Annotated in this window: 36 protein-coding genes (1 of these 36 running past the window's edge); 19 read left to right on the forward strand and 17 right to left on the reverse strand. The window is 60.6% G+C overall.

Annotation, left to right across the window (positions count from 1 at the left end):
- The 4 genes from B3C38_RS01200 to B3C38_RS01215 form a co-directional block, all read left to right on the forward strand.
- The coding region (locus B3C38_RS01200; RefSeq protein WP_286724491.1) for a chorismate mutase at window positions 1–478 on the forward strand (478 nt) is incomplete at its 5' end.
- Between the two features lie 93 nt (window positions 479–571).
- Window positions 572–1,252 (forward strand): response regulator transcription factor, encoded by a 681-nt coding sequence (locus B3C38_RS01205; RefSeq protein WP_018696193.1) that lies wholly within the window; start codon window positions 572–574, stop codon window positions 1,250–1,252.
- Window positions 1,230–2,678, forward strand: coding sequence for a sensor histidine kinase (locus tag B3C38_RS01210; protein WP_022333885.1), 1,449 nt, complete (start codon window positions 1,230–1,232; stop codon window positions 2,676–2,678). The genes B3C38_RS01205 and B3C38_RS01210 overlap by 23 nt, the downstream gene beginning before the upstream one ends.
- Before the next feature lie 79 nt (window positions 2,679–2,757).
- Window positions 2,758–4,980 carry an inorganic phosphate transporter gene (locus B3C38_RS01215; protein WP_286724509.1) on the forward strand — a complete coding sequence of 741 codons (2,223 nt, stop codon included), beginning with the start codon at window positions 2,758–2,760 and terminating at the stop codon, window positions 4,978–4,980.
- Window positions 4,981–5,403: 423 nt separating this feature from the next.
- On the opposite strand, the gene B3C38_RS01220 is transcribed toward B3C38_RS01215, so the two are convergent.
- Window positions 5,404–5,796, reverse strand: coding sequence for a DUF2721 domain-containing protein (locus B3C38_RS01220; RefSeq protein ID WP_022333887.1), 393 nt, complete (start codon window positions 5,794–5,796; stop codon window positions 5,404–5,406).
- 197 nt (window positions 5,797–5,993) lie between these two features.
- Here B3C38_RS01220 and pflB point away from each other — a divergent pair, with 197 nt between their 5' ends.
- The 3 genes from pflB to B3C38_RS01235 all read left to right on the forward strand — a co-directional run bounded on the left by pflB (window position 5,994) and on the right by B3C38_RS01235 (window position 10,639).
- Window positions 5,994–8,222 carry a formate C-acetyltransferase gene (pflB, locus tag B3C38_RS01225; RefSeq protein ID WP_055202718.1) on the forward strand — a complete coding sequence of 743 codons (2,229 nt, stop codon included), beginning with the start codon at window positions 5,994–5,996 and terminating at the stop codon, window positions 8,220–8,222.
- 165 nt (window positions 8,223–8,387) lie between these two features.
- Window positions 8,388–9,113: a pyruvate formate-lyase-activating protein gene (pflA, locus tag B3C38_RS01230; RefSeq protein WP_153918885.1), complete on the forward strand. Its 726-nt coding sequence runs from the start codon at window positions 8,388–8,390 to the stop codon at window positions 9,111–9,113.
- A 368-nt stretch (window positions 9,114–9,481) separates the two neighbouring features.
- Window positions 9,482–10,639, forward strand: coding sequence for an acyltransferase (locus tag B3C38_RS01235; protein WP_022333890.1), 1,158 nt, complete (start codon window positions 9,482–9,484; stop codon window positions 10,637–10,639).
- Between the two features lie 34 nt (window positions 10,640–10,673).
- Here B3C38_RS01235 and B3C38_RS01240 read toward each other — a convergent pair whose 3' ends face one another.
- The 6 genes from B3C38_RS01240 to B3C38_RS01265 form a co-directional block, all read right to left on the reverse strand.
- Window positions 10,674–12,071 carry an alanine/glycine:cation symporter family protein gene (locus tag B3C38_RS01240; RefSeq protein ID WP_022333891.1) on the reverse strand — a complete coding sequence of 466 codons (1,398 nt, stop codon included), beginning with the start codon at window positions 12,069–12,071 and terminating at the stop codon, window positions 10,674–10,676.
- A gap of 84 nt (window positions 12,072–12,155) precedes the next feature.
- Window positions 12,156–13,415, reverse strand: a complete 1,260-nt coding sequence (locus tag B3C38_RS01245) for a Gfo/Idh/MocA family protein (protein WP_022333892.1) — start codon at window positions 13,413–13,415, stop codon at window positions 12,156–12,158.
- A gap of 201 nt (window positions 13,416–13,616) precedes the next feature.
- Window positions 13,617–16,967: a DUF1080 domain-containing protein gene (locus tag B3C38_RS01250; protein ID WP_286724518.1), complete on the reverse strand. Its 3,351-nt coding sequence runs from the start codon at window positions 16,965–16,967 to the stop codon at window positions 13,617–13,619.
- A gap of 39 nt (window positions 16,968–17,006) precedes the next feature.
- On the reverse strand, window positions 17,007–18,287 hold the full coding sequence (locus tag B3C38_RS01255; protein ID WP_032135443.1) for a Gfo/Idh/MocA family oxidoreductase: 1,281 nt from the start codon (window positions 18,285–18,287) through the stop codon (window positions 17,007–17,009).
- A gap of 22 nt (window positions 18,288–18,309) precedes the next feature.
- The gene (locus B3C38_RS01260) at window positions 18,310–19,617 is read right to left on the reverse strand and encodes a 3-keto-disaccharide hydrolase (RefSeq protein ID WP_022333895.1); all 1,308 of its coding nucleotides are present in this window, start codon (window positions 19,615–19,617) and stop codon (window positions 18,310–18,312) included.
- Window positions 19,618–19,792: 175 nt separating this feature from the next.
- Complete coding sequence (locus tag B3C38_RS01265; protein WP_286724522.1) at window positions 19,793–21,457, reverse strand: DUF6377 domain-containing protein; 1,665 nt, start codon at window positions 21,455–21,457, stop codon at window positions 19,793–19,795.
- 217 nt (window positions 21,458–21,674) lie between these two features.
- Here B3C38_RS01265 and B3C38_RS01270 point away from each other — a divergent pair, with 217 nt between their 5' ends.
- Window positions 21,675–22,604 carry a carbohydrate kinase family protein gene (locus B3C38_RS01270; protein ID WP_286724523.1) on the forward strand — a complete coding sequence of 310 codons (930 nt, stop codon included), beginning with the start codon at window positions 21,675–21,677 and terminating at the stop codon, window positions 22,602–22,604.
- A 50-nt stretch (window positions 22,605–22,654) separates the two neighbouring features.
- Here B3C38_RS01270 and ccsA read toward each other — a convergent pair whose 3' ends face one another.
- From ccsA to B3C38_RS01290, 4 genes are all read right to left on the reverse strand, one after another.
- Entirely contained in the window at window positions 22,655–24,850 is a 2,196-nt protein-coding gene (gene ccsA, locus B3C38_RS01275; protein ID WP_286724526.1) for a cytochrome c biogenesis protein CcsA, read from the reverse strand.
- A gap of 86 nt (window positions 24,851–24,936) precedes the next feature.
- Window positions 24,937–26,526, reverse strand: coding sequence for a di-heme oxidoredictase family protein (locus B3C38_RS01280; protein ID WP_414630895.1), 1,590 nt, complete (start codon window positions 26,524–26,526; stop codon window positions 24,937–24,939).
- 12 nt (window positions 26,527–26,538) lie between these two features.
- A complete protein-coding gene (locus B3C38_RS01285; protein WP_286724527.1) occupies window positions 26,539–27,708 on the reverse strand; it encodes an imelysin family protein in 1,170 nt (389 codons plus the stop codon).
- Window positions 27,709–27,726: 18 nt separating this feature from the next.
- Window positions 27,727–29,208: a hypothetical protein gene (locus B3C38_RS01290; RefSeq protein WP_232045443.1), complete on the reverse strand. Its 1,482-nt coding sequence runs from the start codon at window positions 29,206–29,208 to the stop codon at window positions 27,727–27,729.
- A 310-nt stretch (window positions 29,209–29,518) separates the two neighbouring features.
- On the opposite strand from B3C38_RS01290, the gene B3C38_RS01295 reads away from it, so the two are divergent.
- From B3C38_RS01295 to B3C38_RS01305, 3 genes are read left to right on the forward strand one after another with little or no spacing between them, the layout of a single operon-like run.
- Window positions 29,519–30,592: an efflux RND transporter periplasmic adaptor subunit gene (locus B3C38_RS01295; protein WP_286724531.1), complete on the forward strand. Its 1,074-nt coding sequence runs from the start codon at window positions 29,519–29,521 to the stop codon at window positions 30,590–30,592.
- Window positions 30,593–30,604: 12 nt separating this feature from the next.
- Window positions 30,605–33,634, forward strand: a complete 3,030-nt coding sequence (locus B3C38_RS01300; RefSeq protein ID WP_022333903.1) for an efflux RND transporter permease subunit — start codon at window positions 30,605–30,607, stop codon at window positions 33,632–33,634.
- A gap of 9 nt (window positions 33,635–33,643) precedes the next feature.
- The gene (locus B3C38_RS01305) at window positions 33,644–34,957 is read left to right on the forward strand and encodes a TolC family protein (RefSeq protein ID WP_022333904.1); all 1,314 of its coding nucleotides are present in this window, start codon (window positions 33,644–33,646) and stop codon (window positions 34,955–34,957) included.
- 242 nt (window positions 34,958–35,199) lie between these two features.
- Here B3C38_RS01305 and B3C38_RS01310 read toward each other — a convergent pair whose 3' ends face one another.
- Window positions 35,200–37,239: a DUF6259 domain-containing protein gene (locus B3C38_RS01310; RefSeq protein ID WP_286724532.1), complete on the reverse strand. Its 2,040-nt coding sequence runs from the start codon at window positions 37,237–37,239 to the stop codon at window positions 35,200–35,202.
- Window positions 37,240–38,250: 1,011 nt separating this feature from the next.
- Between B3C38_RS01310 and B3C38_RS01315 the strand changes: the two genes are divergently transcribed.
- From B3C38_RS01315 to B3C38_RS01350, 8 genes are all read left to right on the forward strand, one after another.
- Window positions 38,251–41,229, forward strand: a complete 2,979-nt coding sequence (locus B3C38_RS01315) for a SusC/RagA family TonB-linked outer membrane protein (protein WP_055210009.1) — start codon at window positions 38,251–38,253, stop codon at window positions 41,227–41,229.
- Between the two features lie 13 nt (window positions 41,230–41,242).
- Window positions 41,243–43,186 (forward strand): RagB/SusD family nutrient uptake outer membrane protein, encoded by a 1,944-nt coding sequence (locus B3C38_RS01320; protein WP_237958092.1) that lies wholly within the window; start codon window positions 41,243–41,245, stop codon window positions 43,184–43,186.
- Window positions 43,187–43,201: 15 nt separating this feature from the next.
- Window positions 43,202–44,596 (forward strand): DUF1735 domain-containing protein, encoded by a 1,395-nt coding sequence (locus tag B3C38_RS01325; protein ID WP_286724536.1) that lies wholly within the window; start codon window positions 43,202–43,204, stop codon window positions 44,594–44,596.
- A 93-nt stretch (window positions 44,597–44,689) separates the two neighbouring features.
- Window positions 44,690–45,889 (forward strand): DUF4855 domain-containing protein, encoded by a 1,200-nt coding sequence (locus tag B3C38_RS01330; RefSeq protein ID WP_141405145.1) that lies wholly within the window; start codon window positions 44,690–44,692, stop codon window positions 45,887–45,889.
- A 67-nt stretch (window positions 45,890–45,956) separates the two neighbouring features.
- On the forward strand, window positions 45,957–47,165 hold the full coding sequence (locus tag B3C38_RS01335; RefSeq protein ID WP_286724538.1) for a DUF4855 domain-containing protein: 1,209 nt from the start codon (window positions 45,957–45,959) through the stop codon (window positions 47,163–47,165).
- Window positions 47,166–47,182: 17 nt separating this feature from the next.
- Window positions 47,183–48,676: a DUF4855 domain-containing protein gene (locus tag B3C38_RS01340; protein WP_286724539.1), complete on the forward strand. Its 1,494-nt coding sequence runs from the start codon at window positions 47,183–47,185 to the stop codon at window positions 48,674–48,676.
- 21 nt (window positions 48,677–48,697) lie between these two features.
- The gene (locus B3C38_RS01345) at window positions 48,698–51,658 is read left to right on the forward strand and encodes a DUF4855 domain-containing protein (protein WP_286724541.1); all 2,961 of its coding nucleotides are present in this window, start codon (window positions 48,698–48,700) and stop codon (window positions 51,656–51,658) included.
- Between the two features lie 85 nt (window positions 51,659–51,743).
- Window positions 51,744–52,985, forward strand: coding sequence for a hypothetical protein (locus B3C38_RS01350; protein WP_286724543.1), 1,242 nt, complete (start codon window positions 51,744–51,746; stop codon window positions 52,983–52,985).
- Window positions 52,986–53,094: 109 nt separating this feature from the next.
- Here the strand turns inward: B3C38_RS01350 and B3C38_RS01355 are convergent, their stop codons facing one another.
- The 5 genes from B3C38_RS01355 to B3C38_RS01375 all read right to left on the reverse strand — a co-directional run.
- A complete protein-coding gene (locus B3C38_RS01355; protein ID WP_286724545.1) occupies window positions 53,095–53,784 on the reverse strand; it encodes a GDSL-type esterase/lipase family protein in 690 nt (229 codons plus the stop codon).
- An 11-nt stretch (window positions 53,785–53,795) separates the two neighbouring features.
- On the reverse strand, window positions 53,796–54,881 hold the full coding sequence (locus B3C38_RS01360) for an SGNH/GDSL hydrolase family protein (RefSeq protein ID WP_286724547.1): 1,086 nt from the start codon (window positions 54,879–54,881) through the stop codon (window positions 53,796–53,798).
- A gap of 9 nt (window positions 54,882–54,890) precedes the next feature.
- The gene (locus B3C38_RS01365) at window positions 54,891–55,559 is read right to left on the reverse strand and encodes a GDSL-type esterase/lipase family protein (protein ID WP_286724548.1); all 669 of its coding nucleotides are present in this window, start codon (window positions 55,557–55,559) and stop codon (window positions 54,891–54,893) included.
- Between the two features lie 6 nt (window positions 55,560–55,565).
- Entirely contained in the window at window positions 55,566–57,371 is a 1,806-nt protein-coding gene (locus B3C38_RS01370) for an FAD-dependent oxidoreductase (protein WP_286724549.1), read from the reverse strand.
- Between the two features lie 78 nt (window positions 57,372–57,449).
- Window positions 57,450–57,671: the end of an AGE family epimerase/isomerase gene (locus tag B3C38_RS01375; protein ID WP_286724551.1), read on the reverse strand. 945 nt of this gene lie beyond the right edge of the window; the window shows 222 of its 1,167 coding nt (coding positions 946–1,167); its start codon lies beyond the right edge, outside the window; it ends in the stop codon at window positions 57,450–57,452.

The following is a 57,671-nucleotide window of genomic DNA, read 5'->3' on the forward strand; positions in this document are numbered from 1 at the left end:
CTGCGACCCGAGCCATATCGGCGGGCGCCGCGAGCTGATCGCCCCCCTCTCGCAGCAGGCCATGGATCTGGGGCTCGACGGACTGATCGTCGAGGCACACTGCTCGCCCGACTGCGCATGGAGCGACAAGGCACAGCAGGTGACGCCGCAGGGACTGGCCTACATCTGCCGCAACCTCGTGATCCGTGAAACCAACGCCACGACCGAAAGCCTGACCGAACTGCGGTCGCAAATCGACAAGCTGGACGACGAACTGCTCGAACTGCTCTCGCGGCGTATGCGCGTCTCGCGCGATATCGGGCAGTACAAGAAAGAGCACAACATGCCCGTGTTGCAGGCGCAGCGCTACGGGGAACTGCTGACCCGGCGGGCGGATCAGGCCGTCCGGATGGGTATGGACCGGGAATTCATGCGTTCCGTCCTGCAGGCCATCCACGAGGAGTCGATCCGGCAGCAGATGGCCGTGCTGGGTGAGTGAGAGTCTGTTACATTTCGGTTAAATATGCGGCACGGGAGGTGCAAAAAGCGGTTTGTTACGTACTTTTGAGCCGGATTCCAATCCGTAACAGTTATGACAAAGTACAAAATCCTGGTAGTCGACGACGAAGAATCGCTGTGTGAGATTCTGCAGTTCAACCTCGAGGTCGAGGGCTATGAGGTTGACGTGGCTTACAGCGCCGAACAGGCACTCGACATGCACCCCGAACGTTATTCGCTGATCCTGCTCGACGTCATGATGGGCGAAACGAGCGGATTCAAGATGGCGCGGCAGCTCAAGTCGCGCCCCGAGACTGCCGGTGTGCCGATCATTTTCTGCACGGCCAGGGACACCGAGGACGACACGGTGGCAGGACTCAACATCGGGGCCGACGACTACATCGCCAAGCCCTTTTCCATCCGCGAGGTGCTCGCACGCGTACGCAGCGTGCTGCGCCGCACGGCACAGCCGGCCGCAGAAGAGAAGGCCGTGGCGTTCGAAGGGCTGCGGATGGATCTCACGCGCAAGGTCTGCACGATCGACGGGGAGCCGCTGGCGCTGACCAAAAAAGAGTTTGAAATCCTGGCGCTGCTGCTCTCCTCGCGCGGCAAGATCTTCTCGCGCGAAGAGATCCTGCGGCAGGTGTGGAGCGACGAGGTAATCGTGCTCGACCGCACCATCGACGTGAACATCACGCGCCTGCGCCGCAAGATCGGCCCTTATGGGGAACACATCGTAACACGCCTGGGCTATGGCTACGGTTTTGAGGAGTAGGTTTTCCTACCACAGGCGGCTGTTCCTGCTGCTGCTCGCCTTTTCGTGGGCGCTGGTGGCCTGCTTCGTCACCTTCCAGTACAGCCGCGAAAAGCGTTTCAAGGCCGAGCGGCTCGATGCCCGGCTGCAACTCTTCAACCTGCGGCTGCTCGACGCGCTCGGCGAGGGCACCGCACCCGGGGCATTCCTCGCCGATCATCCCCTTCCTTATGGCGACCTGCGCGTAACGGTCATCGACGACGACGGGGGCGTCCTGTTCGACAACTCGGCCGACTCGCTGCCCGCAGCCAACCACCTCGGGCGCCCCGAAGTCACCGAGGCGCTCGCCCATGACACCGGTTACACCATCCACCGCCACTCGGAAAGCACCGACCGATACTATTTCTATTCGGCCATGAAGGGCGACGGGATCATCGTCCGCTCGGCCGTTCCCTACTCCGTTTCGCTGCGCGAAGTACTCGCGGCCGACTGGGAATTCCTGTGGTTCATGCTGGGCGTCACGCTGCTGATGAGCATTGCGGCTTACTTCACGACCCGCCGCCTGGGGCACAACATCACACGCCTGAACGAATTTGCCGAGCGCGCCGAGCGGGGCGAGCGGATCGACGAGCGGGAGACCTTCCCCCACGACGAGCTGGGCGACATCTCGAACCACATCATCCGCCTCTACGCCCGCCTGCAACGCACGACGGCCGACCGCGACCGGGAACATGCCCTGGCGCTGCACGAGGAGCAGGAGAAGATCCGTATCAAGAAACAGCTCACCAACAACATCAACCACGAGCTGAAGACCCCCGTGGCCGCGATTCAGGGTTATCTGGAAACGCTGCTGGCCAACCCCTGCCTGACGGCGGAGAAACGCACGGCGTTCCTCGAAAAGAGCTGTGCGCAGGTCGAACGGCTGCGGCACCTGCTCTCCGACGTCTCGACCATCACGCGCATGGACGAGGGCAGGGAGCTCATCGGCAAGGAACCCGTGGTGCTGAACGACCTGATCGACGAGGTCAGGGCCGACATGGAGCTGCGCCCCGAGGGGCAGCGGCTGCGCGTGAACTGCGATTTCCGAGGCCCGGTCGAGGTCGAGGGCAACCCCTCGCTGCTGAGTTCCGTCTTCCGCAACCTGGCGGACAACGCCGCGGCCTACTCGGGCGGGCGCGACATCTTCATCCGCCTGCTTTCGGACACGGCAGAGGCATGCACGATACTTTTCGCCGACAACGGCATCGGCGTCGACGAAGAACACCTCCCGCACCTCTTCGAGCGGTTCTACCGTATCGACAAGGGGCGCTCGCGCAAGCTGGGCGGCACGGGACTCGGGCTTTCGATCGTCAAAAACGCCGTCGTGATCCACGGCGGGACGATCACCGTACGCAACGGCGAACGCGGCGGGCTGGAATTCGTTTTCACCCTGCGCAAACATTCATAAGGGCGCAACCGGACTGTAACGTTTTTGTAATATTCGTTTCAGACCTTTACGGCGGAAAAATCCAGAAACAAAACAAACCATGAGTCCCCTATTCACTTGTATCGTAATCATCATGGGCCTGCTGGCCGTGATGGGCATCGTCGTGGGCGTGGCCAACGACGCGGTCAATTTCCTCAACTCGGCCCTGGGGTCGAAAGTCGCCCCGCGGCGCGTCATACTTTGGATCGCGGCCGCAGGCATCCTCGTCGGGACGCTCACGTCGAGCGGCATGATGGAGGTCGCCCGAAGCGGCGTATTCTACCCCGGACAATTCTCCTTCCAGGAGATCATGATGCTCTTCCTGGGCATGATGCTCGGCAACATCCTGCTGTTAGACCTCTACAACACGCTCGGGCTGCCGACGTCGACCACCGTGTCGATGGTCTTCGGGTTGCTGGGCGCCGGGGTCGCGGCGGCGCTGTTCCATATTTGGGGCGACGCCGGGGCTTCCATAGCCGACCTTTCGCAATACATCAACACGGGCAAGGCCATGGCCATCATCGCGGCCATCCTGCTCTCCGTGGCGCTGGCATTCGCCGCCGGGTCGCTGTTCATGTACATCTCGCGGCTGATCTTCTCGTTCCGCTTCGCACCGGTGTTCCGCCGCTGGGGAGCCGTATGGTGCGGCATCTCGCTGGCGGGCATCCTCTATTTCGCCCTGTTCAAGGGGCTGAAAAGCTCGGGGCTGATCCCCACGTCGGTGGCGGACTACGTCGGGGAGCACGTGCTGGTAACGCTGCTGGCATTCTGGGCCGCATCGTCGGTCGTGCTGTGGCTCCTCCAGCGCATGCGGCTCAACATCATGCGCATCACGATCCTTTCGGGCACTTTCGCGCTGGCGCTGGCATTCGCGGGGAACGACCTGGTGAACTTCATCGGTGTGCCGCTGGCCAGCTACGACGCATGGCAGATCGCTCGCGAGGCCGGCAGCGAGTCGATCATGATGGGCGAACTGGCCGAACCGGCACGCGCCAATTTCCTGCTGCTGCTGGCATCGGGGCTGGTGATGGTGCTGACACTGTTCTTCTCGAAGAAATCGCAGCATGTCACCGAGACCGAGCTGTCGCTCGCCTCGCAGCACGAAGGTGAAGAGCGCTTCGGCTCGACGTTCATTTCGCGCAGCCTGGTACGCGCCACGCTGGTGCTCAACACGATGTGGACGGGGCTGATCCCCGTCCGCATGCAGAAGGCCATCGACCGGAGGTTCGAACCGCTGCCCGCAGAGGAGCGTTCGTCGGCGCCGTACGACATGATCCGCGCCGTCGTGAACCTCACGGCCGCATCGATCCTGATCGCCATCGGCACTTCGTACCAGCTGCCGCTGTCGACGACCTATGTGGTATTCATGGTGGCCATGGGTTCGTCGCTGGCCGACCGCACCTGGGGACGCGAGAGCGCCGTATACCGCATTACGGGCGTGATGGCCGTCATCTCGGGCTGGTTCATCACGGCGCTCGGCGGATTCCTGATCGCCTTCGGCGTGACACTGCTCCTGCTGTGGGGCGGCTGGATCGCCGTGACGGTGCTCGTCGCACTCTGCGCATGGCTGCTGGTTCGCAGCCACCGCAACGTCGAGCAGATCAAGGCCGCCGAAACCAAGGAATCGCCCGTCGTCAGGGCCGAGACCCCGGACGAGGTGCTCTGCGTCTGCATCGGCGAGGTCTGCACGACGATGGAGCACGTGACGCGCATCTACAACCGTACGCTGGTGGCGGTATTCAAGGAGAACCGCAAGGTGCTCAAGGAGATGGTACAGTCGTCGGACAAGCTCTTCGAAGAGGCGCGCGACCGCAAGTACGGCATCATGCCTACGCTGCGGCGCCTGCAACAGTGCGACATCGACACGGGACATTTCTACGTACAGGTGGTGGATTACCTCTCGGAGGTGACCAAGGCGCTGATCCACATAACACGCCCGGCATACGAACACATCAACAACAACCACGAGGGGCTCACGAAGGAGCAGATCGTAGACCTGATGCGCGTGAACGACCAGGTGGAAGCGATCTTCGACAAGATCAACGACATGCTGCGCACCAAGGATTTCTCCGACCTGGACATGGTGCTGGAGATGCGCGACAAACTCTTCGAAACGATCGTCGAGGCCATCAAGAGCCAGCTGCGCCGCATCAACGGCGACGAGACGGTGAGCACACGCGCCAGCGTCCTCTACCTGACGATCCTCAACGAAACCAAAACGATGATCCTGCAGGCCCGCAACCTGCTCAAATCGCAGCATTATTTTTTGGAGCACAAAAAATAGCACGGGGCTCCTATACGGACATCACCCGAACCCTCCTTTTCAAAGGAGGGTTTTTTGAACGCCCCGACAAACTCAGCCGGAATACGACAGGCCGCCCGGCAAAAGCGGCACCCGCAAAAAGCGGCCGGCAATCGGCCCCGCCGGAGGATTTTCCCGGACAGGGCGGCATTTGTCGCCGGAACGTAACGGGGCCGTCATTCCCCCGTAACGACGGCCCCGTATCTTTGCAACGCGGGAACCGGAAGAAGGTTTCCAAGTTGGTTTTAGGTTACATAAGTAGGTTAGTGGGAGATGCAGTGACGGGATGTCGCGGCATCTTCGTTTTTTCAGCGTTATGGCATGGGAAGCGGAACCGCCGCAGTCATAGCCCGGCATCTCCCTGTGGAAAGGGAGGCCGGCGCGCGACCGGACAAGACCGGCGAATTACTTCTCCATGTCGTGCAGGTGGATCTCCAGCGCCCGCACCGAAATCTGGATTTCCCAAATCGACACGCCGAGCGACCCGATCAGCAGCAACAGCGCCGCACCGAAGACATAGGCGGAAAGGAGGATCAGGCCGACGTAGAGAAGGAACATCGTCACCACGCACAGGAACAGGCTCGTGACACCCAGGATCTGCATCGTACGCGTGAGGTGCAGGCGGCGGCGCAGGTTGTCGATCTGCGCACGGGTGACTTTCGAGGGGTGTTGCAGGTGTTGTTCCTTGAGCGTGCGAACCAACTGGGCATAGGAAAGAAACCGGTTGGTATAGGCCAGCAGGATCAGCGAAACGGCGGAGAACAGCAGCGCCGGGGTGGTAAGTGTCAGCTCTTCCATAACGGGGATATTTTACTCCCGCAAAACTACGCAATAATCCCGCCCCGTGCAAGCCCGCGGGCGGAAGCTCCCCATTGTCAGGTATTTTTTAAGTTTTTTTAAGAAAATACTCCGCAGGGTTCGGTATTGTGATAAAAATAACATACCTTTGTGGCTCCCAAATACGACAATTTTAATCTCATTTTGAATAACATTCTATGGAATTGAACAAAACCTTTATCGACGGGCTTTGGAGCAAGGAGATCAACGTCACGAGTTTCGTGCAGACGAACATCACCCCCTACCTGGGCGACGCGTCTTTCCTGCAGGGCCCGACCGAACGTACCAAGCACATCTGGAACCTCTGTCTCAAGGCACTCGAAGAGGAGCGCGCCAACAACGGCGTCCGCTCGCTGGACAACGCCACCGTCTCGACCATTACCTCGCACAAGGCGGGTTATATCGACAGGGAACAGGAGCTGATCGTGGGCTTGCAGACCGACGAGCTGCTCAAGCGGGCCATCAAGCCCTTCGGCGGCATCAACGTCGTATCGCGCGCCTGCAAGGAGAACGGCGTGGACGTGGACGAGAAGGTCAGGGATATTTTCACCCACTACCGCAAGACGCATAACGACGGCGTGTTCGACGTCTACACCGAGGAGATACGCTCGTTCCGTTCGCTGGGCTTCCTGACGGGCCTACCCGACAACTACGCCCGCGGCCGCATCATCGGCGACTACCGCCGCCTGGCGCTCTACGGCACCGACCGCCTGATCGAAGCCAAGCAGCAGGACTTGCGCAACCTGACCGGCCCGATGACCGACGCCCGCATCCGCCTGCGCGAAGAGGTCGCCGAGCAGATCAAGGCGCTGAAGGAGATCCGCACGATGGGCGAATACTACGGGCTCGACCTGAGCCGCCCGGCGCATTCGGCACAGGAGGCCGTGCAGTGGGTTTACATGGCTTACCTCGCAGCCGTGAAGGAACAGGACGGCGCCGCGATGTCGCTGGGCAACGTGTCGTCGTTCCTCGACATCTTCATCGAATACGACCTGGCGCACGGCAACATCGACGAGGTGTTCGCACAGGAGCTCATCGACCAGTTCGTCATCAAGCTGCGCATGGTACGCCACCTGAGGATGCAGTCCTACAACGACATCTTCGCCGGCGACCCGACGTGGGTGACCGAAGCCATCGGCGGACGCTTCAACGACGGCCGCACGAAGGTGACCAAGACCTCGTTCCGTTTCCTGCAGACGCTCTACAACCTCGGCCCGTCGCCCGAGCCCAACCTCACGATCCTGTGGAGCCCCGACCTGCCGCAGGGATTCAAGGATTTCTGCGCCAAGGTTTCGGCCGACACCAGCTCGATCCAGTACGAGAACGACGAGCTGATGCGCGAAGTGCGCCATTCGGACGACTACGGCATCGCCTGCTGCGTATCGTACCAGGACATCGGCCGCCAGATCCAGTTCTTCGGCGCGCGCTGCAACCTGGCCAAGGCGCTGCTGCTGGCCATCAACGGCGGCCGCTGCGAGAACACCGGCACGCTGATGGTCAAGGGCATCCCGGCGCTCTCGGAGGGCCCGCTGCGCTTCGAGGAGGTGATGCGCAACTACAAGATGGTGCTGACCGAAATCGCCCGCGTCTACAACGAGGCGATGAACATCATCCATTACATGCACGACAAGTACTACTACGAGAAGGCACAGATGGCGTTCGTAGACACCGACCCGCGCATCAACCTCGCCTACGGCGTGGCGGGGCTTTCGATCGCCCTCGACTCGCTCTCGGCCATCAAATATGCCAAGGTGACCACCCGCCGCAACGCCGAGGGGCTCAGCGAAGGCTTCGACATCCAGGGCGAATTCCCCTGCTTCGGCAACAACGACGACCGCGTAGACCACCTGGGCGTAGACCTCGTGTACTTCTTCAGCGAGGAGCTCAAGAAACTGCCCGTCTACAAGAACGCCCGCCCGACGCTTTCGCTGCTGACCATCACCTCGAACGTGATGTACGGCAAGAAAACCGGCGCGACGCCCGACGGACGTGCCAAGGGCGTGGCCTTCGCACCGGGTGCCAACCCGATGCACGGACGCGACAAGAGCGGTGCCATCGCCTCGCTCGCCTCGGTGGCCAAACTCCGTTACCGCGACTCGCAGGACGGCATCTCGAATACCTTCTCGATCGTCCCCAAATCGCTGGGCCCGACCGAAGAGGAGCGGATCGAGAACCTGGTGACGATGCTCGACGGTTACTTTACGAAGGGCGCACACCACCTGAACGTCAACGTGCTGAACCGTGCGATGCTCGAAGACGCCATGGAGCATCCCGAGAACTATCCGCAGCTGACGATCCGCGTATCGGGCTATGCCGTGAACTTCACCAAGCTGAGCCGCGAACACCAGTTGGAGGTCATCAGCCGCAGCTTCCACGAGAGGATGTAAATTTTCAGCCGCCACTGCCGCGCCACACCACGCCGGATTTCCGCCGCAGGCGGACACAAGCCCCTCTCAAGGGAGGGGTGCGGAGTGGGGTCGGATTTATAAATTGCGGCCTGCAGGCCGCAGATTACGCCGACCAACCGCGAGCAGGGCGACAATATTCAGATTATGCTTCGAATACATTCCTACGAATCGATGGGAACTTTCGACGGGCCGGGACTCCGGCTCGTCGTTTTCCTGCAAGGCTGCAATTTCCGCTGCCTCTACTGTGCCAACCCCGATACGATCGACGCCTGCGGGGGAAAGCCCACGCCTGCGGAAGAGATCCTGCGCATGGCCACAGACCAGAAACCGTTCTTCGGACGGCGCGGCGGGGTGACCTTCTCGGGCGGCGAGCCGACGTTCCAGGCCACGGCGCTGGTGCCGCTCGTGCGGCAGCTGCACGGGGCGGGCATCCACGTCTGCCTCGACTCGAACGGCGGCGTCTGGAACCCGGCGGTCGAGGAGCTGCTGGGGCTGGTCGACCTGGTGCTGCTCGACGTCAAGCAGGCCGACCCGGAGCGCCACCGCACGCTCACGGGACGCGACAACGCGCAGACGCTGCGCACGGCGGCATGGCTCGAGGAACACGGCAAGCCGTTCTGGCTGCGCTACGTACTGGTGCCGGGTTACAGCGACGCCGAGGCCGACATCCGCGCGCTGGGCGAACGGCTGGGCGGCTACAAACAGGTAGAGCGGGTAGAGATACTGCCCTACCACACGCTCGGCGTTCACAAATACGAAGCAATGGGCAAAGAGTACAGGCTCGCAGGCGTACAGGAGAACACCCCGGAACAGTCGGAACGTGCCGCGGCGCTTTTCCGCGAATATTTCCCGACGGTCGTCGTGAACTGACCGGCAGGCGGCACCGGGCGCGGCGAACCGTGCGTCCCGGCGCAAGGACAGCCGGGAGACAAGGGCTCCGACGCAAGGGCGGGGTAAGAGCCGGGACGAAAGGGCCGGAAGGCAAGGGCCGGGACGTAATGGCTGAAGCGCAAGCGGCGGCAGGCAAGAGCTCTGACGAAAGAGCCGGGAGGCAAAAACCGAATGCCCGAACAAGGACGCAATGGCGGGCGAGACGGTGTATTCCGGCCCGAACAGGACGGCAGGGCATAAAAAACCGCACGTCCCGGCACAAAAAACGGCGCACCGCTGCGAAAAAAATCGTGGCGGCGCGCTTTTTTTCGTATCTTCGCAAAAATCCGATTAACCCCGACAAACAGATGGAGACCCGACTTCCCAACCCGAACGCCCCGGCCCGCGAACGCATCGGCTGGGTAGACCTGTTGCGCGTGACCGCCTGCTTCCTGGTGGTCTTTTCGCACTGCTGCGACCCCTTTGTCGGCCAGTTCGACAACGACCGCGCCGCATTCCTCACCGGAGCCTTTTCGGGCAGTTTCGTGCGCTGCTGCGTGCCGCTGTTCGTCATGATGACGGGCGTGTTGCTGCTCCCGGTGAAAACCGGCCTCGCCGGCTTCTACCGCAAGCGCATCGGACGTATTCTCGCGGCACTCGTTTTTTGGTCGGTCGTGCTGCCGCTGCTTTATTACGTCTACCTCAATTACGTCACCGCAAGCCAGAGCCCGGCGATCGACCCCGAAAATTTCACCTGGGGCGCCACGCTGCACAAACTCTGGACATTCGTATTCAATTTCACGTTCGACACTACGCCGTTGTGGTACCTCTACATGCTCGCAGGGCTGTATTTGATCATGCCCGTGATCAGCGCATGGCTCGAAAGGGCCTCGCGCAGCGAACTCAAAACGTTGCTCGGCGTATGGGGCGTGACCCTGCTGCTGCCCTACGCCAAGATGTTCGCGCCGATGCTGGGCTACACGGGGAATTTCGGGAACATGGGGCTCTACGGCGTCTGCGACTGGAACGAATTCGGGACGTTCTACTACGTCTCGGGCTTCGCGGGTTACCTCGTGCTGGCATACTACCTGGTGAAATTCCCGCCCGCATGGGACTGGCGCCGGACACTGGCCGTCTGTATCCCGATGTTCATTGCGGGCTACCTGATCACGGCCTTCGGATACGTCGCCCTGCAAAACCACTTCCCGGGCAACTACGCGTACCTTGAGATCGTATGGTATTTCGCGGGCATCAACGTCTTCATGATGACCTACCCGGTCTTCGTGATCGTGCGCAAGCTGGACTTCAAGCCCCGCGCATGGCTCTCGCGGCTGGCAGGCGCGACGTTCGGCATCTACCTCTGCCACTTCATCCTCGTGCAGGCCGGCTATGACCTCGTCGCCCGGATTCCGGCTCTGCCGACGCTCCTGCGCATCCTGCTGATCGCATGCCTCGCCTTCGCCGCCAGTTACCTCGTGGTGGCGGCCATGCAGCGATTCCGCGTGACACGGCGGTTCGTGCAATAGATCGTTTCCGCAGCAAGGTATACGGGGCGGGGTGCTACCAGCACTCCGCCTTGTCTTCAAGCGAGGGAATACGGTCGCGGGTATAGACCGGGTTTTTGATGCCGCGGCGCCGCTGGCCCACGTAGTCGGCCAGCAACAGGAACGCCTGGCGCCCGAGCAGGACGATCGCCACGAGGTTGATGAGGGTCATGAAGGCCATCGTGATGTCGGCCAGGCTCCAGGCCAGGTCGAGCGTGGCGAGCGCCCCGAACAGCACCATCACACCGACCAGCACCCGGTAAAGGGTCAGTACCCAGGGGCGGCGGGTGATGAACCGGATATTGGCCTCGCCGTAGTAGTAATTCCCGATAATGCTGCTGAAAGCGAAGAGGAAGATCGCCACAGCGACGAAGACACTGCCCGCAGGGCCGATTTCACCGACCAGCGCCGCTTGCGTAAGCCGTATGCCCGACAGCGAGGCGTCGGGGACTCCGCCGAAGAGGATGATGAAGGCCGTACAGGTGCAGATCACGAGCGTATCGGTAAAGACCCCGAGGGTTTGGATCAGCCCCTGCTTGACCGGATGCGACACATGGGCCGTTGCGGCTACGTTCGGCGCCGAGCCCATGCCTGCCTCGTTGCTGAACAGGCCGCGCCTGATGCCCTGCATGAGCGCTGCGCCGGCACCGCCGCCCATCGCCTGCTCCCAACCGAAGGCATTGGCGACGATCAGCTCCACGACCTCGGGCAACCGCCGGAAATTGAAGAGCACGACGCCCAGCGCAAGGACGATATACCCCAGTGCCATGACCGGGACGACCACCCCGCTCACCCGGGCGATACGGTGGATGCCTCCGAAGATGACCAGCAGCGTGAGCAGCGTCAGGCCGGCGCCGACCCAATGGTGGGCGAAGCCGAAAGCACCCTCCCAGGCCGCGCAGATCGTGTTGCTCTGCACCGAGTTGAAGGCGAAACCGAATGTCACGGAGATCAGCACGGCGAAGAGGACGCCCATCCAGCGTTTGCCCAGTCCGCGTTCCATGTAGTAGGCCGGGCCGCCGATATAGGAGTCCCGCCCCTTGCGTTTGTAGAGTTGGGCGAGGGTCGATTCGACGAAGGCGCTCGACGCGCCCAGCAGGGCGATGACCCACATCCAGAACACGGCGCCCGGCCCGCCGACGGCGATCGCCGTGGCGACACCCGCCAGATTCCCCGTGCCGACGCGGCTGGCCAGCGACACGGCGAATGCCTGGAACGACGAGACATGCTTCTCGCCCCGGGGGCCGCTTCCGGCCGACTCGCCCAGCACGCGCACCATCTCACCCAGCATACGAAACTGCACGCCGCGCGTACGCAACGTGAACCAGACGGCGCACCCCAGCAGGAGTGCGACCAGCAGGTATGACCACAGCACGTCGTTGATGCCGTCGATCCATCGATAGAGGATTTCCATGGGAGGCCGTTTCCGGCAAAGGTAGCAAAGACGGTGCTAAAAATGAAAAAAAGGCCGGATAATCCGGCCTTTTTCCGTAGTGCGTTATTTCGTCCCGTCCACGCGGATCGTCGTCCCCGTGCGTCTGCTGCGCTCGGCGTCGTAGCAGATACGGTGGCTTTCGATCGAATCCTCGATGGTCGTCAGGAACGGATAGCCCGGATCGCGAAGCGCCCGGATGAAATCCCCGATCAGGTGCAGGTCGGCACCGGCATGGAACGGCTGCCCCACGATATCCGAGAAATCGTAAGTCCGCTCGTCGCCGCCGCGGAACCTGCGCACGCGCAGCGTCCTCTCGTCGCCATCGATCTCGCCGCCCGTCAGGCGGACGTGCGTCTTGCGGAAATCGTCGGCCGTGAACATCTCCATCGAAAGGCTCACGGTCACCTCGCCCTCCATCTCCATCGCAAGCAGCTGGTGGTCGACCACATCGTTGTCGCAGTGGTAGACGCAACGGCCGTACATCCCGGTGCGAAGCTCCTCGAGGATGGTCTCATCGAGGGTCTTGCCTTCGGGGACATCGAAGTTCGCCACCCAGTCGCGGCGGACATAATAGAGGTCGCGTGCCGAAAAAGGACAGGCGGACTCTATCGCGCAGTCGAGGCAGCGGCGGCCCGCACCCGCGGGGGCATTCTCCGCACGGAACCAGCGCAGCGAGCCGAAGGACGACAGGCTGCGGCAATGCGCGCCGGTGAGCCACAGCAGGAAGTCGATGTCGTGGCAGCATTTGGCCAGCAGGATCGGATTCGACTCCCGCTCGCGGCGGAAAATTCCGCGCACGTAGCTGTGCGTGGCACGGTCGAGACCGACAGAGGCGGTATGGTTGACCGAGACGACCTGCCCCAGCTCGCCCGAGGCGACGATCTCGCGGATTTTGGCAAAATAGGGATGGTAGCGCAACACATGGCACACACCGACCATCACGCCCCGTTCGCGGGCACGGCGGGCGATTTCGCGGCACTCTTCGAGGTGCTGGGCGATCGGCTTTTCGAGCAGGATGTGGTATCCCGCGTCGATGGCCTTGACCGCCGGGTCGAAATGGACGTTCTCGGGGGTCGAGATCAGCACCATGTCGGCTTCGACGCCATCGGCGAAGAAGTCGTCGTAATGCGCATAGCTCCTGCAGGCAGGCAGTCCGAAATCCCGCGCGAAGGCATGGCGGCGCAGGTCGTTTACATCGACGACGGCGACGGGCTGCAGCCGGTCGGGATACCGGCGGGCATATTCGAGGTACTTATTGGCCCGGTTCCCGGCTCCTATCACCACAATCCGCACGGGGCGGGAAACGGTCGGTTCGTTTTTCATCGGAATCCTCCAAAAGGTTATATCGGGCGGCGCCGCAATTCGCACGGCCGGGGCTCAATCTCCGTCCGCGGCGGATCCGCTGCGGCGCGGCACGCCCGACAGGTTACAAGTTTCGGGATCGGGTGCGGAGCGTTCCCGCGCCGTCCCCCGGGGGTCGCCCGTCCGGAAAGAGATCCGGACGGGAGGCGGCCCCGGCGGTTGTTATTTGCGGCCCGCGCCCAGATCCAGCACACGCAGGTTGCGGAACTGGATGCCGGCACCATGGCCCAGCAGGCCGATATGGCCCGACTTATTGAAAAGCCCCGGGTGGTTGCGGTGGTCGACCGTATAGGGATTGACCTTCGAACCGTCCTCGGAAACATTATGCCCCCGGCAGGCTTCGCGGATATTGCCGTCGAGGATCACCCGACCGTTGACCGTGACCGTAATGCGGTCGCCCACGGCACGGATCTCCTCGGTATTCCACTCACCCAGCTCGCCGAACTTCACGCGGTCGGCCGCGATGACGCCGTAAACAGAACCGTGCTGCTGGTAATCGCTGATGTCCTTGTAGATCGGGGCGTCGTGGTCGAGAATCTGGATCTCCATCCCGTGGAACGCGGCATCGACACCCATCGGCGTACGGATACCGATGCCGTTGTTGACGCCCTCGGTGAGGAACCGGAACTCGAAGCGCAGGATGAAATCGCCGTATTCCCCGACGGTGTAAAGGTTCCCCGAACCGCCGTAGGTGGCCGTCACGTCGATCGTACCGTCCAGCGGCACATAATTGGTCGTATTGCCCGTCCACTTGTAGAGCGAACGCCCGTCGAAGAGCACCTCGTAGCCCGCGGCAGCCTCGTCGGCCGGGAGGGAGAAAACGGGTGTCGACGGCAATTCGTTGATCCAGAGGTTCCGGAAGGCCACAAGAGCACCCTGTCCGGCCAGTTCGATACGGCCTTGTGCATAAACCGGCTCGCCGGGCGCGCAGAGGTTCGTCATCACGGCATTTTCGGCAACTTTCACGCCATTCTCCACCAGCGTGATGCGATCGTCCACGACCTTAACATAGAGCGTATTCCACGTCCCCGGAGCGTTGTCGGCAACGGTTCGGGCGGCCTTGCCGTCCGCGAGCCCCGTCCCGGCGGCACCGCCCAGGCGGATCAGCGGCATCGAGCGCACGGCCATGCCGGCCTCGCCCTCGGAACGCCATTCGATCCAGAGTTCGAAATTCTCGTATTCCTTTTCAGTCCCGATCGTCGCGGGAGTCTCGGCGGCAAATTCGAGCAGGCCGTCCGCAGCGCCCCAGTTGGCAGCCACCGCCTCGCCGGCGGCTTTGCGGAGCTTCGCCACCTGACGGGCAGGCAGCCTCTTCGCCTCGGCAGGATTCACGGCCACGGCCGTCCATCCCGCGAGCCCGTTGGTCGGCAGCACGGCGAATCCGTCCGCCGGAATCTTACCGAGCAGTCCCGTGATCTCATCCACGGCATACCCGGCGTCGGCGTCGGATTTGGCGAGTTCTTTATAGACCTCGTGCGCCCGCTCCAAAGCCTTGCGGACAGCCTCGCCGCCGGGCATCGGGTTGCACTTGGCAACGATGGTCTTCACGGCCGCGGCGGCCGGGGCAGCGGTCTGCGCATCGTCGAGGTATTCGGCGGCCAGCATCAGTGCCGGGAGGGCGTATACGCCCGAAAGGTAGCCGAGCAATTTGGCCTGCACGGCGGCCGAAGGCCTGAGAGCGAGAGCCTGTCTGTAAAGCTGGTAGCGGCGGATCGGGGTCACGGCGGCCTGCGAAGCCAGGTCGGCATAGCGCATGAGGGCGCGGTCGGTGAGCATCGGATTTTCGGCAGCGATCCCGTAAAGGATATCGGTCATGGCAGGATTTTCGACCGTCAGCAGGGCGGCGAAAGCCGCGTCGCGGTTCCCGGAGCGGAACCCGTCGAGCAGGCTGGCAACAGCCTCCTGCGTGCCGCTCTGCGCCAGCACGGGATAGTAACGCGCAGGGGTTTCCGAGGCCTTCATATAACCTGCGACGGCGCTGTACCGCCTGTCGGCGGGGAGTTGCCCCGAGGTGCGGATCAGCGCCGACTGGATCGCGGCCGTGTGGGCCTCATCGGAAGCGTCGAGCAATGCGGAGAGCCGATCCATGTGCTGCGGCTGGGCGACGAAGGGAAGCGCCCCGTAAGCGGCGGCACGAACCTCCGCGTCGGAGGAGCCGAGCAATGCGAACACCCGGTCTGCGGCTGCGGACATGCGGCGTGCGGCAGCCAGTTTGAGCGCGGGAACAAGTACCCCGGCATCATCCTTCGCAAGCAGCCGTTCCACTTCGGGGTTGATCTGTCCGTTGAATGCAAGGAGGGCTTTCATCGCGGCACCGGCATGGGGGCCTTCGAGCGCCCCGGCCAATGCCCGTAGCGCCTTTTCGCCGCCGATACGGCCCGAGGCGGCAATTGCGGCCTCGGCCACGCAGCCGTCGGGCGACGCTACGGCGGCCGTAATCACATCGGCCTGCGACACGGCGCCGCACTCCCCGAGCCATCCGATAACGGCGGCCTGCGCGGCGGCATCGTAGCGCGGCATGCCGGCTGCAACCTGTGCGAAAAGTTTGTCGTCGCCTTTGCCGAGCGATTGCAGGGCGGCGAAGCGGTACTCCGCGGGGCCCTCCGCAAGGGCTTTGAGCACATAGGGCATCGCCTTCTGCACGCCGAGGGCATCGACCAGAATCGCGAGCGCACCGCCGCGGATGTACTGGAGGTCGCATTTGAGCAGCCCCTTGGCGGCCTTTACGGCCCGGGCGTCGCCTGCGGCGGCGAGCCTTGCGAGCAGGCGCAGGTAAGCGTCCGCAGCGCCGGCGTCATCCCATGCGTAGCCGGTCTTGGCTGCGGCAGCGGCCAGCGGCTTGAGCGAGGCCTGCGAACCGCAGGCGGCCAGTGCGTTATAGATCTGCTCCGCGGTCTGCGCATCGGCACCTTCGAGCCATGTCAGGAGAAACGGTTCGGCAGCGGCAAGCCGCTTTTCAGCGAAAGCATAGGCGAGCGCTTGTTTGCGGGCAGCGGTAAGGTCGTCCTTGCCGGCCTCGGCGAGCAGCAGTGCTTCCGTACCCGGGGTCGAGATCAGTGCCCGGAGGGCATAGCCGGCCAGGTAGGGGTCGTCCAGATAACGAGCCATGGCGGCGGCATCGGAGGCCGTCGAACAGAATTGCAGCTGCGAGAAAAGGAAAGCCCGGTTGGCGTCGTCGCCGCAACGGTCGATAGCTGCCAGCAGGCCCTTGCGGACATCGTCACGCAGCGCTTCGTGCGCCGGGTCGGTCACATAGGCCACCACGCCGTTAAGGGCGTATTCGAACGTGGCGTTCTTGCCCTTGTCGGCAGGGACGAGCATGGCGGCGATCATCTCGACACCCTTGCTTCCGGTGGCGGCCAGTTCGCCCATCACCTGGTTGAAAACCTTGGCATCGGCTGCGGGAAGCTGTGCGAGTCCGTCGGCGACGATGGTTTCCGTCGTGCGCTGGCGGGCATCCGGTTGCTGGGCGGCGGCTCCTGCGGGCAGCAGGGCGGCCAATGCTCCCAGCATAAAAAGTCGTATGATTATCTTTTTCATGGTAACTGGTGCTTAAATATGCCACGGGCCGCGCATCGGCTGGTCGATCAGTCGGTTGGCGGCATCGTCGCCGATGAAGAGTTGTTTGTCGGGGTCGAAATGCAGCGTGCGGTTCAAACGCAGGGCGCAGGCACCCAGGTTCACGAGCGTCGAGCTGCGGTGTCCCTTCTGCTCGTCGAGCGCAAACTTGCTCCGCGTGCGGACGCATTCCAAAAAGTCGGTGTTCTGCGGCGCAGGGTCGGGCATCTCGGCCAGTTTCTCCATGATGTCGGGGATCGTGCAGCGGAACCCTTTGTAGACCTTGCCCAGCGGGCCTTCGATATAAGGCGTGTCGCCGCCGCTTTCGAAGCCTTCGCCTTCGAGGACGATCTGACAGCCGTCATCGTAGGTATAGACGATCTTACGCCAGATACCCACGGCGTCGGGGTGCTGCTCGGGGGCGTCGACCTCGACCTTCACGGGCGAAGTTTCGTCCTTGCCCAGCAGGTACTGCACGGGATCCATGTAGTGTTGCCCCATGTCCGTCAGGCCGCCGCCGTCGTAGTCCCAGTAACCGCGGAAAGTCTGGTGCACACGGTGTTCGTTGTAAGGCTTGTAGGGGGCCGGGCCGAGCCACATGTCGTAGTCGAGATTCGACGGAACCCTCTGCGGGACGAGGTTCTCCTTGCCCACCCAGAAGAATTTCCAGGTGAAGCCGGTGGTGCCCGAGATGGTCACCTTGAGCGGCCATCCCAGCAGGCCGCTGTCGATCAGCTTCTTGAGCGGCTCGACGGTGGTGCCCAGGCCATAGAAGGTATCCGTGAAACGGAACCACGTATTGAGGCGGAAGATGCGGTTGTTGCGCTTGACGGCCTCCACGACGCGCTTGCCCTCGCCGATGGTACGGGTCATCGGTTTCTCGCACCAGATGTCCTTGCCGGCCTTCGCGGCCTCAACGGCCATGATGCCGTGCCAGTGCGGGGGCGTGGCGATATGGACGATGTCGACATTGGGGTCGGCGATCAGGCGGCGGAAATCGCGATAGGACTGCAACGTCTCGTTGAAACGCTTTTTGCCCAGGTCGAGCGCGCTTTGGAGATGCTTGCTGTCGACGTCGCAGACCGCCACCAGACGGCACTCCTTGGTGCTGGTGAAATGGTAGCTGCTCTTGCCGATGCCGCCGACGCCGATGATGCCTTTGGTGAGCTGGTCGCTCGGCGCCACGTGTTTCGGGCCGCCGAGCACATGGCGCGGGACGACCGTCAGCAGCGCCATGCCGCTCAGTGTTTTCAGAAAATTCCTGCGGGTACTCATATCGTGTTCAGGTTAGTGGTAATTATAAGGTTGTCAGACGGAAATTGCGCCAGAGCACCTTGATCCCGCCGCCGTCGTGGATCTGCAGGGCGATGCGCCCCTGTGCGGCGCCGATCCTGGCATCGGTGATGTCGACCATCTCTTCGCCGTTGAGCCACGTCTGCACGCGGTCGCCCTGGACTTTCAGGCGCAGCGTATTCCACTCGCCCTCCCGCAGGATGTCCTCCTTCTCGTCGGGGATCTGAACCAGCCAGCCGCGGCCGTAGGACTCGTAGATACCGGCCGTATCGAAGCCTTTGGGGGCCACTTCGCACTGCCAGCCGTGGACTTTCACGGGAGGCTCGACGAACGAGCGGAAAAAGACGCCCGAGTTACCGTTGGCCAGCTGCTTGAATTCGAGCGTCAGGTCGAAATCGTTATAATATTCGCGCGTGGCGAGATAGCCGTACTCCTTGTCGGGGCCGCTCTCGCAAACCATGTTGCCATCCTTGTCGACATACCACTTCTCCGTGCCGTAGGCCTCCCAGCCCGTCAGGTCTTTGCCGTTGAACAGCTCGACCTCGCGGCCGGCCTTGCGGGGCAGCTCCTTGATCTTCAGGTTGCGGAACGAAGCGGGCGAACCGTGATCCTGCAGGCAGATCACACCGCGGCGCGCAAGGCCGTATTCGGGTGCGGTCTCCCATTTGCCGCTGTGCTTGCGGGCGAACCAGTCGTCCGTCCAGGCTTCGAATTCGAGGATCTTGTGGCCGTTGAGCCAGTGCTCGACATGGCCGTTGTCGAAGACGATGCGCGACGAGTTCCACTCGCCCTGCGGGTTGACGAACAGCGAATCGGGATCGGGCAGGTGCATGGCGTAGTCCACGCCCAGTTTCTGCCACTCTTCGAGTTTGTTGGGGGCATTGACCTCTTCCCAGCCCTCGTTGTCGATCAGCTGGTATTCGGGGCCTGTTACGTAGGGTACCTTGAAGTAGGGGTCTTCGACGACGTGGTAGATCATACCGCTGTTCCCTCCGTGGGAGAGTTTCCAGTCCCAGTCGAGGATGAAGTTTTCGTACTGTTTCTTCGTAACGATGTAGCCAGCCAGGTCGCTGCCGTCGCCCTTGGCCTGGATGCAGCCGTCGACGACATGCCACGGCATGGTCAGCTCTTCGCCGTTGTAGTCCTTCCACTGGTCGAGCGTCTTGCCGTCGAACAACAGTTGCCAGCCGTCGGCAACCTCCTCTTTGGTCAGCACATTCTGCTGCGGCGCGCATGCAACGGCAGCGAACAGCACGAGTCCCAGCCCGCACGCCTGCGCGAGCTTTCTGCGAAAATAAGTTTTAGTTAGCATAATTATGATTGGTTAAATGGTTCCGTCGCCGGGATTAGGACAAAAATACCTATTATTTATGATTATTCCAGTGCACGTATAGAACTATATAGAGGTTTTTCGATCTATATAGCACTACAAATCATAGTGTTAGAAACCGTATCCACACCCCGGATTATATAGACTTCCCGAACGGTCAGAGACCGATCCGCGACACCTGCTGCTCGAAATTGTCCCGATCCAGCGCCGCATTGCGGAGTTTGGTGCGGTAGGTATAGACCGTCGCCGAGGCACAGTTGAGCAGCGAAGCGATGTGTCCGCTGTCGGTAATCCCGAGCCGGATGGCCGCCAGAATCCGCAGCTCGGTGGTCAGCGATGCGTCGGCGCGGGGCGCAAAATGCGACTCGGGCTGCAGGAGGGCATTGACCTGTTCGATGAACTGCGGGAAGATGTCGAGGAACGAGGAATCGAACGACTGGTAGAACTTCGCATATTCGCCGCTGACGGCCTGCGAGGTGTTCAGCCAGCGCACCAGTTCGTCAACGCCCTTGTTGCGGGCGACGCGGCAGACCTCGCGGCGGAAAGTGTCGATCTGCTTGATGTAATGGACGGAAAGGTCGATATAGTGGCAGACGTAACGGTCTTTGATCCGGTTGGAGTCGACCAGCGCGCCGTTGATCTCGCGGATATGGTCGTTCTTGGCCTGCATCTCGTCGTTCTTCGCCTGTAACTGGGCGCTCATGTCGATCAGCTGCCGGTGGTTGCCGCGCAGGCGGCGGTGCTGCCACAGCACGCACCAGAGGATACCGATGAGGACGACCAGGAAGACACCGGCCAACCAGATCGTCGTGGTCATCATGGCCTGCCTTTGGGCGATGTTCGAGGAGATGGCCTCGCTGATCTTGACGGCCGCGGAAGAGGAGACCGGTATGCGCACCATCGACCGGCAGTGCATGGCGTCATCGGACGCGCTGCCCATATAGGCTGCCGCACGGTCGTAATCCTTGCGGTCGAACAGCAGCAGCGCAAGGTCGTACAGCGAGGCATAGGAACGGGTGCCGGCACGCAGGTCGGCGACGGACGATTCGGCCAGGTAATAAAGCCGCAGGTCGTCGTCGCCCCACGCCCGCGCGATGCCTGCGAGGCCGTAATAGAGAAGCGCCAGCTCCTGGTAGTCGGGATTTTTGGCCGTATAGGGCTCGAGCAACTGTACGGCCTCGGCGAAGCGGCCGCTGTCGCGCAGAGCGGCAGCGGCGATCCGCGCCTGCGTCCACTCCGACTGCCCGGGCACGGATATGTGCCTGACTCGCACCACCGTATCGCGCCATGCCGACCGCACGGCTCCGTCCTCGGCTTCGGCCGCACGCCGGGCGGCGATCGAGGAGTAGCGCGAATGCCATGCGGCATACTCCGCAGAGGACATGCCGGCCGTATCTATCCTGCGGAAAAGTTCTTCGGCAAGCCCCAGCTGCCCGCGGCCCAGCCAGACGTCGATGTCGGCAAGCAGGGCGATGCGGCGGATATCCTCCGACCCGGCAGAGGCGGCCAGCCGGTAAAGGCGGTCGACGTAATAAGCCGCCGAATCCAGCTGGTAGGTCACGTAATTCTGCGACACGGCGAACAGGCGCCACGCCCGGTCGCCGGCGTTGCGGGCACGCGCCACCTCCCGGCGCAGGCTGTCGTTCTGCGCCTGCCGCCACTGCTGGTAACGATCCTTGCGGGAAAGTTCCGCATCCAGCCGTTCCAGCACCGCTTCGGTCTGGAGCGAGTATTTCGGGTGCCGCGTACATCCTGCGAGGAAAATGCACGCCAAGAACACCCACAGGAAGCCGGATCGGGCGGGAAGGGTTCGCAGCATCATGGGTTCGGGTTTTGTGTCAGACAAAAATAAGACAAAAGCCGTTCAATACAAACTTTCCGGGCATAATTCGTCCGCCCTGTCGTCGGAAACCGTCCCGGCAGGACAAACCGAATGCCGCGAAAATTACGGCCAAATGCCTCACGCCATGTTGAAAAACACCGCGCAAGCGGAAAAATATCGAGCAAAACCGTTAACTTCGCAGCAAACGCAAACGACAATGAATACCGAAGCAAACCGAAAGACAGAGTGGGTTGTCGGGATCGGCGAAGCACTCTGGGACATACTGCCCGAAGGGCGAAAGATCGGCGGCGCCCCCGCGAATTTCGCCTACCACATGTCGCAGTTCGGGCTGCGCAGCTGCGCGATCAGCGCCGTCGGCGACGACGAGGCGGGACGCGAACTCCGCAACCAGCTCCGCGAAAAAGGGGTGGGACATATACTGGAAACGGTGCCGTTCCCGACCGGGACGGTCGAAGTCACGCTCGACGGGGCGGGCATCCCCAGCTACGAGATCCGGCAGGGCGTAGCCTGGGACAACATACCGTTCACCCCGCAGATCGAGGAGCTCGCCCGGCACACCCGTGCAGCCTGCTTCGGGTCGCTGGCACAGCGCAGCCCCGTATCGCACCGCACGATCGGGCGTTTCCTGGAAACGATGCCCGACGGCGAGGGACAATACAAGGTCTTCGACATCAACCTGCGGCAGCACTTCTACACGCAGCAGGTGGTCGAAGAGTCGCTGCGGAAGTGCAACATCTTGAAGATAAACGACGAAGAACTGGCCGTGGTCGGCAGCATGTTCGGCTTGGAGGGGATGCAGCCCGGGGAGCAGTGCCGCACGCTGCTCGACAGGTACGGGTTGCGGATCGTGATCCTCACCTGCGGCGCCGCCGGGAGTTCGGTATTCGCCCCCGACACCCGGTCATATATCCCCACGCCGCGCGTCGAAGTAGCCGACACGGTCGGTGCCGGGGACTCGTTCACAGCATCGTTCCTGGCCGCCCTGCTCTCGGGGCTCGGCATCGGGGAAGCACACAGGCTGGCCGTGGATGTCGCGGCCCACGTCTGCTCGCAGCACGGCGCCATGCCCCGTCTGCCGGAACGGTTTACCGCTCGGCTGCGCAATGACGGCCCCGCCATACGATAGGGACGACCGGGACGCACGGAAGGGGCATCCCGCCCCGGGCCGCCACTCCCCTATCCGGCATAACTGTGCATGCCGCCCAACAGGAAATTGACCCCGAAATAGGTGACCAGCACCGAGAGGAACGCCGCGATGCAGAACCAATGGAAGAACAACGGCCGGCGAAACCACGGCAGGGAACCGGCATGCAGGGGCAGCGCATAAACCAGCAGCGTGACGAGCGCCCACACCTCCTTGGGATCCCAGCCCCAGTAGCGTCCCCACGACACATTGGCCCAGATGGCACCGACAAAAATACCGGCAGCGAGGCAGAAGACGGCCGGATAGAGCATCAGCCGGCTGACGGCCTGCAACTGCGCGGCCACCCCGCGGGCGCGGCGGTGCAGGACGACCCCTGCCACGCCGCCGAACATGACGAACGCCAGCAACGCATAGGCCGCCATGACCAGCATCACATGGATGCAGAGCAGCGGCGAGTCGAGAACCGGCATCAGCTGCGTGATCTGAGGGTTCGACTCCCCCATCATCGAAACCATCAGCGACAGCCCGGCGATCAGGTAACCGAAAGGCAGCAGGAACAGGAAGCGGCGGGCGAAGAGCAGCGTGAGCAGCAGCGTACACCATGCCATGAAGCGCATCGTTTCATAGCCGTTCGAAACAGGCCAGTGGCCGCTGACATAGCCCCGCAGCGCCAGCATCAGCGTAAGATACAGTCCTCCGGCGGCAACGCCCGCAAGGAGCCAGCCCCGGGTTTTCGCCCCGAAAGCCCGCCCGCGCACCATCCGGCGGCAGGCTTCGAGGAATCCTCCGATCCCGATCAGGATGAATGCCGCGGCGAGCGGCAGCGACCAATCGAGCCGGTTATAAAGTTTTTCGGCACGGAAACGCAGCCCGGAAGGCATATGCGCCCCGCCCTCCTTCTGCTGGTAGTTGCGGATCTTGCGCAACACCCCTGCGACCCCCGCCCAATCCCGTTTTACGACCAGTTCGCTGACGTAGTTCATGGCCCGGCCGATAAAGAGCGCCTGCCCGTGAGGCAGCTCCCGCGGCAGGTCGTCGACCTGCGACGCCCAGCGCAGCAGGCTGTCCGAAGGGTCGGTATAGGGAAAAATCCGCAGCATACTGCCCGTGCAGATCATCCCGATGATGTTGAATTTCTCATCGGCCTCGCCCGCCGGACGCCCGGCAGCCCCTTCGAGCCGGTATTCGTTAACCCGGTTGCGGAAATCCGACAGCCGCGCATAACGCCCGCCGACCTCCAGCAGGCGGCGTGCCCCGGCACTCCTGATGCGGATCATCGGTTCGCGTTTCCAGTCGTCGTAATAGAACAGCCAGCCGGAAAGCACCTGCTCGGGCGTAAGTCCCCGGTAGCGGCTCTTCCCGCAGAGTTTCACCGTAAAATCCTTAGCCAGAGTCTGCAACGGACAGATACGGTCGTTGTAGTAGACATACAGGTCGCCCAATTCCGCGGCGACCTCGCGCGGAAGCGTCTGCGGCAAGGTGTCAGCCGCCCGGGCACCCTGTACGGCCGCCGTACAGAGGACAAGGCACAGCGCCGCCTTGCGGAGCGCAGGGCTGCGCAGCAACCGCCTGAAACCCCCGCGCCTGTCGCACAGGAACGCCAGCATGGAAACGAGCAGCAGCCCGTACCCGGCATAGGTGATGCCGATGCCCCACGGATCATACGAAACGGAGAGGGTCGTACCCCGTCCGTCCTCGTCATAGGCGGACTGGTAAAACCGGTAATTCCGGAAAACCAGGATGCGGTTCATGCCGACTTCACCGTGCAGCGACCCGTCGTCGGCCGTCAGGGTGAGAAGGCTGACGAAATCCATCGGCGCACGGGTGCCGGCATAATACTCGATGCGGAAATCGTCCAGCCGGGCCCGGAAGGGCAGTATTTGCTCCGAACCGTCACGGCCGGCGAATGCGGTCGCCCCGGGATCGCCCGTGCGCAGGTGCAACGTCCCCTGCCGGCCGAAGAGCCATGTCACGGAAGCCCCCGCGAGGATGACCGCGAAAGAGAGGTGCAGCAACAGGACGGCGGGCCTGCGCCACAATTTCCGGCGGAACAGGCAGGCCAGCGCCGCGAGGGTGAGGGCACCCCAAAGCGCGGCGAACCAGCCCGCGCCGTAGATATGCGCAGCGGCGAAATCCGTACCGTATATCTTTTCAAGTACCGTGGCCGTAACGAGCACCGCCATCACGGCTCCGAGCAGCCCAAAGGCAAGGCGTTTCAACAGTTTCATCCGTTCGTTCGTGTGTGAATGCATCGTCCGGACACGGCAAAGGCCGATGCACGGGGCACCGGCGCTTCGCACATATCCGGGAAGGGTTAGATGGATTCGATGAATTCGACCACCGCGTCGCGGTCGTCCTTGCTCAGCGTGCGGAACTTCTCGACCGACCAGCGGGCGTCGCTCTGCGCCGCGCCATGCCACATGATAGCCTCGATGACCGTCCGCGCACGGCAATCGTGCAGGCGGTCGCTGGCGCCCGTGCACTTCTCGCTCAGGCCGCGGCCCCAGAGCGGCGTCGTACGGCACCAGCCCGTGCGGATGTCGTTCACCATGAAGAGACGGTGCTGCACCATGTCGGAGTAGGGCCAGATCTTCTGATTAGGATAACGCGGCAGGCGGCTGTCGCCGTCGGCAAAGAAACCGTTGGGGTCGGTAAAGACATCGTCGCCCGTCGTCCAGGTCGGACGGTGGCAGGTGGCACAGCCGATCTCGGTGAAGAGCGCCTTGCCGCGTTTGACGTCCGCATCGTCGAGGTTCCGCGCCGCCGGTACGGCCAGACCGCGGTGCCAGACCATGAAGTCGACATAGTCCTCATCGCTCATCTCGACGGGCAGTTCCTTGTTCATCAGATAGTCGTAAATATCCTGCGCAACGTCGCCCGTCTTGTTCCACGCCGGGAAAAGCGTGTAGAAATCCCGCTGCACATCGGCGTCCTTCGACGCTACTTCGGCATAAGCAGCGGTCATGTAGTGGTAACGGCGGTCGGAGCGGGTCACGTTGGTGATGTTCCAGATGGCATTGGCACCCGCCGCATCCTGCAACGGGCCGCGGCTCAGGGCATAGGTATAGCGCAGCGGATGGGTGGTCGTCCCGTAGGTCTTGACCCACTCGCCGTTCCTGAAGATCGCGGGATTGAGCGGCACGCCGTTCTGCTCCTGGCGAACGTACTCGGCTTTCAGGTCGCTGTCTGAAATGGCATCCAGCAAGCCCGTACCGTAGATGCCGATGGTCGATTCGAGGCGCACGCGCACCTTGGCATAGGGCACCTCGCCCTTGGCGCCGATCAGCGGCACGTAATAGGCGTCCTCGGGGATCGTCACTTCGGGATAGATCAGGCTGTAAGACTCGCCGTCGGGAAACTTATTGCCCCACTCGTCGGTATACTCCTGCCAGCCGATCATGATCTTCGATTCGTCGATCGGGGCTTTGAACGGCGCCACGGCCCGCGTTTGCGGCATACCGGTGAGCGATGTCAGGTAATTGTCGTCCTCGTCGGTGATGACCAGCAGATAGCCGTTGCCGATCTGGTTGGTGTTGAACGCGCCTTCGATACGCTTGCCGTGGCCGTAGCCCGGGTGGCAGTGCAGGCACGAGGTGCGGATATAGAGCGGCCCGAGGCCGTAGCGCACACCCGACGAGTTGGCCGTGAAGGGTTTTTCGAACAGCGCCTCACCGTTCAGGAAACGCTGCGTCATCGCGGCGTCGTCATCGACGACCGGCGTAGGCTGCTCGTAGGCCACCGACGTAGTGTTGAAAGCCGTGCCGAGCTTGCCGCCGGCGTAATACTCCTCAGGAACAGGGTCGGGATTCGGATCGGGGGCGGGATCCGTCCCCTTGTCATCAGCGCACGCGGCAGCCATCAGGGCTGCCGACATGCACAGGCTGTAAATCAAGTGCTTTTTCATTGCTGAAAATGGTTATTTTTCGACCGACAGTGCCGTCAGCGCCTTCGTAAGCGCGTTCACAAGGTCGTTATTGCAATAGGTGGCGGCATCCTTCCATGCCTGTGCCGTACGGTTGTCGACGAACGGGGCCGGGCAGGCCTCGATCTTTTCGATCGCCGTGGAAATCGCATTGCGAACCTCCGTATCGAGGACGGGGTCTACCACCTCGATCCAGTCGCTCACCGAAGCGTCGCCGGAGGTCATACCCTGATAGGTGTTCCGGATGCTGATGATGTTGTCGATGAAATCGGTCTTCGAATTCTGGCTGTAAGGCGACTCGATGTAATTGATATCCTCGGAGCTGGTTCCGTTGGCCGGACGGCCGATCTTCTGCGAGCCGACCTCCGTGGCGATGTCGATGCAGCCCTGGATGATCTCCTCGGCGGCATCCTTATAGTTGCGGTACTTGCTGCCGCCCTTCCCCGAATTGCGCATCGAAGCGCCGTAGTCGAAGGTCGGCTCCAGTTCGGCATCGCCCAGGATCGTCTGCTTCTCTTCGGTGACATTGTCCAGCCCCGCCCACGAAGCTTCGAGGCGTACGCACATGTTGCACAGATCGTTGGCCACACCGACCAGGTATACCAGCTGGGGACGGGTGTATTTGCCGAGGGCGCGGGGGCCCGCATTCTCGAAGAGCATGTATTCCAACGCATGGAACCCGAGCAGGCCGTAACCCAGATTGGCGCTGACATAATCGGGATTCCTCTCGATCTCGGCCATCATACTGTTGTTGTTCAGCAGGTTCTGAAGCGCCGTGCCGTCCAGCGGCCAGGAGTCGATATGCGGGTCGATGTCGTAATCGGCCGCAGCGCCGTAAAGGTAGGCCTCGCTGAGCTCCCAGTGCTTGCGCGTGGTGATCCAGTCGTTGCAGGCGGCCTGCACCAGCGGGGTCGTAAGGGTTCCCGCGTCGAAAGCCTCCAGCATGGCCTCGCAATCCTCCTGCAAGGCGATGCTCCCGTCGGCCAGGGCCTTATAGGTCGGAATCACGTTATTGTCGACGAAATCTACGGCAGCATCCCTGAGCGCCTCTTCACGCTCGTCGGCAAACGTGTAATCGCCGTCGCTGTCGCTGCACGATGCGGCCCCGAGCGCCAGGACGAGTGCCGCGGCTGCATAAACGGAATTTTTGAACAGATTTTTCATATTCTCATTATGATTTGGTTAACGTCTGAAAAAGCCGGAATAGGCGATCCCCAGCGAAAGGGAGGGCTCATTGTTGAAACGCCCCGTGCGGGCCTCCCCGGTGGCGGAGTCGGTGTAGTCGTACGACCGGAGCAGGCCGATGCCGTACTCGGCCTTGATGACAATGTTCCTGATCGGGTAATAGTTGAACCCGACGGCTACCCGCTGGCGGCCGCACCAGTCCTGGCGGATTACCGACTTGGCGGTATCGAACATCGAATCGTAGAACTCATAGCGGCCGAAGACGTAGAAGCGGTGTCCCCTCTCCTTGAGCCTGCGTATCTGCGAGAAGATGTCGTAACCGGCTTCCACCCCCGTGGCGATGGCGTCCGAACCCACATATTGTTTGGGCGAGGGCGATGCGTTGGGCATATCGCGGTTGAACTGGGAAATCTTGTCCGAATTGGTCAGGTGCCCGTAGTCGAAGTTACCGCGAACGATCCAGTTATGGGCATCGTAGAGGAAATCGAAGGCGCCGATCATCACCGTACCCTTCACGTCCTTGTATCTGTCAGCACCGGTACGGTTGGCACTCAGGGTATTGCTGAAACTGTTGCCCGCATAGCCGCTCAGGCTCAGGCGCAAGCCCGGGACGGAGTAGTTGTCGATGCGGAACGCCCCGGCATAGGCATTGGCGATCTTGAATTCGTAGGGGCTTCCGGCACCGCCGCTGACCCAACCGTTGTCGCCGAACCGGTCGGAATCCAGTCCCGGCAAGAACATCACCTCGTAACGCCAGTCACCGGCACGTCCCCAGAGGCTGATGCCCGTTTCGTGCCATGTGCAGGGCAGGATCGTATTCTCGCCCTCGGGACGGTAGACCCCGAAGAACTCGGTGGGCATGTGGTGCTGGTTGGTTCCGCCGACGGGCACGATCATATGCCCCAGGCGCAGGTTGAAGACCGGGCTGAAGCTTTTCTGGAGCCAGAACTGTTCGAGGGCGACCTCGCCGCCGCGTTCGATCTCCGACTCATACTCGCCGCCCTCCTCGAATTCGGTTTCGAAGGCGCTCTCCGTGCCGCCGTGCTCGAATTCGATCTCGGTGCCCATCGACCAGCCGCGCCCGAAATCGTAGCCCAGGTAGATGACCACGTGCGGGAGGTCGAAGCGGCCGTGGCTTTTGTCATTCTTGTACTTGTCGGGGCTGATATAACGCAGGTAGTTGTCGCTGAAAAAATTGCGCGTCATGACGGCTTCGCCGTACCCGCCTACGGTCAGCCGTGAGGGTTTGTCGGCCTCTTTGCTGACGGCGGTCTTCACTTCGGAAGAGAGCTCGGCACGGATCTCCGACAGGAGTTCGGCTTTCAGCTGTGCCTTCAGCCTGGCATTGGCAGCCGAATCGGCCGCAGCCGCAGATTCGGGGATGGGGACAGGGGCGGGGGCGGTCACAGCTTCCTGCGCATGCAGGGTAATACCCGCCAGTAATAAAATAGAAGTAAACAGTAAAATTCCAAGACGCATAGGCTCTCCGTTTATTTTGTTTGCAGTGGCAAAGTTAAGGTGGCTGCCGAGCCCGGGCAATTCCCTGTTTTAGGTAATTTTCGGGACAGAATAATAACATGTAGGTATTGCTTTCCGACGGTGCGGGAATCCGGCGGATGCCGGTCGTTTCGCCGGCGTTTTTTACCGTTTCGCCGGATACGGGCATACACGAACCCGCAACCGGCCCCGTTTTTACGACAAACGGATGCAATTGTACCTTTCGGCAGCGGAGGCATAGCGGTTTTTTTCGTATCTTTGCATATCCCTCATTAAAGACAACCTCTCCGGTATGAAAAAAAAGAAATGGATCATCACGTCCGTCATCCTCGTAGTATTCTGTGCTGGGCTGTTCGTTTACAACCACTACCGCGGCAGTTCGTCCGCCCCCGACCCGGCAGCAATCAGCATACCCCGGAAAAATAGCGTCCTGAACGTCAACGGGCTCGTCGTGCGGCCGCAAACCCTCACGGACGGAATCACCTCGGTGGGCAGCCTGCTCCCCGACGAGGAGGTAGACCTCTCGTTCGAGACCTCGGGCAAGATCGTCTCGATCAACTTCCAGGAAGGCTCAACCGTCCGCAAGGGCGAATTGCTGGCCAAAGTCAACGACAAACCGCTGCTGGCACAGCTGTCGCGCTACGAAGCGCAGCTCAAACTGGCCGAAGACCGTGTTTACCGCCAGAGTGCCCTGCTCGAAAAGGACGCCGTCAGCCAGGAAGCCTACGAACAGGCACGCACCGAACTGGCGATGCTCAACGCCGACATCGACATCGTGCGTTCGAACATCGCGCTCACGGAGCTGCACGCCCCGTTCGACGGCGTGATCGGCCTGCGCAACGTCAGCGAAGGCGCCTATGCCTCGCCGAGCGTCGTGGTGGCCAAGCTGACCAAAATCAAACCGCTGAAGATCGACCTTTCCGTCCCGGAGCGCTACGCCAGCCAGATAAAACCCGGGACGCGCCTCACGTTCACGGTCGAGGGGTACAACGAGACGTTCCACGCCGAGGTATATGCCACCGAGTCGAAGATCGACTCGAATACCCACTATTTCTCGGTGCGTGCGCACTACCCCAATACGCGGGGCAGGCTGCTGCCCGGACGCTTCGTAAGCGTAAAGATCCGGATGCATGACATTCCCGACGCCATCGCCATCCCGACGCAGGCCGTCGTCCCCGAGATGGGCGTGGACAAGGTATTCCTCTACAAGGGCGGCAAAGCCCACGCCGTAGCCATAAAAACCGGGCTGAGGACGGAATCGCGGATACAGGTCGTCGAGGGGTTGGCCCCGGGCGACACGCTGATCGTCTCCGGCACGCTCCAGCTGCGTGAAGGGCTCCCCGTAAAACTCGACACCGTCGAATAAAACCGCCGCCGCATGAATATTTCCGAACTGAGCATCCGGCGGCCGGTAATGGCATCGGTGCTGACGATCATCATCCTGCTATTCGGTTTCATCGGGTACAGCTACCTCGGCGTACGCGAATACCCGAGTGTCGACAACCCCATCATCTCGGTGACGTGCTCCTATCCGGGAGCCAATGCCGATGTGATCGAGAACCAGATCACCGAGCCGCTCGAACAGAACATAAACGGCATCCCGGGCATCCGCTCGATGTCGAGCGTCAGCAGCCAGGGACAGAGCCGCATCACGGTCGAATTCGAACTCTCGGTAGACCTGGAAACCGCGGCCAACGACGTGCGCGACAAAGTGTCGCGCGCCCAGCGCTACCTGCCCCGCGACTGCGACCCTCCGACGGTCACCAAAGCCGATGCCGACGCCACACCGATCCTGATGGTAACCATCCAGAGCGACAAACGTTCGCTGCTGGAGCTGAGCGAGATCGCCGACCTGACGGTCAAGGAGCAGCTGCAGACGATCAACAACGTCAGCGGCGTGCAGATATGGGGTGAGAAACGCTACTCGATGCGCCTGTGGCTCGACCCGGCCAAGATGGCCGGATACGGCATTACGCCCGTGGACATCAAGAACGCCCTCGACCGCGAAAACGTAGAGCTTCCCTCGGGCAGCATCGAAGGCAACACCACCGAGCTGACGATCCGCACGATGGGGCTGATGCACACCACGCAGGAGTTCAACGACCTGGTCGTACGCGAAGCCTCCAACCGCATCATCCGCCTGAGCGACGTGGGACGCGCCGAACTGGGCCCCCAGGATACGCGCAGCTACATGAAGATGAACGGTATCCCGATGGTGGGCGTCGTGGTGATCCCCCAGCCGGGAGCCAACCACATCGACATCGCCGATGCGGTTTACCAGCGCATGGAGACGATGAAGAAAGACCTGCCGGACGACGTGGTGACCTCCTACGGGTTCGACAACACGCGCTTCATCCGCGCCTCGATCGACGAGGTGCGACAGACCGTCTACGAGGCCTTCATCCTGGTCATCATCATCATCTTCCTCTTCCTGCGCAACTGGCGCGTGACGCTCATCCCGTGCATCGTGATCCCGGTCTCGCTCATCGGCACGTTCTTCCTGATGTACGTCGCCGGGTTCTCGATCAACGTGCTGTCGATGCTGGCCGTGGTGCTCTCGGTCGGGCTGGTGGTCGACGATGCCATCGTGATGACCGAGAACATCTACATCCGCATCGAACGCGGCATGACGCCCAAGGAGGCCGGCATCGAAGGCGCCAAGGAGATCTTCTTCGCCGTCATCTCGACGTCGGTCACGCTGATCGCCGTGTTCTTCCCGATCGTCTTCATGGAGGGCATGACCGGCCGCCTGTTCCGCGAATTCAGCATGGTGATCTCGGGCGCGGTGGTCATCTCGACCTTCGCTGCGCTGACCATCACCCCGATGCTGGCGACCAAACTGCTGGTGCGGCAGGAGCGCAAGAGCTGGTTTTACAGCAAGACCGAGCCCTTCTTCGTGGGAATGAACAACTTTTACCAGCGCACGCTGGCCGGGTTCCTGCGGCGGCGCTGGGTGGCATTGCCGCTCATCGCCCTGATGGTCGGACTGATCGGCTGGCTGTGGCGGGCCATCCCGGCGGAAATGGCGCCGCTCGAAGACCGTTCGCAGATTTCGATCATTACCCGCGGGTCGGAAGGCGCCACCTACGAATACCTGCGCGACTACACCGAGGACATCAACCGCCTGGTCGATTCGCTCGTGCCGGAGGCCCAGTCGGTCACGGCACGCGTATCGAGCGGCTCGGGCAACGTCCGCATCGCCCTGACCGACATCTCGGAACGCAAACGTTCGCAGATGGAGATCGCCGAGGAGCTTTCGGCGGCCGTGCGTACCAAGACCAAGGCCCGCGCCTTCGTGCAGCAGCAGAGCACCTTCGGCGGCCGCCGCGGCAACATGCCCGTGCAGTACGTCCTGCAGGCCACCGGCATCGAACGGTTGCAGGAGGTGCTGCCCGAATTCATGCGCAAGGTCTACGAAAGCCCCGTGTTCCAGATGGCCGACGTCGACCTGAAATTCAGCAAGCCCGAAGCGCGCATCATCATCAACCGCGACAAGTCGAACCTGCTGGGCGTCTCGACGCGCGACATCGCCCAGACGCTCCAGTACGGGCTCAGCGGCCAGCGTATGGGCTACTTCTACATGAACGGCAAGCAATACGAGATACTGGCCGAAATCAACCGCCAGCAACGCAACAAGCCCGCCGACCTGCGGTCGATCTACGTACGCAGCGACAAGGGCGAGATGATCCAGCTGGACAACCTGATCGCACTGGAAGAGAACGTCGCCCCGCCGCAATTGTACCACTACAACCGGTTCCTCTCGGCGACCGTATCGGCCGGGCTGGCGAAGGGCAAGACCATCGGGCAGGGGCTCGACGAAATGGATCGCATCGCCGCCGAAACGCTCGGCGACGATTTCCGCACGGCGCTGGCCGGCGACTCGAAGGAGTTCCGTGAAAGTTCGTCGAGCCTGATGTTCGCCTTCCTGCTGGCCATCCTGCTGATCTACCTGATCCTCGCGGCACAGTTCGAGAGCTTCAAAGACCCGCTGGTCATCATGCTCACCGTGCCGCTGGCCATTGCGGGGGCACTGGTGTTCATGGCCGCCAACGGGCAGACGATGAACATCTTCAGCCAGATCGGCATCATCATGCTCATCGGCCTGGTGGCCAAGAACGGCATCCTGATCGTGGAGTTCGCCAACCAGAAGCAGGAAGCGGGAATCGACAAACTGCACGCCATCGAGGAAGCCTCGCTGCAACGCCTGCGCCCGATCCTGATGACGAGCGCCTCGACCATCCTCGGCCTGCTGCCGCTGACCGTCGCCACGGGCGAAGGTGCCAACGGACGTATCGCCATGGGTATCGCCGTAGTGGGCGGTATGGTGGTATCCACCCTGCTGACGCTCTACATCGTCCCGGCAATATACAGCTACGTATCGACAGACCGGAGTAAGAAACAGAAATAAGGAAGCCCAATGAAACGAGTGATTTTATCGGCCCTGGCCGCGGGGATTTTCGCAACGGCGGCGGCACAGGAGGAGCTGACCCTCCGCAAGTGCCTGGAAATAGGGTTGGAAAACAACTACGACATACGCATCGTGCGCAATGAGGAGCGCATCAGCGACAACAATGCCACGGCGGCAAATGCCGGCATGGTGCCGACGATCGACTTCGAGGCGGGTTATTCGGGGGCGCTGGACAACGAGCGCACCACACCGCGCGAAGGGGACGCATGGTCGGACAACGGCATCTACGACCAGACGTTCAACGCCGGGATCAACCTCAACTGGACGATTTTCGACGGATTCCGCATCCGCACCAACTACAAAAAGCTCAAAGAGATGCAGGAGATGGGCACTGTCCGCACCCGCATCACGATCGAGGACTTCGTAGCCAGCCTGACGGCCGAATACTACAATTACGTCCAGCAAACGCTGCGCCTGCAGAATTTCCGCTATGCCGTGGCGCTTTCGCGCGAGCGGCTGCGCATCACCGAAGCGCGGGTCAGCGTCGGCAATTTCTCGCGCCTCGACCTGTTGCAGGCACGCGTGGACTTCAATGCCGACAGTTCGAAATATATGTCCCAGCAGGAGCTGGTTTCGGCTTCGCGCATCCGCATCAACGAACTGCTGGCCAACAAGGACGTCAACGAAATGCTCTGCATCCGCGACTCGGTGATCGAGGTCAACGGCGAGCTCAAATGGGAGGAGCTGCTGGCGCAGACGCTCGACACGAATGCCTCGCTGCTGCTGGCAGGGCATGACAATGTGCTGGCCGAACTCGACCTGAAAACCGTGCAGGCGCGCAACTACCCCTACCTGAACCTGACGACGGGATACGGTTACACCTACAACCGTTTCGGGAACGGGACGACCCGGTCGCGCGGAACGCTGGGACTGAACGCCGGGGTGAAACTCGGCATCACGATCTTCGACGGCAACCGCCGCCGGGAGCAGCGCAACGCCCGCATCGACGTGGAAAATGCGCAGCTCACGCGCGAAAGGCTCGAGCAGTCGCTGCGTGCCAACCTGTCGAACTTCTGGCAGGCCTACCGCAACAACCTCGAGGTGATCCAACTGGAAAAGGAGAACCTGATCGCCGCCAAGGAGAACTACGAGATCGCCATGGAGCGTTACCTGCTGGGCGACCTGCCGGGCATCGAGATGCGCGAAGCGCAGAAGAGCCTGCTCGATGCCGAAGAGCGCATCCTCACGGCCAAATACAATACGAAGGTTTGTGAAATATCGTTGCAGCAGATCAGCGGCAACGTCATGACTTACATGGAATAAACCCGCGGTTCATTCTTTCTCGCCTTGGGGCATCGGGGAACGGGCGGAGAGGGAATCGCAGCACGGCTGCCTGTAACTCCCGATGACAGGATATACCCCTCGCCGACGACGATGCGGTTGCGCCCGACCAGGCGGATTCCGGCGGGCAAGTCCCCCTGCAAAACAAGGGTGCCCGGCGTAACGCACGCCGGGCTCCCTCTCCTACCCAACCTATCCGGGCCCTGCCCGGACATCGTTACCCGTTACAAATCAATACGCTTGCAGGACGCACCCGCCACATCGAAGGGCTTGTCCACGCCGGGTAACGAAACCTTATGTTTTTTTTCATCCATATTGACAACGATATAGACCTTGCGGCCGTCCGGCTTCCGCCACTCGGCAGCCAGCACCGACGCGTCATCGCCGAACCCCGGAATCTTCACGATGGGGTTGTCGCCCGTCGGGGTGAGCTCGCGGATGAAGAGGCCGCCGTACACGACATCGTGCAGGCTGCGGCGGAAATCCATGAGCGTCTTCATGAAACGCGCCTCGCTGACGGCCTGTTCCGACATCAGCGGGATGGGGTCGACCCACCCGATCTGCGAACCCCACAACAACGCCTTCGCCAGTTCGTAACGGAAGTCGCCCAGCGACATCTTATCCGCCTCGCTCGGCGTATAGGTGAAGGCACTGGTGACGGCACGGTCGGAATAGACCATCGGGAACACCGGCCGGATGATGCAGTTGTCCTCCTCATGGGGCGTATTGACGACCAGCAGCATGTCGAACAGGTCGATATAGCACTCGGCATTCTCCTCGCTGGTCAGGATCCTGTCCTCCTGCAGGTGGTGTGCGCGGATCTCGCCGATAAGCCTGCGGTAGCCGTCGTACCAGAAATCGCCGCCCCCGACCGGATGGCCGTGCGCCTCGTTCCAACAGGGCTCGGGCGCAGCCGCAGCGATCTGGTCGATATAGATTCCGTTCACCCCGATCGCGTGTTGCAGGCTGTCCACCAGCCCGATGATCTTCCGGTGCCAGATATCCGTCGAGGGGCAGGTCACCGTATTGAGGACTTTCGACGTGGGGTAAATCTCGGTATAGAGCGAACCGTCGGGTTTACGGCACGACGCGTCGTAACCGCGGTCGCGCTTATAGCTGTCGGCCGCCGGATCCCAGAGCCGGCCGTTGATATAGGGCGTCACACGCGCGCCCAGAGACTGGGCATCACGCACCATCCCTGCGAAACGCTCCTGCGCGGGCAGGTAGTCGGGATAGTGGGTATCGTAGGGGTAATGATGCCAGAAATACCAGTGCACACCCAGCCCTTTCCCGAAATACCGGGCAGCACGCCGGACGGCATCGTAGGTCTGGTCGGTCACGTGCTTGGCACGTACCCATGCGTCGGCATCGTAGCACCACTGCGGGATATTGCGCGAGGCGAGCGGCTTACGACCCCACTCGGTCGTGAAGGTAAACGGACGGTACCACCTGACGACGGCATCTTCCCAACCCTTCGGCGTGAAACCCGTGACCGAGACCCACGGCAGGCGGAACGTCCCGTCCGCGATCCATCCGGCCGAGGCGGGGATGGCATCGCAGAACGCAACCGTCGTCGGCGTACACTGCGCCGAATAGGTCTTTCCGCAACCGCGGCGGTCTTCCGTCCCGTAATAGAACGCACCCTCGGCATTGTGTACCACGAGGAACTGCATGGCGGAGGCATGCGACGGGTAACGGGCTTCGAACGTGGCGATGTCGAGCGGCTTCTCGACGCCCCAGCCTTCGGTGGTGATGATCCTGCCGTCTTCGGGGCGTTCGATCACGACATTGGGGAATTTCAGATCCGTGACCAGCCACCCGGCGGGCAGGTCGGCCTCTATGTTCCATTGCAGCAGCTCGCCGCCGTCGGGAAGCGTCACGTACATCCGCACGGGATATTTCACCGGCGAGTAGTCCAGCGTCAGCTCCCACGTGAACACCAAAGTTTTGGCATGGGCGTCATCGCGCACCTGCACCCCACGGTAAACGGCATGTTCGGGTTTCAACTCCGGGTTTTCTCCCTGGGAACCTTTGTATATCAGGATCCACGGCGTTTCGTTCTTGCCTGCCGCGACGACCTGTTTCCCGTTGAGCACCAGTTTCTCGATGTCGAAGCTTCCGCTCCCGCTGAAAACGGCCTCGACCGCACCGTTCGACAGGGTGTAGTCCTCGCCGATACGGCTTGCGGCCGTTTTATCCTGTGCGAATATTTGCGTGTGTAGCAGGAGGCCCGCCACCAGCATACAACAATTTTTAATCATCATTTATTCCGGGTATTTTATTGAATTTTCAACTCAGCGCAGTTCCATGCGGTACGGCCGGCGTAGCCGGATGCGGGCATAAACGGCAAATATAATATACATAGGTATACCTTGTTAGCCGGTAAGCCCGAAAGTTTACAGGACAAAAATAAGCAAAAATATTTTACTTACAAGCCCAGGAACAGTAAAAAACTTTTCAAATCATTGAAGCGGCAAAAATCAGGGCACGCAACTATTATCCGTCAGGAACGATCCGGGCACAAGCGAAATATAAAAATATAAAATATTGTATTACACAATCTTAAGAACAAAGACCTGCCTAAGCCAGTGCCCAGAAGCCAAGTGCCTGATAAAAAGGATATTAGTTTTTCAAAAAAAAATCATGGCTCGAAAGCAAGAATTAAAACATTGACAATCAATAAATTAAGTATACTAATTCGCCGACGGGCAAATCGCGCCGCACCGCATTAAAGTAAAAAAACTTATCAAAAATAGTAATGATAATAATTTTATTGTTATATTTGTTACCGGATAATGAATACTTTTAACTGAATTTCACAGAAAAGAAAGTACCACACAGGCCGTATGTTGTCGTGTATCAAGTTCTTTCGGCATTGACAGCCATATCGGCAGACGAATTATAAAACCGACTAATTATTCACCATACCTAAAAACTAAAACGTGCCTATGGTAAAACAGACGAGACCCGAACTATTGACTTCCTGAAAACACTAATCCAAAGTGCTTCTAGCCAAGCAAGGATCAATCCAACACGTACGGGCCCGCGGCGACCGACCGACGCCCGAACCGTACAAATCTACATTAAGTAATTATAAATGAGGAAATATGACAATGACTATACAAAAGCTCTTTTGTAAAATAATGCTCCGGTCATTCGTGTTGATACTGGGGCTTATATCGGTTACGGAATTGAGCGCAAATCCCGAATTTGTGTATTCCGCAAACAGCCTGGAAACGTCTGTTACCGCCCCGCAAGGGGGGGGGAATGTCAAGATGACCGGACGCGTCCTGGACGAGACCAAGGCGGGTGTACCGGGAGCCACCGTGATCGTCAAGGGCAGTACCCGCGGTGTCATCACGGGTAATGACGGTACCTTCTCGATCGACGTAAAGCCGACCGATGTAATCGAGATTTCGTACCTGGGTTATGAAACCCAGAGCATTCCCGTCGGAACGAAGACCAACATCGTGACCGAGCTGGTGCGCAAGGTTTCCGAACTGGAGGCGGTAACCGTAGTCGCATACGGTAAACAGCGCAAGGAGAGTATCATCGGCGCCATCAACACCATCGACGCCGGCGAACTGGAAGTGGCAAGCGGCTCGCTCTCCTCAAACCTCGCAGGTAAACTGGCGGGTATCGTCGTAATGCAGCGTACGGGCGAACCCGGATCGAGCGCCGAGTTCTGGATCCGTGGACAGAGTACGTTCGGTGCCAAAACCACCCCGCTGGTGCTCGTCGACGGTATCGAGCGCGACATGGACTTTGTCGACGCGGACGACATCGCCACGTTCTCCATCCTGAAGGACGCAACGGCGACCGCCCTCTACGGTGTGCGCGGTGCGAACGGCATCATCCTGATCACCACCAAACGAGGCACCGAAATGACGGCGCCCCAGATCCGCGTCAAGGCCGAATTCGGCATTACGCAGCCTGTCCAGCTGCCCGAGCTGGCGAACGCTTCGCAGTGGATCGACTACTACAACGAACTCTACCGCGACAGCGGCAGCACCGAGATGCCGATTTCGGACTATGCCCGCCAGATGTACCTGAGCGGCCGCGACCCCGACCTCTATCCGAACGTCGACTGGGTCAACACCATCTTCAAGGACTTGGCCATGACCGGGCGCGTACACGCGAGCGTCACGGGCGGCTCCCCGAAAATCCGTTACTACGTTTCGGCATCCTACTACACGGAAGGCGGTATGTTCAATGTCGCGGACAATGACCGTTACGATGCCCAGATGAACTTCAACAAGTACAGCTTCCGCTCGAACATCGACATCGACATTACCAAGTCGACGCAGCTGGGTCTTTCGCTGTCTACGCAGTATACCACCAAGAACGCGCCATGTACGAGCACGAACGACCTATACGCCTATACGATGTACGTAACCCCCGTGGCTACGCCGACCGTATATTCCAACGGCATGCTGGCGATCCCGCAGGAGTCGGGCTCGGTCAACCCCTACAACATGCTGAACAACACCGGATATAGACGTTACAACACCATGGTGGCGCAATCCCTGTTGTCGCTTACGCAGGATTTCTCGGACATCATTACCCCCGGACTGAAAGCCAATGTGAAATTCGCATGGGACGCCCAGAATGCGACCCTCCTGGAGCGGGCAATGTCCCCGGTAACCTACTACGCCACCGGGCGCGATGAAAACGGCGAACTGATGCTGACCGCTGCCAATCCCAACGGCAGTAACTATATGAAGCTCGCAACATCGGACTCCTCGGGTACGACGGCCATCAATTTCGAGGGCTCGCTTATCTATGAGCGCCTCTTCGCGGAAGACCACCGCGTAAGCGGCATGTTCCTCTACTCGGTACGCAGCAAATCCAAGAACAGGCCGCTCAATTACATCGACGCCTACCCGACTAAGAACATGGGTATCGCCGGACGTTTCACCTATGCCTTCCGCGACAAGTATTTCGCCGAGTTCAACTTCGGTTACAACGGTTCGGAGAATTTCGCTCCCGGCAAGCGCTACGGCTTCTTCCCCTCCTACGCCGTAGGATACATGATCAGCAACGAAAAATTCTGGGAGCCGCTGCGCGACAAGATCAACATCCTGAAGATCCGCGCCTCGTACGGTAAGATCGGTAACGACGAAATCGGCGGAAGCCGCCGCTTCGCCTACAATACGACCATGAACACCAATGCAGGCGGGTTCCTTTTCGGCGATCTGGGACAGACCAGTCTGCCCGGTTATTCGACCGGCGAGTACGGCAATCCCGACGTTGCCTGGGAAGAGGCGACGAAGGCCGACGTCGGTATCGAACTGGGGCTGTTCAACAAGATCAAGATCCAGGCGGACTATTTCTATGAGAAACGCGAAGGCATCTTCATCCAGCGCGAATCCACCCCGTCGGTGGTCGGCACGAAAACGGCGCAGTGGGTCAACCTCGGCCGCATGAAGAACCAGGGTTTCGACATGTCGCTCGAATTCGACCACAGCTTCAACAAGGATTTCAGCATATCGGCACGCGGTAACTTCACCTACAACCGCAACAAGAAACTCTACGACGACAAACCCGACCAGATCTGGAAATACCAGAACCTCGCCGGCTTTGCCAACAACCAGCAGTTCGGCCTGATTGCCGAAGGACTGTTCGAGTCGGAAGAGGATATCGCCAACTGGCCCAAGCAGGATTTCGGTACCGTACGCCCGGGTGACATCAAGTACCGCGACGTCAACGGCGACGGCGTGGTCAACACCTTCGACAAGGTGGCCATCGGCTATACGCTCGTACCGGAGATCAACTACGGTTTCGGCGCCAGCCTCAAATGGAAAGGCATCGACGTATCGGTATTCTTCTCGGGCGTGGGCCACGTGACCCGCATCATCCAGGGCCAGAACCTCTTCGGCGCTTCGTCGACGATCCTCCGCATGGGACAGATTTTCGAGGATGTGGCCAAGAACCGCTGGACGCTCGACAACCAGAATCCCAACGCACCCTACCCCCGTCTGTCGCTCAACAAGGTGGACAACAACCAGCAACTTTCGACCTACTGGCAGCGCGACATGAGTTTCCTGCGTCTGAAAGACGCGGAGATCGGCTATACACTACCCGAAAGCATGACCAAGAAATGGGGCCTGTCCAAGATCAGGTTCTATATCCAGGGAAAGAACCTGGTTACATTCAGCGATTTCAAGCTCTGGGATCCTGAGGTAAATGCGAATTACGGTAATGTATACCCCCTTATACGTACCTTTGCAATCGGTGCAAACGTCAACTTCTAAAAAAGGATAAGCTATGAAAAAAATACGAATATTCGCAACCGCCCTCTTACTGGCCTTTACGCTGTCCTCCTGCGAGTCGTTCTTCGACGTGGAACTGGACGACCAGGCCAAGATCGAGGATATTTTCCGGCAAAAAACCGAAGTCCAGAAATACCTGAGCCACCTTTACTCCTACATTCCCCAGGAAGAAGAGGTCGTAGGCATGCACGGCTGGACGGTAGGACGCTCCGACGAAGCGCTCTTCTCGTGGTACCAGTGGGTCTACTACACCCAGTTCAGAACCGGTAATTACAGTAGCGCCACGACCAACTTCAATTACTGGCCGGATTACTACATCGGCATCAACCAGTGCTCCATCTTCCTGAAATATATCGACCTCGACAAGGAAGACACCCCGACGACAGTTGCCTATATGAAGGCCGAGGCCCGCTTCCTGCGCGCCTACTACTACTTCCTGCTGTTCCGCCAATACGGCCCGGTATTCATCTGGGGCGACCAGATCGCCGACGAGACGATCGACGCCAAGAGCGTAGACCGCCACACCGTACAGCAGAACATCGACTTCATGGTCGGGGAGCTCGACGCAATCAAGAACGACCTGCCGGTACGCACCGACGACATCGGTATCGACGGCAAACAGTGGGCCGGCCGTGTTACGCGCGGTGCAGCCCTGGCGCTGAAATCGCGCATACTGCTTTACGCAGCATCGCCGTTATACAACGGGTGCGACCTTTACAAAGGCCAGATGCAGAACATTCGCGGGGAATTCCTCTTCCCGCAGAGCAAGGACGAGACCAAATGGGAGGCAGCCGCACAGGCAGCCTGGGATGTGATCGAGTTGGCTGAGACCGGTTTGTACGATCTCTACAAGGATACGGAACAGACCGATGAGTTCACGCGTTACATGTCCTCTTATCAGGGCGTAAGGCTGAAGCCCTGGAACAAGGAGACCATCTGGGGCTGGTGGAGCCGCTCGGGCAGTTATTCGTGGCTTGGCGGCACCGGAGGTCTGCTGGCATGCGCCATGCCCGGCATGACAAGCGGCGGCGCATCGGGTGTCGTTTACCAGGGATACGGCGGTATCCAACCTTCGCTGAAATTGGTAGACAGCTATCCCATGTACACGACCGGACGCTATCCCGTGACAGGCTACCAGGGTGAGAACGACATGTCGAAACCCATCGTCGACCCGCAATCGGGTTATCTGGCCACCGGCTTCACCGAAGGGTACAAACAGCCCGGTATCGACTGGGGCGACGGCATCAAGGCCCACAACAGTTGTATCAACCGCGATCCCCGTTATTACGCCTGCCTCGTACCCAACGGTTTCTGGTGGCCCAACAAGACGGAGAATATCAAGTTCACCTGCTACAACAACGATGCTTGCACCAATAAGTGGAATGCTGGTGAAGGCGGCGGTATCACCCGCGTAGGCTATGTATGGCGCCGTTTGCTCGAAACCAACAAGTCGCTGCGCGAAGCCAAGGATTACACTTCGATGCAAACGGTTTATCCGGCCTTCCGCCTGGCGGAAATCTATCTCAACTACGCCGAGGCCTGCAACGAAAAGCCCCAGCGCGACGAGACCGCAGCGCTCGAATACCTGAACAAGGTGCGCGAACGTGTCGGACTGAAAAAGATCGAGGTCGCTTACCCCGAAATCAAAGGGAACAAGGAGCTGCTCCGCTGGTGCATCCAGAAAGAACGCATGGTAGAGTTCGGACTGGAAGCGATGCGCCACTACGACGCCTGCCGCTGGATGATCGCCAAGGAAGAATACCCGAGCGAGAACTGGACGCTGCACGTAAGCGCCACCACGTACGAAGAGTCCTACGAACGCGTACACACCGACTACGTCGGCGCCCCGGCCGTATTCCGCGACAAGGACTATCTCCACCCGATCAATGCGGCACAGATGGCCGAAATGACCAATATGACCCAGAATTACGGACATTAATAAATGCTCGAACCTATGAAAATAAATATGTGGAAACTGTTGATTGCAGGACTGTTTGCTTCGGCCGCTCTGGCCGGCTGCGAGGACAATCGCAACAACTTCATGGTAGACGATACGCTCTCATTCGTCAATGAGGAACAATATGCAGGCGTATCGGTTTATAATGGGAAATACGAATTCGCCATACTGAAAAACGGCAAGGGGCAGCAAAGCGCCAAAGCGCTCCTCAGCGTCTCGGAAACTGCCCTGGCCGAGTACAACGCGGCCAACGGCACCAACTACGCGGTGCTGCCGGCGAATTGTTACAAACTCTCCTCTTCGACGATCGGGTTCTCGGATGGCGACACCCGTAAATTCGTTGAGGTTACGTGGGATGACGCAGCCATCTTCGCCCTCGGCGAGGGTACGGAGTATGCCATTCCGCTTGAGCTCACCACGGTCAACGACGCGCTGGCCGTCGACGCGAACCGCAATGTGAAGATCATCAACCCCAAGCGCGCTTCGATCGGCATGGAGAAGGAACTGGCAACACCGTTCCACCCCACCGCTACGCACGAGGAGATTACCTTCGACGGCAACATCGTGCTCGACAATGCCATCACGACAATGGATCTGACGGTGAACTACGCGATCGACAACAGCCTCGTGGAGGCCTACAACCAGGCCAACGGGACGAACTACCTGGCCGCGCCCGAAGGATTCGCCAGGCTCGACGCCGCCAGATCGCAGATCGCAGCAGGCGAGACGACGGCCAAGTTCTCGGGCAAGATCAACTCCGACAAGCTGTTCACGGGCAGCAACCTCGATATCGTGGGCGACCTGCTCGTGCCGGTGCGCATCACCTCCGCGTCGCTGGACGGTATCACCGTCACCACCGAGGTCATGTATGTCCCCTTCTCGATGGACAAGGAACTGAAGGGCCCGTGGAAATTGCTCGAAGGCGAGGATAACTGCTATGCAAAAGACCCGAACAACGGCGGGGCCGCATGGATCATGCAGTATACAGCCGACAAACTGTTCGATGGGGAAATTACCGCCGGCCACGAATGGATATCCTGGTTCGCCACTCAAATCGAATTCCCGATAACGTTCGTCGTGGATATGGGACAGCGGCAGGTGTTCACGAAATTCCGGATCAGCGATTACTCGACCCACCAGGGTAATTACCGGGATTATGAGATCTACACGGCCGAAGAGTATAGCGGTGCAAGCACCCAGTGGAATCTGGTAGCCAGCGGTAAGCGTGATTTCAACTGGACAGGTGTGCCGACGCCCTATGACTATGCAGTCCAGAAAACGATCGCAGGCCGTTACCTGAAATTCGTGATTGTCAAACCCGAATACGCCCAAACCGGAGACTATCTGTATGGCCGCGGTAAACTGGCTGACGTACAGGGTCTGGGATTCTAACGACAGATGTTGAATAATTAATCCCGTTGTGAGTTCATTCTCTTTCACAACGGGATTAATTTTAATTTTACGAATTACGACTTACCGACTACGATGCTCAAATTCCTGAAAAATATCGTTCCGTTCGCAGCGGCCGCAGGATGCCTGCTTCTCGCGGGCGGTTGTTCCCGGACTATGTACCCGCAGGGGCAGCACCGCAGAGACCTGCAACCCCCCACGGATGCCGTGTTATGTTACGGCGGCAGCCACCACCGCACCCCTTTCCTGTGGGATAAGGAGCGGCTGGCACCCTATGTCACCTATGTCGATAAAGAGGGCACAGAGCACTGGCTCTTCGACGGGTTCATCTTCCTGGAATTCCAGGACACGAACCGCCCCGACGCAGAACTCTACGCCTTCGAGACGGGGCATCTGCGTGACACGGGCGAATCGGCCGGCAAAGCGCAATGGCAGGAGCTGATCGACTATTATTTCACGGACGGCAACGGGGTCGAGGCCCTCGAAGAGGCCGTGAAGGAGGCCGCCGCGCGGTTGGGCAAAGCCCCGCAGAAGCACAAGGTCATCATGGTACTCCCTGACCCGGTGATTCACCGGCACTATATCGACACGACGTCGAGTACGACCTATTGGGGTGCGCTGGATGGCCAGCAGCTGGATTTCAGCAGGAACGAAGACCGCATAGCCGCCTGCAAATGGTATATCGACCGGGTACGGGAGCGGTTCGCCCGGGGCAACTACGAACACGTCGAGCTGGCGGGATTCTACTGGCTGCGCGAGATCGTCACCCGGCCGGTGGACACGCAGTACAGCTACCACCTGACCCGCTCGGACATCATGCTCCCGCATATCGCCGACTACCTCCACAAGCTGGATTATACGTTCAGCTGGATACCCTACTACGGCTCGCGCGGGTACGACGTATGGCAGCAGTTCGGGTTCGACCAGGTCTACCTGCAACCCAACTATTACTGGAAGCCGCAGAACGACATGGATGAGGTTTGCAGACAGATCGACAGCCTGGGCATCGGCATGGAAATAGAGTTCGAACCCACGCTGCTCGACGCACGCGAAGGCAGCGGAACATTCCGTGCGCGGCTGCGCGATTACATCGACTACGCCAAACGACGCAACATCTACGGCAAACGGCCGTTCGCATATTACCATGGCACCAACGGGTTCTACGACCTCCACGCTTCGGACGACGAGGCCGACCGGGAGTTGTTCGACGAACTTTGCCAGTTCATCATAAACAATCCGTTACGGGCACAACGACCGACAACGGACAGGAAATAACCCATAAACGGATATATTGACCCCGGACGGAAGAGACTGCTCCGGGGTCGGATAAAAACGACAAGACATGACTCGCAGACTTTTTACAGTAGCAATTGCAGTGGTAACAGCCTTGGTTTTCACGCTCCCGACCGGCACCGCAGGCCCGAAGGACAAGCTGTACCCGTGGGAGAGGAAACACAAGAGTCCGGCGACCACGACCGATGCCGTATTATGCTACGGTGCCAGCCATCACCGCAATCCCTTCCTGTGGGACAAGGGGCGCTTCGCCCCCTATGTCACCTACGTCGACCCCGACGGGAAGGAACAATGGCTATTCGACGGCTTCATCTTCCTGGAATCGCAGGATGTCGACCGCCCCGACAGCGGCGCCTACTCGTATATGACGGGCGTGCTGCGCGATGCGGGCGTATCGGCCGGCAAGGAGCAGTGGCAGGAGCTGATCGACTACTATTTCACAAAGGGCAACTGTGCCGACGCCCTGGAACAGGCCGTCAAGGAGGCCACCGCCCGGTTGGGCAAAGCGCCCTGCAAACGCCGCGTGATCATAATGATCCCCGATCCGATCATCCACCGCCACTACATCGACACGACCACCACGACCACCTACTGGGGAGAACTCGGCGGGCGCCGGTTGGATTTCAACAGCAACGAAGACCGCGTAGCGGCCTGCAGGTGGTACATCGACCAGGTGCGGGCACGGTTCGCCCAGGGCGATTACAAATACATCGACCTGGCCGGGTTCTACTGGATCCGCGAGATCGCCGCCCAGCCGCACGACACGGAGTACAGCTACCACCTGACCCGTTCGGACATCCTGCTCCCCGAGATCGCCGACTACCTCCACCGGCTCAACTACACGTTCAGCTGGATTCCGTTCTACGACGCCCGCGGCCATGACGACTGGCGCAAATTCGGCTTCGACCAGGTCTACATGCAGCCCAACCACTACTGGAAGCCGGAAAACGACCTGGATTCCGCCTGCATGAAGATCAACCGTGCCGGGACGAGCATCGAGTTCGAATTCGAGGCTTCGATCCTCAGCGCGGATCCGCACAGCGACATATACCGGGCACGGATGCGCAAATACATGGAATACGCAAAGAAACACGGCATCTACGGCACCCGCCCGCTGGCCTATTACCAGGGGAGTAATGCCCTCTACGACCTCTCGGTCTCCACGGACGAAACGGACAGGGAGTTCTTCCACGAATTCTGCAGTTTCGTCGTAAACAACCCGGTACGGACGCAACACTCCGGAAAGGGAAACAAATAAAAAAAAACTGACATCCCATGACGAACTACCGAATCATTTTCACGCTTCTCTGCTGCCTGTCGTTCATCGGCTGCGGAGACGGGGACGACGAGCCCTCCGGGGGCCCGAAACCGGCCCTGAGCATGACGATCGCATCGTCGGGCGCCAACTCGGTGACGCTGAACATGAAGCGCACGAACGCCACGTCCGTCAAAATCATATACAAGGCCACAGGGGTCATTACGTCCGAAACGGCGCAGAGCGTCGCCCAGAACGGCACGCAATACACCGGGACGACGGTCGAGATCGACGGCCTGGCGGCGCAGACGACCTACACGGTCTTCGCCGTGGCCTGCAACGACTCGGGCGAATACAGCCAGATGCAGTATGTCCGGTTCACCACCGACGCCCCCGGCCCGCAGATGTACCCGTGGGAACAAAGCCGCAACGGGATACTCTCCTATACGGACATGGTGCTGTGCTATGGCGGCAGCCACCACCGCACCCCGTACCGCTGGGACAAGGAGCGTTTCGCCCCGAGCGTGAGCTACGTGGACGAACAGGGCAAGGAACATTGGCTGTTCGACAGCTTCCTGTTCATCGAATTCCAGGACAGCAGCCGTCCCGACGGCGGTTATTACGCCTACATGGTTGGGCTGATGAAGGACTACGGGTTCTCGGCCGGAAAGACGCAATGGAAAGAGCTGATCGACTATTGGTTCGCCGGCGGCAGCGGCATGGATGCCCTCGAAGGAGCCGTGAAGGACGCTTCGGCACGCCTGGGCGCACCCCCGTCCAAACGCAAGGTCATCATGGTACTTCCCGACCCGATCATCTACAAGGTTTACGACGGCAAGGGCAACGGCAAGGGCGACCCCGGCTCCACGGTTTACTGGGGCGAGCTGAACGGCCGCAAAATGGACTTTTCGACGGCCGAAGACCGCATCGCGGCCTACAAGTGGTATGTCGACGAGGTACGCAGGCGTTTCGACCTGGGTAACTACCAGTATATCGACCTGGCGGGGTTCTACATCATCTCCGAGGAACTCGTCACGCCGGGCGACGGCTGGAACCACGAACTGAAGAAATCGGACGAGATCATCCCTCCGCTCGCGGAATACCTGCATGCGATCAACCAATCCCTGAACTGGATCCCGTACAACCGCGCCGCAGGGTATAAGAAATGGAAGCAGCTGGGCGTAGACTACGCCTATATGCAGCCCAACTACTTCTGGGAGGGACAAAAATCGCTGTCGCAGTTCTTCTCCGACGTCAAGGCCAACGGCCTGGGCATGGAATTCGAATTCGACGAGGCGCTCCTCGAGGGAAAGGCCGACTGCGACACCTACAAGAAGCGTTTCCGCGAATACATGTCCGGAGCCAGGCTGAACAATGTCTACGGCACAAAGCCGCTGAGCTACTACCACGGCACCAACGCCTTATACGACCTGTCGAAATCGACGGCAGCCAAAGACAGGGAGTTCTACCACGAATTCTGCCGTTTCGTACTCGACAACCCGATGCGCAAATAACGATTAACGATCCGTAAACAGATGAAAAAATTCAAGACCTTCGCATTTTGCACCCTCTTAGCGGCATTGGCCGCAAACCATACGCCCGCCACGGCGGCGAACGGCCCCACGGGCGACGCGGCCCCGGCAACCCGCGATTCCGAACCGAAAATGTACGCCTGGGAACAGGAACGCGACGCGATACCGTCCTATACCGACCTGGTGTTGTGCTACGGTGGCAGCCACCACCGCACCCCGTACCGCTGGGACAAGGAGCGTTTCACCCCGTTCGTGACCTATGTGGACGAAGAGGGCAGGGAGCACTGGCTCTTCGACGGGTTCCTCTTCCTCGAATTCCAGGACAGCAGCCGCCCCGACGGGGGTAAATACGCCTACATGGTAGGCGTGCTGCGGGGCCAGGGCATTTCGGCCGGCAAGCAGCAGTGGAAGGAGCTGATCGACTACTGGTTCGACGGTGACAACGGCGTGAACGCCCTCGAAGCGGCCGTAAAGGAGGCTTCACAGCGGCTGGGCACGCCCCCGGCCAAGCGCAAGGTCGTCATGGTAATGCCCGACCCGATCATCTACCGGAAGTACGACGACACGAGCGAGTCGACGACCTACTGGGGTTCGCTCGACGGGCGGCGGATGGATTTCGCCAAGGGTGCCGACCGCGTTGCGGCCTGCAAATGGTATATCGACCAGGTGCGCAGGCGCTTCGACGAGGGGAATTACCAGTACGTCGAACTGGCGGGGTTCTACCCCATCTCCGAGGAGATCGTGACGCCGGGCGACGGCTACTGCCACGAACTGAAAAAGTCGGAAGAGGTCATCCCCCAGGTTGCGGAATACCTGCATTCGATCAACCAGAGTTTCTGCTGGATACCCTACAACCGTGCCGCAGGCTACACCAAATGGAAGGAGATGGGCATCGACTACGCCTACATGCAGCCCAACCACTATTGGGACGACAAGGGCGCAAGGCCGCTGTCACGCTATTTCTCCGACATCAAGGCGCACGACCTGGCGATGGAATTCGAATTCGACGAGAACATCCTCGAGGGGGAGCAGAACTCCGACGTCTACAAAAAAAGGTTCCGCGAGTATATGGAAGGAGCGAAAAAACACGGCGTATACGGAAGCAAGCCGCTGAGCTATTACCACGGCACCAACCGTTTTTACGATCTGTGGGCATCGACGGCCGCAAAGGACAAAGAACTGTTCCATGAATTCTGCCGGTTCGTGATCGGCAACCCGCTGCGGCAACAGCCCGCCGCGTCCGGCAAACCCGCCGCCGAGCAGGGCTACCGGACGACCGGAATCCAGGATCTGGCCCTGATCTACCAAGGCGGCAGCCACCGGCTGGACTGGACGGTCGATGAATTCCGTCCCTATGTCGTACACCGGTTTGCCGACGGCTCGAAAGACTGGCTCTTCGACGGCTTCCTGTTCCTCGAGTTCAAGGACGGCTCGGGACGCAACTACACCGTGGGCTACGAGAAACTCAACGCCCGCAGGACAGAATGGGAGTGGCTGCTGGATCGGATTTTCGAGCAGGGCAAGTCGCTTTCGGCACTCGACCGGTGCATCGGACAGGAGATAAAAGAGCTCGGAAAGCCCGCCTTCAGGCATCAAATCGTACTGGGGCTTCCCGAAGCGATCCGCGGCCAGAAGGACTGGGGCGAGATCGACGGCCGGGAGATGGATTTCTCGAAAGAGGAGGATCAGATCGCCGCGACCAAATGGTACATCGGGGAGCTGGTCGAACGTTTCAAGGCCGCTAAATACAAGCACCTGGAACTCTCGGGCTTCTACTGGGTCGCCGAGGACACCCACCACTGCGAGGAGCTCACCATTCCGCTGAGCGAATACATCCACTCCGAAGGCAAGCTTTTCTACTGGATTCCCTACTGGCAGGCCAAAGGCCATGAGGAGTGGAAACGCCTGGGCTTCGACGTGGCTTACCAGCAGCCCAACCACTTCTTCAACCACTCGATCCCCGACAGCCGCCTCGACGAGGCCTGCGCCACGGCCCGCCGCCACAGGATGGCCATGGAGTTCGAATTCGACGAGAAGGCCACGGCGGCGATCCCCAATTCGTCATACGACCGAATGGTGGCCTATATCAACCACTTCGAAAAGAACGACGTCTTCAACTCTTCGGCCGTTGCCTACTACTGCGGGAACCGCGGCGTACTGACCCTCAACGAGTCGGACAACCCGAAAGACAAGGCCCTGATGGATCGCCTGGCCCGGATCATCCAGGCACGCCGCTACCTGAAATACGGCATCCCGATGAAGAACAAGACCCGCGTGGTCGCACACCGGGGCTTCTGGCACACCGACGGCTCGGCACAGAATTCGATCGCCTCGCTCCTCAAGGCCGACCAGCTGGGCGTGTACGGCGTGGAATTTGACGTATGGATGGCCTCGGACGGCGTTCCGGTGCTCAACCACGACGGCTGGCACGACGGATACGAGGTACAGAGCACCCCTTCGACCGTGCTGACGACGCTCAAGCTCGAAAACGGGGAGCCGATGCCCACGCTGGCGCAATACCTCGAGGCCGCTAAGGATACGAAGGTACACCTCGTTCTGGAACTCAAGCCCCACGCCACCCCCGAGGCGGAAACCGCAGCGGCCGAGGCCGTGGTGAAGATGGTCGGCCGGTACGGGCTTTCGAAACGCGTGACCTACATCTCGTTCTCACTCCACATAATGAAAGAGCTGGCACGGCTGGCCCCCGCAAAGACGCAGCTGATGTACCTGGGAGGCGGCACGTTGCCCAAAGACCTGAAGGCGATGGGGCTGACGGGCTGCGATTTCAACTACGGCGTATACCTGAACAACCCGACGTGGCTCAACGACATCAAGGCGTTGAAGATGGCCTCGAACGTCTGGACGGTAAACAACCCGGCCGACATGATATGGGCCATCGAAAACCGGGTCGACTTCATCACCACAGACCGTCCCGACCTCTTCCTGAAGCTCACCCGCAAGTAAGCGGGCCGGGCATCGGATACCCCGGTATACAGGCGATGCACCCGGGACGCGCCCGGATGCATCGCTTCCCTATAAAAACGCAACGATGAAACATTTGAGAATCTTGACCTGCCTGCTGTTGCTGGGCAGCATGGCGCCCACAACGGCGCTCTGTACCGGCAAGGATGCCTCCAAGCGCGGCAAGGAAAAAGGATGCGACCGCCCCTATTCCGAAGCGATGTATGTCAAACGCCAGGGCGGCGACCTCTATATTTCGGCCAAGCTGGACGAACGGACGGATATCACCTATTGGTTCAGGCGGTGCATGTTCAACGAGCTCTACACGTTCTACCGCGTAGGCATCACGCGCAACAGGACGGCGCTTCCCACCACGCAGCCCGAGGCCGAACCCGCCGTCCTGCTCAACTCGACGTACAGCGACAACATCGGGCCTTTCGCCATCCCCGGATGCGGGTGGTGCGGGGGCAACCACAAATACAGGGAACGCACGGCGCGCACGGCACGCAGCGAGGGTTACACCCTGCTAGCCGACGGCAACCGCATCGAGGGCGACACGACACTATGGGCAAATCGGGTGACGGTCGAGGCCGAAAACGTAATCCTCGACCCGACACGCCCCTACCGGAACACCGCGGGCGGCGACGAACTGCGCGACTCCCTGTGCCGGGAATCGGTGACATACACTGTCCGCCGCAACAACATCGAGGTCGCGGCCTCGCACCGGTTCTGCAACGCCACGCCCGTGGCCATCGCCATCTATTACGGGATGCAGTCGATGTTCGAAGGCGAGACGCACGTACTCACCCCGGGCGGGGCCTACACGGACTGGACGGAAGTGGCGAAGGCATCGACGTTCACCAAACAGGAGCACCCCCTTTTCCGGCGCTACGTCGAAAAGAACAGACAGGGGTACCAATCGACCTGGCTGCTGCCCGACGGGCTGGGAGACCACGCGCTGCTGGACGGGCAGGACGACATCTTCATCTATGCGCCCTACGGCAAGAGCTACCACAAGCTCATCGGGAACAAACGGATGGAGAACGGCAACAAGACCTGCTGGCGGGGTGTCTACACCTGGTTCGAGACGCCTATCGCCGACGATGCCGACCTGTTGTGCTACGAAGGCAGCGTCGGGGGACATACGGCCGTGTTCATCGACTGCAAGCGGGCTTGCAAGAGGACGCTGGCACTGCCCGGATACCTCGACCTGCGGCATTTCGGAACGGCCGAACAGAACAGCGGCATCCGTATTTCGGCCGCCGGGCGGAATAAACTGAAGATAAAGGCCGGCGCACCGGGCAGCTGTGTATTGCTGCTCCGGGAATAAGGTCACGGGGCCAAAATAACGGAAGGCCGCTGCGATCTGCCTGCAAGAATAAGAGGGCCGGGGAAATAAGCATTCCCCGGCCCTCTTATAATTCTGCCCCTGCCTGCTATTAACGCCGTCGATACCGTTTCGGATTCTTCAGCACCGCGTCGACGACAGGCGGCAGGATCTGCTCCATCACGTCGTACCCCGCGGCCGTGGGATGGACTTCGTCGTAGGTATAGGCCGCTACCATGCCTCCGTCCGGTTCGGACATCGCCGCGTGGTAATCCACAAAGGGGATATTCTCCCTGCGGGCATACTCGCGGATCATGGCGTTCAGCTCGATGATCCGGGGCGCGGGTTCAAGCTCCTTGCGCCAGCCGAATTCACGCGCGGGCAACAACGAGCACAGCACGGGGGCGATGCCGTTGGCACGTGCCAGCTCGACCATCGACACGAGGTTGCCCAGGATATGCGGCAGCGATATGTAACCGGTATTTTGCGCTATGTCGTTCGTCCCGCCGCAGATGACGACCACCTGCGGGTGCAAGTCCAGCACGTCGGCCCGGAAGCGTACGAGCATCTGCGAGGTGGTCTGCCCGCTGATGCCGCGGCTCACATAACCGTGTGCCGTAAAAAAGTCGGGATGCGTCTTGATCCACAGTTCGGTGATCGAGTTGCCCATGAGGACGACCTTCGGATTGCGCACCTCGTCGTTGGCTTGTTCGAAACGGCCGAAGTTCGCCCAGTCCTGGGTTTGCGCAGCAGCGCAGAGGAAACCCGCAAGGGCAAGGGCGGTAAAAAATAGTTTTTTCATCGTTTCAGTAGCTATTGAATGACCTCTACCGGCATCTCCCACCCCATGATCGTCGCGATGTAGGGGATGACCGCAGCGGCGAACTTCCGGTGTCCGCGGTGGTTGGGATGGTACCCGGCCCCCAGGTCGCCGTCCTGGTTGGTGATGCCCGTAAAATGCATGACGCAATGCAGGTCGTCGTCCTCCAGGCCGGCCATGACGGACTGCATATAGGGATAGAACGCCTCCGCACCGTCGGGGATGACGTAAAGGATCGGCACGGAGTCGTAGTGTTCGCGCAGGGCGCCGTAAAGCTCACGGAATGCCTTGCCGAAGGCGGCCTCGGAAGGTGTAATGCCCGTGCTGCAATCGTTCGTGCCCAGTTTTATCACCACGATATCGGGCTTGTAGCCCCGGAAATCCCACCGCGGCGAGTCGGTCATGTCGAATGTCCGCAGGATGCGCTGGCGCATAGTCAGGTCGGAGGTTTCCTTTTCATCGGCCCAGTTACGGACGATCCCCTGCCCCGAATGGGCCGTGAGCACGTAATCGGCATCGAAACAGCGCGCCACGATGCAGCCCCATGCCAGGTCGCAGTTCTCGGTCTCGGGGGTGAAAGGCTCCGAGACGGTTTTCCCCTCGGTACCGTAGCCGCACGTGTGCGAGTCGCCGATGAACTCGATCAGCCGCGACGGGGCGGGCGGCAGGTCGAGCAGAGCACCGTCGGCCTCGATGCCGTAGAGCGTCGTGCGCCCCTGCTCGGCTTCGGTGCGTTTCTGCACCGTCACGGTGTGCGGCCCCGGCGCAAGCCCTTCGGCGAGGGGTACGCACGACGAGGCTCCCTCAACGGTCGCCTTACCGCACAGGCGCCCGTCGACGAATACGTTGTAGTAGTTACGCCCGGTATCCGCAGCACGCATCGCGCAGCGGCTGCCGTCGAAACGGAACGTGAAATGACAGCCGCTCCAGTCGAACGACAGGCTGCCGTCGCCGTTTTCGGCGGCGCGGCCGGTAAAGCGGATTTTGTCCGAACAGGCTTCATAGAAGCGCATGTCGCCGCCGGCCATGCAGGCCCCCGACGCCGCGCACAATGCCAGCGCGAAAAACAGACGTTTCATCCGGGCAGCTTATTTGACGTAGGGCCTGATTTTCTCGATCCACACGGCATAACCCGCCGCCTTGAGGTGGATGCCGTCGAACGTGTACTCTTCGGGCAGCTCCCCGTTGCGCTGCATACCGCTCCAGATGTCGATGAAGGTCAGCCCGCGGCGTTCGGCCATGGCACGCAGCAGGGCGTTGAACTCGGCGAAACGGGCATTCTTGCCTTTCATAAAAGCTTCGTTATGCGCCTCGTTGAGCGGCAGCAGGCTCTGGATATAGACCTTCGTGCGGGGTGTTCCCCGGGCGATGATGTCCAGCAGGCGTTCGTATTGCTGCAGGAGTTTCTCGTTCGAAATCTTCGAGAAAAGCAGGTCGTTGGCACCGCCCATGATGAAGATGGCCTTCGGTCGTCCGTCGACGATCGGCTGCACGCGGTTGATCATGCCCGATATGCAGTCGCCGCCGATGCCGCGGTTGAGCACGCGTTTCCCCTGGAAATACTCCGCCCAGAAACCGCGCTCGGTAAGGCTGTTGCCCAGCATCACGATATTTTGCCCGGTGACCGGCACCAGCTCCTCGACATTGCGTTTGGAGAAATAATAGTCGTTGTTGAAGGTCAGCGTATCGCGCTGCGCCTGTGCGGCTGCGGTCGTCGCGACGGCAGCGGCCAGCAGCAGGAGGATGAGTTTCTTCATGGTTCGTTATTTTATCAGGTTTCCTTCGAAATCAATGTCGCGGTCGAACGGATGCAGCGCTTCGTCCGTCATCCGCGCCGCTTCGCGCCGCGTCAGGGGCTCCGTACCGTCGGCAGCGACGGCAGCACCGGCCTTGCGGAGCATGGCGGCAGCCGACGACGCCGTAAGCGGCGCGGGGTCGTCGGACACTTCGACCTGCGGCGCATAGTCGTGCAGGCCGCGGCTGAACTCACCGACGGAGATCCCGCGCTCGGGATAGAACCACGTGCGGTTCGCCCACTGGAACGGCTCGCCCGTCATACGCAGGATGCCCGTCGCTGCGATGCGCTGCAACATCGCGAAGTCGGGGTCGCCGGGTTTCACGTCGTACAACGGCGCGATATACGCATCCTGCGCCAGCAGGGCGGCCTGCAACCTGCGCACCGGAACTTCGCGGGGCGTACACCCTTCCCGGGCGGCGATGGCCGCCAACGTCCCTGCCGCCTGTCCCGTGAGCAGGACTACCGGCTGCAGGCGTGTCGAACCGTTGATAAGGTTCGAAACCGATATGGCCTTGTCCGAAACCACCAGGTTGTCCGTCCCGGCAGGGATCATCACCCCCATCGGCACCGAAAACGACGGCACGGGCGGGAAGGGTATCTTCCCGATCTGAGGACAGCAATCGTGATGGTGGTCGACGGGATAGTCGCCGACCGAAATGCCGGTACGGTAAAGTGCCGACGGGCGGCCGTAACGATCCGCCACGTCATCGAGCGTCAGGCGGATCACCCCGTCCAGGCGCCGCCCCTCGCGGTGGTAAGGCAGGTATGCCAATCCGTCTGCGGTGCCGAACTCGTCATCGGCGATCCCCAGGTGGCTGAAACCCAGTTCGTGCTGGATATAGTAGATGAACCGCAGGGTCTTCTCGCGGGCGGGGCGCAGCGCGGCGTCACGCCGGGCATAGGGCACCTCGACGATATTCATGTAGACGTCGTTGCCGTTGACCGGCCAGTTGAGCATGTATTTGCCATTGGGCAGGCGGCCGTAGTTGAGCATCGCCTCCGCCGAAATCGGCTGCCCCGCAGCGGTCTGGCAGGCCGCAGCGAACTCCGCAGGATCGTACCCTTCGGGGCGGGGGATGGTCTTGTCGGAACCCTTGCCGTAATCCTTGAGGATGGCGACGAAAGTCAGGTCTTGCACGATGTCGTTCGCCTCGGCAGGCGCCAGCGCCTCGCCCGTATCGGCACGGGCGTCCATGCCGATGCGGTAGGGCGTACCGCTCATGGGCAGCGCATCGCCCAGGTCGGTGGCATCGACCGTAATACGAGCCGAGACCTCGAGCCTGTCGCCCCCGCTACGCGAGAAACGGGCGCCCGTCACGCAGTTGCCGCGCTTGTATACCTTATCGAGCACATACCCGTGCAGGACTTCGAGCCGCGGCTCGGCCGCAGCCATCGCCCTGAAGATGCTGTCCGCCACATGGGGCTCGAAGAGCGTGTTGCTCACCCAGCCCGTGGCAAGCGCTTCGGCCCCGCCGTAATGGGCGCGCAAAGCCTCGCGAAATTCGTTCCACAGCCCCGAGGGCAGGTGGTGGTTACCGTCGGCAGCCGGGACGCCCTGCGCCGAGAACATCCCCCCGAGCATGGGCGTGGGTTCGACGACCAACGTGGCCGCCCCCTGACGCGCCGCGGCGATGGCCGCCGAAGTGCCCGAAGTTGTGCCGCCGATAACCAGCACGTCGACCGTGCGGCGTATCGTTTTGGCTTGTGCGGGACGTACGTGCCCGATTGCGAGGGACAATACCGCCGAAAGTAAGAATCCTATACGTGTCATGCTTGTTTCGTTTCTTTTAAATATCACGGCACCGTTTGAGGCCGGCAAATCGTTTATCAGGCATCGGGAACGAGCCGCCTATTTGCATTGTTCGAGGATCTGCCATATCTGGTAAAGTCCGCGCGGAACATGAAAACACCCCTTCCACTTGCCGCCCTTGAGCGGGAGGAGCACCTCCCCGCGGCGGTTGAGGTAACCGAACCACTCGGGATATTTCGGGTCTTTGAAGTGCGTCCACATGTAATCGTGCAGTTTCTGGAACCACGCAAGGCACTCCTTGTTGCCCGTCAGCTGGTAGGC

Origin of the sequence: Alistipes sp. UBA1686, from assembly GCF_002320215.1 — a bacterium.
In the GTDB taxonomy this organism is placed as follows: domain Bacteria; phylum Bacteroidota; class Bacteroidia; order Bacteroidales; family Rikenellaceae; genus Alistipes; species Alistipes onderdonkii.

Coding starts and splice junctions, on each gene's coding strand:
- B3C38_RS01315 (WP_055210009.1), top strand. CDS start 38,251: ATGACCGGACGCGTCCTGGACGAGACCAAGGCGGGTGTACCGGGAGCC.
- B3C38_RS01325 (WP_286724536.1), top strand. CDS start 43,202: ATGAAAATAAATATGTGGAAACTGTTGATTGCAGGACTGTTTGCTTCG.
- B3C38_RS01210 (WP_022333885.1), top strand. CDS start 1,230: ATGGCTACGGTTTTGAGGAGTAGGTTTTCCTACCACAGGCGGCTGTTC.
- B3C38_RS01335 (WP_286724538.1), top strand. CDS start 45,957: ATGACTCGCAGACTTTTTACAGTAGCAATTGCAGTGGTAACAGCCTTG.
- B3C38_RS01285 (WP_286724527.1), bottom strand. CDS start 27,708: ATGAAAAATCTGTTCAAAAATTCCGTTTATGCAGCCGCGGCACTCGTC.
- pflA (WP_153918885.1), top strand. CDS start 8,388: ATGCTTCGAATACATTCCTACGAATCGATGGGAACTTTCGACGGGCCG.
- B3C38_RS01255 (WP_032135443.1), bottom strand. CDS start 18,287: ATGAGTACCCGCAGGAATTTTCTGAAAACACTGAGCGGCATGGCGCTG.
- B3C38_RS01295 (WP_286724531.1), top strand. CDS start 29,519: ATGAAAAAAAAGAAATGGATCATCACGTCCGTCATCCTCGTAGTATTC.
- pflB (WP_055202718.1), top strand. CDS start 5,994: ATGGAATTGAACAAAACCTTTATCGACGGGCTTTGGAGCAAGGAGATC.
- B3C38_RS01340 (WP_286724539.1), top strand. CDS start 47,183: ATGACGAACTACCGAATCATTTTCACGCTTCTCTGCTGCCTGTCGTTC.
- B3C38_RS01305 (WP_022333904.1), top strand. CDS start 33,644: ATGAAACGAGTGATTTTATCGGCCCTGGCCGCGGGGATTTTCGCAACG.
- B3C38_RS01355 (WP_286724545.1), bottom strand. CDS start 53,784: ATGAAAAAACTATTTTTTACCGCCCTTGCCCTTGCGGGTTTCCTCTGC.
- B3C38_RS01245 (WP_022333892.1), bottom strand. CDS start 13,415: ATGAAAAACGAACCGACCGTTTCCCGCCCCGTGCGGATTGTGGTGATA.
- B3C38_RS01265 (WP_286724522.1), bottom strand. CDS start 21,457: ATGATGCTGCGAACCCTTCCCGCCCGATCCGGCTTCCTGTGGGTGTTC.
- B3C38_RS01370 (WP_286724549.1), bottom strand. CDS start 57,371: ATGACACGTATAGGATTCTTACTTTCGGCGGTATTGTCCCTCGCAATC.
- B3C38_RS01310 (WP_286724532.1), bottom strand. CDS start 37,239: ATGATGATTAAAAATTGTTGTATGCTGGTGGCGGGCCTCCTGCTACAC.
- B3C38_RS01350 (WP_286724543.1), top strand. CDS start 51,744: ATGAAACATTTGAGAATCTTGACCTGCCTGCTGTTGCTGGGCAGCATG.
- B3C38_RS01215 (WP_286724509.1), top strand. CDS start 2,758: ATGAGTCCCCTATTCACTTGTATCGTAATCATCATGGGCCTGCTGGCC.
- B3C38_RS01270 (WP_286724523.1), top strand. CDS start 21,675: ATGAATACCGAAGCAAACCGAAAGACAGAGTGGGTTGTCGGGATCGGC.
- B3C38_RS01320 (WP_237958092.1), top strand. CDS start 41,243: ATGAAAAAAATACGAATATTCGCAACCGCCCTCTTACTGGCCTTTACG.
- B3C38_RS01360 (WP_286724547.1), bottom strand. CDS start 54,881: ATGAAACGTCTGTTTTTCGCGCTGGCATTGTGCGCGGCGTCGGGGGCC.
- B3C38_RS01345 (WP_286724541.1), top strand. CDS start 48,698: ATGAAAAAATTCAAGACCTTCGCATTTTGCACCCTCTTAGCGGCATTG.
- B3C38_RS01240 (WP_022333891.1), bottom strand. CDS start 12,071: ATGGAAATCCTCTATCGATGGATCGACGGCATCAACGACGTGCTGTGG.
- B3C38_RS01205 (WP_018696193.1), top strand. CDS start 572: ATGACAAAGTACAAAATCCTGGTAGTCGACGACGAAGAATCGCTGTGT.
- B3C38_RS01235 (WP_022333890.1), top strand. CDS start 9,482: ATGGAGACCCGACTTCCCAACCCGAACGCCCCGGCCCGCGAACGCATC.
- ccsA (WP_286724526.1), bottom strand. CDS start 24,850: ATGAAACTGTTGAAACGCCTTGCCTTTGGGCTGCTCGGAGCCGTGATG.
- B3C38_RS01330 (WP_141405145.1), top strand. CDS start 44,690: ATGCTCAAATTCCTGAAAAATATCGTTCCGTTCGCAGCGGCCGCAGGA.
- B3C38_RS01290 (WP_232045443.1), bottom strand. CDS start 29,208: ATGCGTCTTGGAATTTTACTGTTTACTTCTATTTTATTACTGGCGGGT.
- B3C38_RS01250 (WP_286724518.1), bottom strand. CDS start 16,967: ATGCTGGGAGCATTGGCCGCCCTGCTGCCCGCAGGAGCCGCCGCCCAG.
- B3C38_RS01260 (WP_022333895.1), bottom strand. CDS start 19,617: ATGCTAACTAAAACTTATTTTCGCAGAAAGCTCGCGCAGGCGTGCGGG.
- B3C38_RS01365 (WP_286724548.1), bottom strand. CDS start 55,559: ATGAAGAAACTCATCCTCCTGCTGCTGGCCGCTGCCGTCGCGACGACC.
- B3C38_RS01220 (WP_022333887.1), bottom strand. CDS start 5,796: ATGGAAGAGCTGACACTTACCACCCCGGCGCTGCTGTTCTCCGCCGTT.
- B3C38_RS01300 (WP_022333903.1), top strand. CDS start 30,605: ATGAATATTTCCGAACTGAGCATCCGGCGGCCGGTAATGGCATCGGTG.
- B3C38_RS01280 (WP_414630895.1), bottom strand. CDS start 26,526: ATGAAAAAGCACTTGATTTACAGCCTGTGCATGTCGGCAGCCCTGATG.